The organism is Staphylococcus sp. HMSC14D10 (assembly GCF_001808125.1).
Lineage (GTDB): Bacteria > Bacillota > Bacilli > Staphylococcales > Staphylococcaceae > Staphylococcus > Staphylococcus haemolyticus.
Map to the genome: position 1 here is coordinate 1 of NZ_KV792240.1, position 56,476 is coordinate 56,476.

General features: G+C 32.9%; 52 protein-coding genes. 48 read left to right on the forward strand and 4 right to left on the reverse strand.

Annotated features, from left to right (window positions below; translation table 11 throughout):
- Nucleotides 1–156 precede the first annotated feature (156 nt).
- Complete coding sequence (locus HMPREF3134_RS03125; RefSeq protein WP_070440618.1) at nt 157–849, forward strand: YjjG family noncanonical pyrimidine nucleotidase; 693 nt, start codon at nt 157–159, stop codon at nt 847–849.
- A gap of 83 nt (nt 850–932) precedes the next feature.
- On the opposite strand, the gene HMPREF3134_RS03130 is transcribed toward HMPREF3134_RS03125, so the two are convergent.
- Entirely contained in the window at nt 933–1,376 is a 444-nt protein-coding gene (locus tag HMPREF3134_RS03130) for an N-acetyltransferase (protein ID WP_070440621.1), read from the reverse strand.
- A 190-nt stretch (nt 1,377–1,566) separates the two neighbouring features.
- Between HMPREF3134_RS03130 and bshC the strand changes: the two genes are divergently transcribed.
- From bshC to HMPREF3134_RS03290, 32 genes are all read left to right on the forward strand, one after another.
- On the forward strand, nt 1,567–3,180 hold the full coding sequence (bshC, locus tag HMPREF3134_RS03135; RefSeq protein ID WP_070440624.1) for a bacillithiol biosynthesis cysteine-adding enzyme BshC: 1,614 nt from the start codon (nt 1,567–1,569) through the stop codon (nt 3,178–3,180).
- 140 nt (nt 3,181–3,320) lie between these two features.
- The gene (gene mraZ, locus HMPREF3134_RS03140) at nt 3,321–3,752 is read left to right on the forward strand and encodes a division/cell wall cluster transcriptional repressor MraZ (protein WP_011276022.1); all 432 of its coding nucleotides are present in this window, start codon (nt 3,321–3,323) and stop codon (nt 3,750–3,752) included.
- A 14-nt stretch (nt 3,753–3,766) separates the two neighbouring features.
- Nucleotides 3,767–4,702, forward strand: coding sequence for a 16S rRNA (cytosine(1402)-N(4))-methyltransferase RsmH (gene rsmH, locus HMPREF3134_RS03145; protein WP_070440627.1), 936 nt, complete (start codon nt 3,767–3,769; stop codon nt 4,700–4,702).
- Between the two features lie 13 nt (nt 4,703–4,715).
- Entirely contained in the window at nt 4,716–5,117 is a 402-nt protein-coding gene (gene ftsL, locus HMPREF3134_RS03150; RefSeq protein WP_016930703.1) for a cell division protein FtsL, read from the forward strand.
- Complete coding sequence (locus tag HMPREF3134_RS03155; RefSeq protein ID WP_070440630.1) at nt 5,098–7,407, forward strand: penicillin-binding protein; 2,310 nt, start codon at nt 5,098–5,100, stop codon at nt 7,405–7,407. Before ftsL ends, HMPREF3134_RS03155 begins: the two co-directional genes overlap by 20 nt.
- 293 nt (nt 7,408–7,700) lie before the next feature.
- The gene (mraY, locus tag HMPREF3134_RS03160; RefSeq protein WP_011276018.1) at nt 7,701–8,666 is read left to right on the forward strand and encodes a phospho-N-acetylmuramoyl-pentapeptide-transferase; all 966 of its coding nucleotides are present in this window, start codon (nt 7,701–7,703) and stop codon (nt 8,664–8,666) included.
- A gap of 1 nt (nt 8,667) precedes the next feature.
- Nucleotides 8,668–10,017 (forward strand): UDP-N-acetylmuramoyl-L-alanine--D-glutamate ligase, encoded by a 1,350-nt coding sequence (murD, locus tag HMPREF3134_RS03165; RefSeq protein ID WP_070440632.1) that lies wholly within the window; start codon nt 8,668–8,670, stop codon nt 10,015–10,017.
- 15 nt (nt 10,018–10,032) lie between these two features.
- The gene (locus HMPREF3134_RS03170; RefSeq protein ID WP_070440635.1) at nt 10,033–11,361 is read left to right on the forward strand and encodes a cell division protein FtsQ/DivIB; all 1,329 of its coding nucleotides are present in this window, start codon (nt 10,033–10,035) and stop codon (nt 11,359–11,361) included.
- Nucleotides 11,362–11,464: 103 nt separating this feature from the next.
- On the forward strand, nt 11,465–12,898 hold the full coding sequence (ftsA, locus tag HMPREF3134_RS03175) for a cell division protein FtsA (protein WP_070440638.1): 1,434 nt from the start codon (nt 11,465–11,467) through the stop codon (nt 12,896–12,898).
- 29 nt (nt 12,899–12,927) lie between these two features.
- Nucleotides 12,928–14,109, forward strand: coding sequence for a cell division protein FtsZ (gene ftsZ / locus HMPREF3134_RS03180; protein ID WP_070440641.1), 1,182 nt, complete (start codon nt 12,928–12,930; stop codon nt 14,107–14,109).
- Between the two features lie 232 nt (nt 14,110–14,341).
- Complete coding sequence (gene pgeF, locus HMPREF3134_RS03185) at nt 14,342–15,133, forward strand: peptidoglycan editing factor PgeF (protein WP_053024658.1); 792 nt, start codon at nt 14,342–14,344, stop codon at nt 15,131–15,133.
- Nucleotides 15,134–15,231: 98 nt separating this feature from the next.
- Nucleotides 15,232–15,900, forward strand: coding sequence for a YggS family pyridoxal phosphate-dependent enzyme (locus HMPREF3134_RS03190; protein WP_070440644.1), 669 nt, complete (start codon nt 15,232–15,234; stop codon nt 15,898–15,900).
- 11 nt (nt 15,901–15,911) lie between these two features.
- On the forward strand, nt 15,912–16,505 hold the full coding sequence (locus HMPREF3134_RS03195; RefSeq protein WP_070440647.1) for a cell division protein SepF: 594 nt from the start codon (nt 15,912–15,914) through the stop codon (nt 16,503–16,505).
- Nucleotides 16,506–16,517: 12 nt separating this feature from the next.
- A complete protein-coding gene (locus tag HMPREF3134_RS03200) occupies nt 16,518–16,808 on the forward strand; it encodes a YggT family protein (RefSeq protein WP_037552372.1) in 291 nt (96 codons plus the stop codon).
- 33 nt (nt 16,809–16,841) lie between these two features.
- Nucleotides 16,842–17,669, forward strand: coding sequence for a YlmH family RNA-binding protein (locus tag HMPREF3134_RS03205; protein WP_070440649.1), 828 nt, complete (start codon nt 16,842–16,844; stop codon nt 17,667–17,669).
- A 42-nt stretch (nt 17,670–17,711) separates the two neighbouring features.
- Nucleotides 17,712–18,404 carry a DivIVA domain-containing protein gene (locus HMPREF3134_RS03210; protein ID WP_070440652.1) on the forward strand — a complete coding sequence of 231 codons (693 nt, stop codon included), beginning with the start codon at nt 17,712–17,714 and terminating at the stop codon, nt 18,402–18,404.
- A 225-nt stretch (nt 18,405–18,629) separates the two neighbouring features.
- Entirely contained in the window at nt 18,630–21,380 is a 2,751-nt protein-coding gene (gene ileS / locus HMPREF3134_RS03215) for an isoleucine--tRNA ligase (protein ID WP_070440655.1), read from the forward strand.
- Nucleotides 21,381–21,740: 360 nt separating this feature from the next.
- Nucleotides 21,741–23,246 carry an NAD(P)H-binding protein gene (locus tag HMPREF3134_RS03220; protein ID WP_070440658.1) on the forward strand — a complete coding sequence of 502 codons (1,506 nt, stop codon included), beginning with the start codon at nt 21,741–21,743 and terminating at the stop codon, nt 23,244–23,246.
- 434 nt (nt 23,247–23,680) lie between these two features.
- On the forward strand, nt 23,681–24,475 hold the full coding sequence (locus tag HMPREF3134_RS03225) for a VOC family protein (RefSeq protein WP_070440661.1): 795 nt from the start codon (nt 23,681–23,683) through the stop codon (nt 24,473–24,475).
- 4 nt (nt 24,476–24,479) lie between these two features.
- Complete coding sequence (locus HMPREF3134_RS03230) at nt 24,480–24,959, forward strand: CHAP domain-containing protein (protein WP_070440664.1); 480 nt, start codon at nt 24,480–24,482, stop codon at nt 24,957–24,959.
- Nucleotides 24,960–25,074: 115 nt separating this feature from the next.
- Nucleotides 25,075–25,551 carry a signal peptidase II gene (lspA, locus tag HMPREF3134_RS03235; protein WP_070440667.1) on the forward strand — a complete coding sequence of 159 codons (477 nt, stop codon included), beginning with the start codon at nt 25,075–25,077 and terminating at the stop codon, nt 25,549–25,551.
- Nucleotides 25,552–25,562: 11 nt separating this feature from the next.
- Nucleotides 25,563–26,480, forward strand: coding sequence for an RluA family pseudouridine synthase (locus tag HMPREF3134_RS03240; RefSeq protein WP_037552361.1), 918 nt, complete (start codon nt 25,563–25,565; stop codon nt 26,478–26,480).
- Between the two features lie 448 nt (nt 26,481–26,928).
- Nucleotides 26,929–27,456, forward strand: coding sequence for a bifunctional pyr operon transcriptional regulator/uracil phosphoribosyltransferase PyrR (gene pyrR, locus HMPREF3134_RS03245; protein WP_053024663.1), 528 nt, complete (start codon nt 26,929–26,931; stop codon nt 27,454–27,456).
- A 232-nt stretch (nt 27,457–27,688) separates the two neighbouring features.
- A complete protein-coding gene (locus tag HMPREF3134_RS03250) occupies nt 27,689–28,999 on the forward strand; it encodes a uracil-xanthine permease family protein (RefSeq protein WP_037552357.1) in 1,311 nt (436 codons plus the stop codon).
- Between the two features lie 32 nt (nt 29,000–29,031).
- On the forward strand, nt 29,032–29,925 hold the full coding sequence (locus tag HMPREF3134_RS03255; RefSeq protein WP_070440671.1) for an aspartate carbamoyltransferase catalytic subunit: 894 nt from the start codon (nt 29,032–29,034) through the stop codon (nt 29,923–29,925).
- Nucleotides 29,926–29,928: 3 nt separating this feature from the next.
- Nucleotides 29,929–31,203 (forward strand): dihydroorotase, encoded by a 1,275-nt coding sequence (locus tag HMPREF3134_RS03260; RefSeq protein ID WP_070440678.1) that lies wholly within the window; start codon nt 29,929–29,931, stop codon nt 31,201–31,203.
- The gene (locus HMPREF3134_RS03265; protein WP_037552349.1) at nt 31,204–32,304 is read left to right on the forward strand and encodes a carbamoyl phosphate synthase small subunit; all 1,101 of its coding nucleotides are present in this window, start codon (nt 31,204–31,206) and stop codon (nt 32,302–32,304) included. It abuts the gene before it with no gap.
- Nucleotides 32,297–35,470 (forward strand): carbamoyl-phosphate synthase large subunit, encoded by a 3,174-nt coding sequence (carB, locus tag HMPREF3134_RS03270; RefSeq protein WP_070440681.1) that lies wholly within the window; start codon nt 32,297–32,299, stop codon nt 35,468–35,470. The genes HMPREF3134_RS03265 and carB overlap by 8 nt, the downstream gene beginning before the upstream one ends.
- A 96-nt stretch (nt 35,471–35,566) precedes the next feature.
- The gene (pyrF, locus tag HMPREF3134_RS03275; RefSeq protein WP_070440683.1) at nt 35,567–36,259 is read left to right on the forward strand and encodes an orotidine-5'-phosphate decarboxylase; all 693 of its coding nucleotides are present in this window, start codon (nt 35,567–35,569) and stop codon (nt 36,257–36,259) included.
- 1 nt (nt 36,260) lies between these two features.
- Complete coding sequence (gene pyrE, locus HMPREF3134_RS03280; RefSeq protein WP_053024667.1) at nt 36,261–36,869, forward strand: orotate phosphoribosyltransferase; 609 nt, start codon at nt 36,261–36,263, stop codon at nt 36,867–36,869.
- A 27-nt stretch (nt 36,870–36,896) separates the two neighbouring features.
- Entirely contained in the window at nt 36,897–37,127 is a 231-nt protein-coding gene (locus tag HMPREF3134_RS03285; protein ID WP_070440686.1) for a hypothetical protein, read from the forward strand.
- Between the two features lie 335 nt (nt 37,128–37,462).
- Nucleotides 37,463–37,867: a VOC family protein gene (locus tag HMPREF3134_RS03290; RefSeq protein ID WP_037552339.1), complete on the forward strand. Its 405-nt coding sequence runs from the start codon at nt 37,463–37,465 to the stop codon at nt 37,865–37,867.
- A gap of 77 nt (nt 37,868–37,944) precedes the next feature.
- On the opposite strand, the gene HMPREF3134_RS03295 is transcribed toward HMPREF3134_RS03290, so the two are convergent.
- Nucleotides 37,945–39,642, reverse strand: coding sequence for an Rqc2 family fibronectin-binding protein (locus HMPREF3134_RS03295; RefSeq protein ID WP_070440689.1), 1,698 nt, complete (start codon nt 39,640–39,642; stop codon nt 37,945–37,947).
- Between the two features lie 158 nt (nt 39,643–39,800).
- Between HMPREF3134_RS03295 and gmk the strand changes: the two genes are divergently transcribed.
- The 4 genes from gmk to priA all read left to right on the forward strand — a co-directional run bounded on the left by gmk (nt 39,801) and on the right by priA (nt 44,407).
- Nucleotides 39,801–40,424, forward strand: a complete 624-nt coding sequence (gmk, locus tag HMPREF3134_RS03300) for a guanylate kinase (protein WP_037552335.1) — start codon at nt 39,801–39,803, stop codon at nt 40,422–40,424.
- Entirely contained in the window at nt 40,424–40,636 is a 213-nt protein-coding gene (gene rpoZ / locus HMPREF3134_RS03305; RefSeq protein WP_037552333.1) for a DNA-directed RNA polymerase subunit omega, read from the forward strand. The genes gmk and rpoZ overlap by 1 nt, the downstream gene beginning before the upstream one ends.
- Before the next feature lie 163 nt (nt 40,637–40,799).
- On the forward strand, nt 40,800–41,999 hold the full coding sequence (gene coaBC / locus HMPREF3134_RS03310) for a bifunctional phosphopantothenoylcysteine decarboxylase/phosphopantothenate--cysteine ligase CoaBC (protein ID WP_070440692.1): 1,200 nt from the start codon (nt 40,800–40,802) through the stop codon (nt 41,997–41,999).
- Nucleotides 41,999–44,407, forward strand: coding sequence for a primosomal protein N' (gene priA / locus HMPREF3134_RS03315; protein WP_070440695.1), 2,409 nt, complete (start codon nt 41,999–42,001; stop codon nt 44,405–44,407). The genes coaBC and priA overlap by 1 nt, the downstream gene beginning before the upstream one ends.
- 62 nt (nt 44,408–44,469) lie before the next feature.
- Here priA and HMPREF3134_RS03320 read toward each other — a convergent pair whose 3' ends face one another.
- Entirely contained in the window at nt 44,470–44,673 is a 204-nt protein-coding gene (locus tag HMPREF3134_RS03320) for a TM2 domain-containing protein (protein WP_037537906.1), read from the reverse strand.
- 177 nt (nt 44,674–44,850) lie between these two features.
- Here HMPREF3134_RS03320 and HMPREF3134_RS03325 point away from each other — a divergent pair, with 177 nt between their 5' ends.
- From HMPREF3134_RS03325 to HMPREF3134_RS03365, 9 genes are all read left to right on the forward strand, one after another.
- Nucleotides 44,851–45,339, forward strand: coding sequence for a peptide deformylase (locus tag HMPREF3134_RS03325; RefSeq protein ID WP_070440698.1), 489 nt, complete (start codon nt 44,851–44,853; stop codon nt 45,337–45,339).
- A complete protein-coding gene (fmt, locus tag HMPREF3134_RS03330; RefSeq protein WP_070440719.1) occupies nt 45,332–46,264 on the forward strand; it encodes a methionyl-tRNA formyltransferase in 933 nt (310 codons plus the stop codon). Before HMPREF3134_RS03325 ends, fmt begins: the two co-directional genes overlap by 8 nt.
- Entirely contained in the window at nt 46,261–47,568 is a 1,308-nt protein-coding gene (gene rsmB, locus HMPREF3134_RS03335) for a 16S rRNA (cytosine(967)-C(5))-methyltransferase RsmB (protein ID WP_070440701.1), read from the forward strand. The genes fmt and rsmB overlap by 4 nt, the downstream gene beginning before the upstream one ends.
- A 1-nt stretch (nt 47,569) precedes the next feature.
- Nucleotides 47,570–48,664 carry a dual-specificity RNA methyltransferase RlmN gene (gene rlmN, locus HMPREF3134_RS03340; RefSeq protein ID WP_011275982.1) on the forward strand — a complete coding sequence of 365 codons (1,095 nt, stop codon included), beginning with the start codon at nt 47,570–47,572 and terminating at the stop codon, nt 48,662–48,664.
- Nucleotides 48,665–48,669: 5 nt separating this feature from the next.
- Nucleotides 48,670–49,413, forward strand: coding sequence for a Stp1/IreP family PP2C-type Ser/Thr phosphatase (locus HMPREF3134_RS03345; protein WP_070440704.1), 744 nt, complete (start codon nt 48,670–48,672; stop codon nt 49,411–49,413).
- A complete protein-coding gene (pknB, locus tag HMPREF3134_RS03350) occupies nt 49,410–51,437 on the forward strand; it encodes a Stk1 family PASTA domain-containing Ser/Thr kinase (protein WP_070440707.1) in 2,028 nt (675 codons plus the stop codon). Before HMPREF3134_RS03345 ends, pknB begins: the two co-directional genes overlap by 4 nt.
- A 198-nt stretch (nt 51,438–51,635) precedes the next feature.
- Nucleotides 51,636–52,511, forward strand: a complete 876-nt coding sequence (rsgA, locus tag HMPREF3134_RS03355) for a ribosome small subunit-dependent GTPase A (RefSeq protein WP_070440710.1) — start codon at nt 51,636–51,638, stop codon at nt 52,509–52,511.
- Entirely contained in the window at nt 52,511–53,155 is a 645-nt protein-coding gene (gene rpe, locus HMPREF3134_RS03360; RefSeq protein ID WP_037552315.1) for a ribulose-phosphate 3-epimerase, read from the forward strand. The genes rsgA and rpe overlap by 1 nt, the downstream gene beginning before the upstream one ends.
- A gap of 7 nt (nt 53,156–53,162) precedes the next feature.
- Nucleotides 53,163–53,804 carry a thiamine diphosphokinase gene (locus HMPREF3134_RS03365; RefSeq protein ID WP_070440714.1) on the forward strand — a complete coding sequence of 214 codons (642 nt, stop codon included), beginning with the start codon at nt 53,163–53,165 and terminating at the stop codon, nt 53,802–53,804.
- 61 nt (nt 53,805–53,865) lie between these two features.
- Here HMPREF3134_RS03365 and rpmB read toward each other — a convergent pair whose 3' ends face one another.
- On the reverse strand, nt 53,866–54,054 hold the full coding sequence (gene rpmB, locus HMPREF3134_RS03370) for a 50S ribosomal protein L28 (RefSeq protein WP_011275976.1): 189 nt from the start codon (nt 54,052–54,054) through the stop codon (nt 53,866–53,868).
- Nucleotides 54,055–54,322: 268 nt separating this feature from the next.
- Here rpmB and HMPREF3134_RS03375 point away from each other — a divergent pair, with 268 nt between their 5' ends.
- Complete coding sequence (locus HMPREF3134_RS03375) at nt 54,323–54,691, forward strand: Asp23/Gls24 family envelope stress response protein (protein ID WP_011275975.1); 369 nt, start codon at nt 54,323–54,325, stop codon at nt 54,689–54,691.
- Nucleotides 54,692–54,711: 20 nt separating this feature from the next.
- Nucleotides 54,712–56,370 (forward strand): fatty acid kinase catalytic subunit FakA, encoded by a 1,659-nt coding sequence (gene fakA, locus HMPREF3134_RS03380; RefSeq protein WP_070440716.1) that lies wholly within the window; start codon nt 54,712–54,714, stop codon nt 56,368–56,370.
- The last annotated feature ends 106 nt before the right edge of the window (nt 56,371–56,476 follow it).

The window sequence follows — 56,476 nt, forward strand, 5'->3', positions numbered from 1 at the left end:
TCGTAGAAAACGGAATCAGTGTTTTAGGTAAAATTTTCGGCTTCTAATTTGAAATTTTAATTATCATGGACCAGGGCAAGCGCTCTGGTCTTTTTTAATTTATAAATATATTTCTGTTAAAATAGATTTTAGAAAATAAACGTTAAGGATGAAAATATGAAATATAATACAATATTATTAGACTTCGATGATACATTAGTTGATTTTTATGATGCTGAAGATAAAGCTTTTCACAATATGGCCAAACATTATCATCATTACCCAACAGCAGAAGACTTTCAATTTTTTAAACAAATTAATCAGGCACATTGGGAGGCTTTTCAAAAGAATAAACTAACTAAAGAAGAAGTTCTTTCACACAGATTCATTGAATATTTTAATCATTATGGGATTGAAGTGGATGGTAAACAAGCAGATGTTACTTTTAGGGATGAATTAGCTAAAGCACCCATTAAGCATTTTGATTCCACTCTAGAAACGATAGATCGATTAGCTCAAAACAATGAGCTTTATATTGTTACTAATGGTGTTACAGATACTCAAAAAAGACGTATCGCACAATTACAATTTAAAGACACATTTGATGATGTATTTATATCAGAGGAAACGGGTTATCAAAAGCCAATGATTGAGTTTTTTGATTATGTGTTTGAAAAAATTGGTGAGGACAAACGAAAATCTACCATTATTGTTGGTGATTCATTAACTTCAGATGTATTAGGTGGAAAAAATGCGGGAATAGCTACATGCTGGTTTAATGTAAGAAATAAAAAGAATAATTCTGATATAAATCCAGATTACGAAATTAAATCATTGAGTGAATTAGTTGATTTAATTGAAAATGAGTAAAAACATTTTATGCAAAAAAGTTGGAGTGGTAAAGATTCTGATAGAACTTTTATCACTCCGTAGTTTTTCCATATTATAATTAATTATTTAGGAGACCATACGAGTACATCATGACCTTCAGGATTTTTAGCGTGTACATCCTCAAAATCTTGATTCATTAAAAAATCTTTAGAATTTTGACGTGCAATGGCTTTGATAGGCATATGATAAGATTTTGCATAATCAATGAGTGACTGACCATACCCTTTATTTTTATAGTTATTTAAAACTTCTAATTTCCAAAGTAGTAAATAATCATCGAATTCTGGAAAGTAAATTTCCTCAACGTCACCCTTTTTTAGTAAAGCCATTCGGGCAACAAGGTTTTCACCGTGAAAGATGCCATAGAATGGTGATTCAGAACTGGCATCGATCATTTGGCCTTGTAGTTCTTCAACCATGTATAAATCTTTGTTACCGAATTCTCTAAAAGCCTCAAACAATTCGTCTGTTTTATAATTAATTTCAAGATGTTTTACTTCACTCATTTGCGTTATCCCCCTTATTTCTTTTGTTATATTATAACTTAAATAATATGTAAATTTCATTCAATTGTATTTTCAGGACGAAAGGGTAAATTTCACTTCAAAAATTATAAATTTTTAAGCCGTTAAATTGTCATATAATGCTATAATCTTTATACTATATGAGTAATAGCTATGTTGAAGGAGTATAGATATGGATTGTCGAGTAACTCATTTTAAAGAAAAAGATTCATTTATTTCAAAATTAAAAGAAAGTGATAAAAGTTTATTAGAATTTTATCAATATAACCCAGTTGAGACAGCTAGTTTCACGACTAGAATGAAACGTGCTAATAATGGTAGAGAAAAACAATTAGCACAAATCATTAAAGACTATATGGCGGATTTGAAATTAACTACTTCTCAGCTAGAGCATATTGAGGCGCTTGAACAAGGAGCTAAAGTAGTTATTGGAGGTCAACAATCAGGATTGTTTGGGGGACCTTTATACACTTTCCATAAAATTCTTTCGATAGTAACGTTAAGTAGTCAACTAACTAAAGAATACGGTGAAACGGTTGTTCCTGTGTTTTGGATTGCTGGAGAGGATCATGATTTTGATGAAGTGAATCATACGTATGTTTATAATGTGAAAGAGGCGCAATTAAAGAAAGTGAAGTACCATACAATGACGCCTCCAGAAACAAATATTTCAAGATATACTCCTGATAAGGAAGCTATGCTTAATGCATTAAATCTTTTCTTCGAAGAATTAAAAGAAACTAAACATTCTAAACCCTTATATAGATTATGCGTGGATATTATTAATGAGTTTGATACTTGGACTGATATATTTAAGGCTTTATTGCATACGGTCTTTAAAGAACACGGTGTGCTACTCATCGATGCACAGAACGATAAGCTTAGACAACTTGAAAAACCATTACTCAAAGAAATAGTAAATAATCATTCTAAAATTAATCAAGTATTCAGACAAACACAAGAGCAAACCATTGCATCGGGATTAACACAAATGATACAGACAGATACTAATGTACATTTGTTCCTTCATGAGGATGGTATGCGTCAATTAATATCAAAAGAAGATAATCATTTTAAATTAAGTAAATCTGATATTACCTACTCTGAAGATGAATTAATTGAATTAATAGAGACAGAGCCGGAGCGTTTCTCAAACAACGTCGTTACGAGACCAGTCATGGAAGAATGGCTATTTAATACAGTAGCATTCATAGGTGGTCCAAGTGAAATTAAATATTGGGCAGAACTAAATAATGTATTCAAATTACTTAATGTAGAAATGCCAATAGTTCTTCCACGTATGAAGATGACATATATGATGGAAAGAACACAAAAACTACTTAAACAATATAGCCTTAATGTTGAAAAAGTTATTCAAGATGGTATCGATGATGACAAAAATGAATTTGTACGTGAAAAAGCTTCCGATATGTTTATACAACAAGTAGAAGAATTGAAAGCAAAACATGAAAATGTGTATCAACAATTATTAAATGAAGTTAAGGAAAATCAAGATAATTACAATTTAGTAATTAAAAATGAAGAAATTCATAATAAACAATTTGATTATTTACTGAAACGCTATTTGTTAAATATTGAACGTGAGAATGATATTAGTATGAGACAATTTAGAGAATTGGATTTAGTATTACATCCTCACCACGGATTACAAGAAAGAATCTGGAATCCACTACAAATTATGAATGATTTTGGGATTGATGTGTTTAGTCCCTCCACTTTCCCACCACTTGAATACACATTTGATCAAATCATCATTAAACCTTAATAAATCAAGCTTTAAACCTATTTTATCGAAATGATAAAATAGGTTTTTTTGTATAAAAAAAGAATTTTAAGATATTTTACAGAATTAGTGGAGGATAGTGGGGATATGTGGTAAATTATAAATAAGGTGAGGTGATAATAATGTTCATGGGAGAATACGAACATCAACTTGATGCTAAAGGACGTATGATAATTCCATCTAAGTTTAGATATGACTTAAACGAACGTTTTATTATCACGCGAGGCCTTGATAAATGTTTATTCGGTTACACACTTGAAGAGTGGCAACAAATAGAAGAAAAAATGAAAACCTTACCTATGACAAAGAAAGACGCACGTAAGTTTATGCGTATGTTCTTCTCAGGTGCCATCGAAGTGGAATTGGATAAGCAAGGGCGTATTAACATTCCTCAAAATTTGAGAAAGTACGCTAGTTTAACTAAAGAATGTACAGTAATAGGTGTTTCAAATCGAATTGAAATTTGGGATAGAGAAACTTGGAATGATTTTTATGATGAATCTGAAGAGAGTTTCGAAGATATTGCTGAAGATTTAATAGATTTTGATTTTTAATGGAGGAATAAGTCGTGTTTCATCATATTAGCGTCATGCTTAACGAAACAATTGATTATTTAGACATCAAAGAAGATGGTATTTATGTAGACTGTACGCTTGGTGGCGCGGGTCATGCACTCTATTTATTAAATCAATTAAACGATGACGGTAGATTAATTGCGATTGATCAAGACACTACAGCATTAGATAATGCTAAAGAGGTATTGAAAGATCATCTACATAAAGTCACGTTCGTACATAGTAACTTTAGAGAATTAACTGACATTTTAAAAAACTTAAACATTGAAAAGGTAGACGGAATTTATTATGACTTAGGCGTTTCTAGCCCACAGTTGGATGTTCCAGAGCGAGGATTTAGTTATCATCATGATGCTAAACTTGATATGAGAATGGATCAAACGCAGCAACTTAGCGCATACGAAGTAGTCAATCAATGGCCATATGAAGCACTTGTTAAGATTTTTTATCGCTATGGTGAAGAGAAATTTTCTAAACAAATAGCGAGACGAATTGAAGCACATCGTGAACATCAGCCTATCGAAACTACATTAGAGCTAGTTGACATCATTAAAGAAGGCATTCCTGCTAAAGCTCGAAGAAAAGGTGGTCATCCTGCAAAACGTGTATTTCAAGCTATACGTATTGCCGTTAATGACGAATTATCTGCATTCGAAGATTCGATTGAGCAGGCAATCGAGCTTGTAAAAATTGGAGGCAGAATTTCAGTAATCACTTTCCACTCTTTAGAAGACAGATTATGCAAACAAATGTTTCAAGAGTATGAAAAGGGTCCTGATGTGCCTAGAGGGTTACCAATTATTCCTGAAGCTTACACACCTAAACTCAAGAGAGTAAATCGCAAACCAATTACCGCAACGGATACAGATTTGGATGAAAATAACAGAGCGCGCAGTGCTAAATTACGTGTTGCAGAAATTTTAAAATAAGGAGTAATTGACGATGGCTGTAGAAGAAATATATGAACCATATGAAGACGTCCAGCACAATAGTATACCGAAACAACAACCTCAATCGGAACCACAAACAAGAACAGTTACTAAGAAGGTTGTAGTTCAACTCACAAGATTTGAGAAATACTTATACATAACACTTGTTACTGCAATTGCAGTTATTGCTATTTATATGCTATCTTTAAAAATGGATGCGTATGATACGAATGGAAAGATTGCAGATTTAGACTCCAAAATTGAACAACAATCAAGTGAAAATAGCGCAATTCAATCTGAAATTAAAAAAAGTTCTTCTTACCAACGCATATACGACAAGGCTAAAGCACAAGGTATGAGCCTAAATAACGACAATGTAAAGGTAGTGCGTACAAATGGCGAAGCGAAAAATTAGAAAAAATAAATTAGGAGCAGTCCTCCTTGTTGGTATATTCGGACTGCTCTTTTTTATATTGGTTTTAAGATATTCATATATTATGATCACAGGGCATTCTGATGGACAAGATTTAGTAATGCGAGCGAATGAAAAATATTTAGTTCAAAACAATGAACAAGCTGAACGAGGCAAGATTTATGATAGAAATGGTAAAATTCTTGCCGAAGATGTCGAAAGATATAAAGTTGTAGCGGTAGTCGATAAGAGCGCAGGTAAAAGTGGAGACAAACCTCGCTATGTAGAGGATAAAAAGAAGACAGCTAAAGAACTTTCTAAAATTATAGACATGAAACCGGAAGAAATTGAAAAACGACTTAATCAGAAAAAAGCATTCCAAGTGGAATTTGGTCAAAAAGGAACTAATTTAACTTATCAAGATAAACAGAAACTGGAAAAAATGGACTTACCAGGTATTACATTATATCCAGAAACTGAACGTTTTTATCCAAATGGTAATTTTGCGTCTCACTTAATAGGAATGGCACAAAAAAATCCAGATACAGGCGAATTAAAAGGTGCACTTGGTGTTGAAAAAATCTTTGATAGTTATTTAAGTGGAACTAAAGGTGCATTATCTTATATACAAGATATTTGGGGATATATTGCTCCAAATACTAAAAATGAAAAATCACCTAAACGTGGTGATGATGTCCATTTAACAATTGATTCAAATATACAAGTATTCGTTGAGGAAGCATTGGATGATATGGTTAAGAGATATCAACCAAAAGATTTATTTGCTGTTGTCATGGATGCTAAAACAGGTGAAATCTTAGCATTCAGTCAACGTCCTACGTTTAATCCTGAGACAGGTGAAGATTTCGGGAAAAAATGGGCGAATGATTTATATCAAAATACGTATGAACCAGGTTCTACTTTTAAATCATTTGGTTTAGCGGCAGCTATACAGGAAGGTAAGTTTGATCCTAAGAAAAAATATGAGTCTGGACATCGGGATATCATGGGTTCTAGAATCTCCGACTGGAATAAAACTGGTTGGGGCGAAATTCCAATGTCATTAGGCTTTACTTATTCTTCAAATACACTGATGATGCACTTACAAGACTTAGTAGGTGCTGACAAAATGAAATCATGGTACGAAAGATTTGGTTTTAGCAAACCAACTGGTGGTCTGTTTGATGGTGAAGCAGAGGGTAATATTGCTTGGTCGAATGAATTACAACAAAAAACGTCAGCATTCGGGCAATCTACAACTGTTACGCCGGTACAAATGATTCAGGCGCAATCTGCTTTCTTTAATAAAGGGAATATGCTTAAACCATGGTTTGTGGATAGTATTAAAAATCCAATTTCCCAAAAGACATTATATCAAGGCAAAAAAGAAATTGCTGGCAAACCAATTACTGCTTCTACCGCAAGTAAAGTGGAAACAGAATTAGATAAAGTAGTTAATAGTAAGAAGAGTCATGCGATGAATTATAGAGTAGATGGTTATGATATTGAAGGTAAGACAGGTACTGCCCAAGTGGCGGATGAAAAGAACGGCGGATATGTTAAGGGTGAAAATCCATACTTTGTAAGTTTCATTGGTGATGCGCCTAAGAAAAATCCCAAAGTTATTGTTTATGCCGGTATGAGCTTAGCTCAAAAGAATGATCAAGAAGCTTATGAAATGGGTGTAAGTAAGGCTTTCAAACCAATTATGGAAAATACACTTAAATATTTAAATGTAGGTTCTAAAAAAGATGAAACTAAATCTGCACAATATTCAAAAGTACCAAATGTAACTGGACAATCTACTGATAAAGCAAAAGAAAGTTTGAAATCTGAAGATTTACAAGCAACCGTTATTGGTAATGGAGATTACGTCAAATCTCAATCAATTAAAACCAATAAAAAATTATTGCCTAATAGTAAGGTGCTCTTGTTAACTGATGGTGATATTACAATGCCAAATATGAAAGGTTGGACAAAAGATGATGTACTTGCCTTTCAAGAATTAACTGGCATTAACGTTACAACTAAAGGTAGTGGCTATGTAACAAAACAATCGGTTAACAATGGAACCACATTAAAAGACAATAGTAAGGTTGAAATTGAATTATCTCCAGAAGATCCTGACGATACATCGACGAATACAAATGACAATGAGACAGCATCAAATGACTCTTCTAATAAAGATAAAGCTAGTTCTTCAGAGGATAAGGGAAAAAACAATAAGAATGATACTTCGAGCTCTTCTGAACAAGAACAACAGACAAACAATAGTAAAGATTCTAACGATTGATTATAATTTGACTTGAAAAAGTATATGATAAGTTATGAGAATTGAATGAACGTCTAAAAGTTGTGACAAGCATATTGAGCATAGGTTACAAAATAGAATTTTAGTAGCAAATATAAGTGAGGGGGGTGGTTATATCATTCCCTTCTCAGCTCGTGTTACTTCAAAGGGCGTCATACGATTTCATACAAATTTTAAATGAATTTACTTTAAAATATTGATAAAATGAACGAGATATTATCAATTAATAAACTCAGAAGACAAAACTAAAAATTAAATATATAAAGGAGACAATTATGCTTTTTATACTTGCGGTTATCGCACTATTAATTACTTTTATCTTAGTACCTATTTTAATTCCAACGCTTAAGCGAATGAAATTTGGACAAAGCATTCGTGAAGAAGGTCCACAAAGCCATATGAAAAAAACAGGCACACCGACAATGGGTGGTTTGACTTTTCTAATTAGTATTATCATTACCTCAATTATTGCAATTTTCTTTGTAGATAATTCAAATCCAATCATTTTATTATTATTTGTGACAATTGGTTTTGGCTTAATAGGTTTTATTGATGATTACATCATCGTAGTTAAGAAAAACAACCAAGGTTTAACAAGTAAGCAGAAATTTTTAGCACAAATTGCAATTGCAGTAGTATTCTTTTTACTAAGTGATGTCTTCCATCTTGTAGAATTTTCAACTAATCTAAACATACCTTTTACAAATATTAGTATTCCATTATCTTTTGCATATGTGATTTTTATTGTTTTTTGGCAAGTTGGGTTCTCAAATGCTGTGAATTTAACAGATGGTTTAGATGGCTTAGCAACAGGATTATCAATCATTGGTTTTACAATGTATGCCATTATGAGCTTTGTTTTAGATTCACCAGCAATTGGAGCATTTTGTATTATAATGATTTTTGCATTATTAGGATTTCTACCGTATAACCTCAATCCCGCAAAGGTATTTATGGGAGACACTGGTAGCTTGGCTTTAGGTGGAATTTTCGCAACAATTTCAATTATGTTAAATCAAGAATTATCATTGTTACTAATCGGGCTAGTATTTGTAATTGAAACTGCTTCAGTTATGTTACAAGTAGCTTCATATAAACTTACAAAAAAACGTATCTTTAAGATGAGCCCGATCCATCATCACTTTGAATTAAGTGGTTGGGGAGAATGGAAAGTAGTGACAGTGTTCTGGACAGCAGGTTTAATTTCAGGATTAATCGGATTATGGATAGGAGTGCATTAGCATGCTCAATTATACAGGATTAGAAAATAAAGATGTTCTTGTAGTAGGACTAGCCAAAAGCGGATATGAAGCAGCTAAGTTATTAATCAAATTAGGTGCCAATGTGACTGTAAATGATGGTAAAGACTTGTCACAAGATCCTCATGCCAAGGATTTAGAGGCGCTAGGAGTTAAAATAGTTGATGGTGGACATCCTTTATCACTATTAGATAATGAGCCAATTATAGTAAAAAATCCTGGTATTCCTTATACAGTTTCTATAATTCAAGAAGCATATCAGCGACATTTAAAAATATTAACTGAAGTAGAATTAAGTTATTTAATATCAGAAGCACCGATTATAGCTGTAACTGGAACTAATGGTAAAACAACTACGACTTCTTTAATTGGCGATATGTTTAAGAAAAGTAGATTGACTGGTAGACTCTCTGGAAATATAGGCTATGTAGCATCTAAAGTAGCACAAGAAACATCACCTAATGAATATCTAATAACTGAATTATCTTCATTCCAATTATTAGGTGTAGAGCAATATCGTCCGCATATTGCGATTATCACAAATATATATTCTGCTCATCTAGATTATCACGAAACGCTTGAAAACTATCAAAACGCCAAGAAACAGATTTACAAAAATCAAACAGAAAATGATTACCTAATATGTAATTATCATCAAAGACATTTAATTGAGTCTGAAAATTTGAAAGCTAAAACATTATATTTCTCTACTCAACAAGAAGTAGACGGTATATATATTAAAGATGGGTTTATTGTTTACAAAGGAATAAGAATTATTAATATAGATGATTTAGTATTACCTGGGGAACATAATTTAGAAAATATTCTAGCTGCAGTGTTAGCTTCAATCTTAGCTGGTGTACCAATAAAAGCAATTATAGATAGTTTAACAACATTTTCTGGTATAGACCACAGATTACAATATATAGGTACAAATCGCACTAACAAGTATTACAATGACTCTAAAGCTACAAACACACTTGCTACACAATTTGCATTAAATTCATTCAAGCAACCAATCGTTTGGTTATGTGGTGGTTTAGATCGTGGTAATGATTTCGATGAATTAATACCTTATATGAACAATGTACGTGTCATGGTTGTTTTTGGTCAAACTCAAGAAAAATTTGCAAAGCTTGGCAATAGTCAAGGTAAGTTAGTGGTGAAAGCTACTGATATTGAAGACGCTGTTAAAAAGGTACAAGATGTAGTCGAACCGAATGACGTTGTCTTACTATCACCTGCATGTGCAAGTTGGGATCAATATAAAACATTTGAAGAACGTGGAGAAAGATTTATAGAAAGTTTCCGTGCCCACTTACCATCTTATTAAAGGTTGTGAAATCAAGTGAAAGATAAACGACGTAAAGATAATAAGGTGAGCTCGATTCAAAGTCTTATTGAAAAAAGAAATCGAGAATTAAACAATGAAGAACACCTTTCAAATCAAGATGCTAATCATAAGGATAAGAATAAAATTTCCACAGATGACGCTCAATTGTATAAAATTAATAAACTTAATGAGACTTCTAAACAACAAGATCAAAATCAATCAATAGATGAAGATAACTTTAATAATCAATCCAATGAATCCGAACAATTGGAACAAAATGAAGCAATTGAACAATTTAACGAAACATCTGATGAAAATGCTCAAAGCGTTGAAAGTACCAAAACGAATGATAGTCACAGACTCTCCACTAATTCTAGTGAAAACACATATAAGCTATCTATTAGAGATAGAGTTAAAGAGTTCAATGACAATCGTAAAAGAAAAAAACGTGCCAAGAGTACACAATTTGATCATTTATCACCACAAGAGAGAAAAGAACAATTAAGAATTCAGCGAAGGAAGCGTCAAAAAAGAATTCAGTACATTATCATTACATTTTTAGTATTATTAATAATTTTATTTTTACTCTACATGTTTACACCACTAAGTAGAATTTCTAATATTAAAATTAGTGGAAATAACAATGTGAGTAACAGTCAAGTTGAAAAAGCTTTGGATGTGAAAGGTAATTCAAGAATGTATACCTATAGTAAACGTAAAGGTGTTCAAAATCTGAAGAAGAATGATTTAATAAAAGACGTAAAAATTAAAAAGCAATTACCGAATACGTTAAAAGTGCAAATAACTGAAAATCAAGTTGTAGGTGTTGTTAAAGAAAAGAATAAATATGTGCCAATTATAGAAGGAAATCAAGAATTGAAAAACTTTGATGGTAATATTGCCGGAAGTGGACCTATTTTAGAAGAATTTAAAGGTGAAGAAAAAAGCAACATGATTAAATCTTTATCTAAGATGTCTCCAGACATTAGAGATATGATTTCAGAAATTAAGTACGCACCTAAGCAAAATAGCCAAAATAGAATTCTTTTATATATGCAAGATGATATGCAAGTAGTTGGCAACATAAAAACGATTGCTAATAAAATTAAATATTATCCTCAAATGTCACAATCTTTATCAAAAGACGACTCTGGTAACTTGAAAACCCAAGGTTATATAGATTTATCTGTAGGTGCATCATTTATACCGTATAATGAAAACAGTAGCGGAGATTCAAAATCCGATCAAAATGTTCGTCAAAAATCACAACAAGAAACTGATGCAAAAGATGAGTTACAAAGCGCTTTAAATAAAATTAACGAACAATCAGATTCAAATAATTAAAAAATTTCGATATTAATATGTGTTTATAGTTCACAAGCCTTACGACGTATTGTAAACTAAACATAGTGTATTTTAATAGTAATTTGTCAGGAGGTGCCTATCTATGGAGGAACATTACTATGTAAGCATAGATATTGGTTCATCAAGTGTAAAAACAATAGTAGGCGAAAAATTTCACAATGGAATAAATGTGATAGGTACAGGACAAACCTACACTAGCGGTATCAAGAACGGATTAATTGATGATTTCGACATTGCTAAACAAGCAGTTAAAGATACAATTAAAAAAGCTTCTATCGCATCAGGTGTAGACATTAAAGAAGTTTTCTTAAAATTACCTATCATAGGTACTGAAGTATATGATGAAGCAAATGAAATTGATTTTTATGAAGATACTGAAATAAACGGCACACACATTGAAGAAGTGCTAGAAGGTATTCGTCAAAAAAATGATGTAGCGGATACTGATGTAATTGATGTATTCCCTATTCGTTTTATTGTGGATGGGGATAATGAAGTATCAGACCCTAAAGAATTGATTGCTAGACACTCATTAAGAGTTGAAGCAGGAGTTATTGCAATTCATAAATCTATCTTAATCAACATGATTAAATGTGTAGAATCATGTGGCGTAGATGTTTTAGATGTTTATTCAGATGCTTATAATTATGGATCAATTCTTACAGCTACTGAAAAAGAATTAGGAGCATGTGTAATAGATATTGGTGAAGATTTAACTCAAATTGCCTTTTATGAGCGTGGAGAATTAGTAGACGCTGATTCAATTGAATTAGCGGGACGCGATATTACAGATGATATTGCTGAAGAACTAAATACTACATATGAAACGGCTGAAAAGATTAAACATCAATATGGTCATGCTTATGCTAATTCTGCATCAGATCAAGATGTATTTAGTGTAGATCAAGTAGACAGTGATGAATTAGTTGAATATACTCAAAAAGATTTAAGTGCTGTAATTGAGAGAACAATGCAAGATATCTTTGATGAGGTGTTTGATGTATTAGTTGACTTAGGGTTAACTAGAGTGAACGGTGGTTTCATTGTAACTGGCGGTTCTTCAAACTTATTAGGAGTTAAAGAATTACTTAATACGATGGTAAATGAAAAGATTAGAGTTCATACACCGTCACAAATGGGTATCAGAAAGCCAGAATTCACATCAGCTATTTCTACTATATCTAGTAGCATCACTTTTGATGAGTTGCTCGATTATGTTACAATGAGTTATCAAGATAATGATGAGTTTGAAGAAGAAGTTATTGAAGATAACGAGAGAGAACATACTTCTAAATCAGGTGGATTTGACTGGTTTAAACGTAAGTCAAATAGACATGAAGATACTTATGAAGAAGACTACAACGAACCACATGAAAGAACAGATAAAGTAGACGACTATGATAAGTATGATAGCAATGAAAGTCATCGCGATACGACAGAACATTATGATGATCAAGAGCAACCTCAAAAAGAAGAGGGCAAATTAAAAAAACTTATGAAATCTTTATTTGAATGATGGGCCAAAAAGACTAGGAGGAAATATAAATGTTAGAATTTGAACAAGGATTTAATCATTTAGCGACATTAAAAGTCATCGGTGTAGGTGGCGGTGGTAACAACGCTGTTAACCGTATGATTGACCATGGCATGAACAATGTAGAATTTATTGCAATTAATACAGACGGACAAGCTTTAAACTTATCTAAAGCAGAATCTAAAATCCAAATTGGTGAGAAATTAACACGCGGACTTGGTGCTGGTGCAAATCCAGAAATTGGTAAAAAAGCAGCTGAAGAGTCACGTGAACAAATTGAAGATGCAATCCAAGGTGCAGATATGGTATTCGTAACTGCTGGTATGGGTGGCGGCACTGGTACAGGTGCTGCACCAGTAGTAGCTAAGATTGCTAAAGAAATGGGAGCATTAACTGTTGGTGTAGTTACACGTCCATTCGGTTTTGAAGGACGTAAACGTTCAACTCAAGCAGCAGCTGGTGTTGAATCTATGAAAGCAGCAGTTGATACACTAATTGTTATCCCTAACGATCGCTTATTAGATATCGTTGATAAATCAACTCCAATGATGGAAGCATTTAAAGAAGCAGATAATGTATTACGTCAAGGTGTTCAAGGTATCTCTGACTTAATCGCTGTATCAGGTGAAGTAAACTTAGACTTTGCTGACGTTAAAACAATTATGTCTAACCAAGGTTCTGCTTTAATGGGTATTGGTGTCTCTTCTGGAGAGAACAGAGCAGTTGAAGCAGCTAAAAAAGCAATTTCATCACCATTACTTGAAACTTCAATCGTTGGTGCTCAAGGTGTGTTAATGAACATCACTGGTGGGGAATCACTTTCATTATTTGAAGCTCAAGAAGCGGCTGACATCGTGCAAGATGCTGCAGATGAAGATGTAAATATGATTTTTGGTACAGTTATCAATCCTGAACTACAAGATGAAATTGTAGTAACTGTAATTGCTACTGGTTTTGAAGATAAACCAACTTCACAAGGACGTAAAGCTTCAAGTACTGGTTTCGGAACAAGTGCAACTTCAAGCACTTCAACACAAGCAAGTACGCCAAGAGAAGAATCATTCTCACAAAGCTCATCAAGCTCTCGTTCTTCTGAAAGTGTATCAGAAAGAAATCATACTACTAAAGATGACGATATTCCTAGCTTTATCAGAAATAGAGAAGAAAGACGTTCTAGAAGAACTAGACGTTAATTGAAAATAAGTTTTGTCTATATTTCGTTGTATGGTTAAGTGTATATATCGTCTTAATCATTCCTATATTGGGAGTAGAACGGCGAATTCACTTGTGGATTCATGTTCGCTCCCTTTTTATTTACTTTCAAGCAAAGTGAAGATTGTTATATAATATATCTATATTCAATTTTAGAGTAAGCTTTTTAGAAATCGACAAAAATAAAACTTTTAATTAAGGTGGTTTGATCTCGTGTCAGAGAAATTTGTAAAGTATCCCCATCACTTGAAATATGAATCTCAAGACTTGAAGTATGTCAAATTAGGATTTACTACAAGAGAAGGTGGCTATAGTCTATATCCAGAATCATCATTCAATATGGCAAGATATGTGGATGATAATCCTGAAAATATTACTAAACACCAAGAAATGTTGGCGGACGCGATTGGGTTTGAAAGAGCACAATGGGTATTTCCAATTCAAACTCATGAAAATCGAGTAATGGAAATTTCGCAAAGTCATCGTGGAACTAACATCGATACATTAACAGATGATATGTATGGTATTGATGGGATTTATACATATGAACCTGATACGTTATTAACGATGTGCTACGCTGATTGTGTACCAGTTTATTTCTATAGTGAAAAACATCACTATGTAGGATTAGCACATGCTGGCTGGCGAGGTACATATGGTCAAATTGTTAGTGAAATGTTAAAGCAAATTGATTTTGATTATAATGATTTAAAGATTGTAATTGGACCATCTACATCAACTACATATGAAATTAATGATGATATTAAAGCGAAGTTTGAAACATTACCGATTAATGTAAAAGATTATATTGAAACTCGTGGAGAGAATCGACATGGTATTGATTTAAAACGTGCTAATGCACTATTACTTAATCATTATGGTGTACCATTCGACAATATATATATAACTGATTATGCTACATCAGAGGATTTATCCCTTTTCTTTTCATATCGAGTTGAAAAAGGTCAAACAGGTAGAATGTTGGCTTTTATAGGCCAAAAATAATCTCATTAGATTAGTTATATAAATAATAAATATTTAAATACATATGTATTTATTAGTGATAACTAAACTTAACAAATGGTGAAGAGGTTGAGTAGAAAATGGATGTAAAACAAAATTTAAGAAATATTGAAAGTGAAATACAATCACACTTTAAAAATAGTGAAGCGTCTACCTTGCCAAACGTGATTGCAGTAACAAAATATGTTACAATAGACCGTGCTAAAGAAGCTTATGATGCTGGACTTAGACATTTTGGTGAAAATAGATTAGAAGGCTTTTTAGAGAAGAAATCTGCTTTGCCTAACGATGTTACTATGCACTTTATAGGTTCTTTACAATCTAGAAAAGTAAAAGAAGTCATAAACGAAATTGATTACCTACATGCACTAGATAGACTTAGTTTAGCTAAGGAAATTAATAAAAGAGCGGATCATGAGATTGCCTGCTTCATACAAGTCAATGTCTCAGGAGAAGAATCTAAACATGGTATTGCTTTGAATGAAGTTAATCACTTTATAGAACAAATTGAACAATATGATAAAATAAAAATTGTCGGATTAATGACAATGGCACCTTATACAGAAGACACTACATATATTCGACAGTTATTTAAACAATTACGAGTAAAACGAGATGAAATCAAAAACCTTAATTTAGATTATGCACCGTGTAACTATTTATCTATGGGAATGAGTAATGATTATGCAATTGCTGTAGAAGAAGGTGCTTCATTTATAAGAATTGGGAGTAAACTTGTAGGAGAATAGGAGTGAGCCCCGTGGCTATTAAAGATTTATTTAATAATTTTTTTCTAATGGATGATGAAGAAGAAGTTGAAAGCCCTGAAGAGCGACAACGTCGTGTGGTTCAGAATGAAGATAATGAAACAAACAATGTTCAACAGAATCAACCGCAACAATCAGAACGTTCATATAATAATCAAAGTAAATTGAAAACAGTACCACAAAAGAAATCAACAAGAAATTATAACTCAGAAGAAAGGAATGTGCGTATGAATCAACCGCCATCAAAGTCAAACGGCAAAAATGTTGTTACAATGAATCAAACGTCGCAAAGTTATAGTGGTTATGAAAGTTCAAAAATGTGCTTATTCGAACCACGAGTATTTTCAGATACACAAGATATCGCGGATGAATTAAAAAACCGCCGTGCTACTTTAGTGAATTTACAACGTATTGATAAAATTTCAGCTAAACGCATTATTGATTTTTTAAGTGGAACAGTTTATGCAATTGGTGGAGATATTCAACGTGTAGGTACTGACATATTCCTTTGTACACCTGATAATGTAGAAGTTGCGGGAAGTATTACAGATCATATTGAACAAATGGAATCGCAACACTACGAATAAGGAGAACGTTATATGGATGTAGGTTTACTAGCTACCATTTTTGATTTTATAATTTTTCTAGTTCAAATATATTACTTTGGAATGATTATTTATTTCTTTACATCTTGGGTACCTAATATTAGAGAATCTAAGTTCGGTGAAATACTAGGTAAATTATATGAACCATTTTTAGAACCATTTAGAAAGATTATTCCACCAATAGGAATGATTGATATTTCTTCACTTGTAGCTTTGTTTGTACTTGTATTATTCCAAGCTGGGTTAAGAAGTATCTTTAATATGGTAATAGTTCATTTAATGTAATAATATATGGCTTTTAAGAGGCTGAGACAATACATGAGGTTGTTTCAACCTCTTTTATCATTTAATTTAGAATCAGAGAGGTGTAAGATAATCGATATTTATCAGCATTTTAGAGACGAAGAGCAAGGGTTAATAGATCAATTAATAGATAAGTGTGATCAAGTTGAACAGCAGTATGCGCCAATTTTGACAAACTTTCTCGATCCGAGAGGACAATATATACTTGAAGTCATAACAGTCAGTTATGAAGATATGGAAGTGACTTTTTTTGGTGGAGATAACGCAGAGAGAAAAAGAGGTATCATTGCTCCTAATTATTTTGAACCTGGGGAAGCTGACTTTGAAGAAGTATTAATTCAAATCAACTATCCAGAGAAGTTTGTTAATATACAACATCAACATGTCCTAGGAACACTTATGTCATTAGGAATAGAAAGGGAACAAGTTGGTGATATTATTGTCGATGACAGTATTCAATTTGTTTTGACAAAGCAATTAGAATCGTATATTATGTTGGAATTAACAAAGATAAAAGGTGCTACAGTTAAACTTAATTCTATTCCATTTAAAGATATGATACAATCAGTAGAGAATTGGAAAATTCAAGGTAGTACTGTAAGTGCATTGAGATTAGACGTCGTTTTAAAAGAAATGATTCATAAATCTCGAACAATAGCGAAACAATTAATTGAAAAGAAGCGCGTGAAAGTTAATCACACAATTATTGATTCACCAGATTTTCAAGTTCAAACTAATGATTTATTATCTATTCAAGGATTTGGAAGAGCTCAAATCATTGATATAGGTGGTAGGACTAAAAAAGACAAAATACACATAAATTATCGAACGCTATTTAAGTAATAAATATAAGTCAATTTAATGTTGATTTAAGGAGGATGTAGGATGCCTTTTACACCTAGTGAAATTAAAAATAAAGAATTTACAAAAGTGAAAAATGGTTTAGAACCAGCTGAAGTAAGTGATTATTTAAATCAATTAAGTAATGAAATTGAACGTTTAAAAGAAGAAAAAAAACAGCTTGAAAAAGTAATTGAAGAGAGAGATACTAATATTAAATCTTATCAACAAGTTCATCAATCAGTAAGTGATGCCCTTGTTCAAGCTCAACAAGCTGGAGAAGAGACTAAATTGGCTGCTAATAAAGAAGCTGAAGCTGTTATCAGTAAAGCTCAAGCACAAGCAGATTTAATTGTTAATGACGCTATCGAAAAAGCACGTCATTTATCATTCCAAACTGAAGATATGAAACGTCAATCTAAAATATTCAGATCACGTTTCCGCATGCTAGTTGAAGCTCAATTAGATTTACTTAAAAATGATGATTGGGATTATTTATTAAACTATGATATCGATGCAGAAAAAGTCACACAAGAAAATTTCCAACATTTAAATAGCCAAGATATTACACCTGAAGAGCAACTTAGCGCTCAATCTCAACAATCTGAAAGTGTGCTTGCAAGCGAAAGTAATAACAGTACAACAGATTCACTAAGTACAAGTGACGCAACTAGTACAAGTGAGAACGTTACTTCACAATCAAGCATGAGTCAAAGTGAATCAACATCAAATAAATAATTGTTATAAAATAAGTCAGACAAGTAGGAGATAATAAACTTTTTACAGCGAATTAGGGTTGGTGAAAGCCTAATAAAAGTCTATCTCTTATATCACTGATTTTTACAAAGTTATATTATATATGAGAGAACTCTAAGTTGAGTTAACAAGGGTGGTACCGCGGTAATTCCGTCCCTTTTTAATTGAACTTAGAGTTCTTTTTACATTTAAGGAGTGAAATCAATTATGAACTATAAAGATACTTTATTAATGCCAAAGACTGACTTTCCGATGCGTGGTGGATTGCCAAATAAAGAACCACAAATCCAAGAACAATGGGAAGCTAACAATCAATACCAAAAAGCATTAGAAAAAAATAGAGGTAACCAATCTTACATCTTACATGATGGACCACCGTATGCTAATGGTAATTTGCATATGGGGCATGCGTTAAACAAAATTATTAAGGATATTATTGTACGTTATAAAACGATGCAAGGTTTTTACGCACCATACGTTCCAGGTTGGGATACACATGGCTTACCAATTGAACAAGCTTTGACTAAAAAGGGCGTAGATCGCAAAAAAATGTCAATTGCTGAATTTAGAGAAAAATGTAAGGAATTTGCGTTAGAACAAATCGAATTACAAAAGAAAGATTTCAAACGTCTTGGTGTACGAGGAGACTTTAATGATCCTTATATCACGCTTAAACCTGAATATGAAGCTGCTCAAATTCGTTTGTTTGGTGAGATGGCGGATAAAGGATTAATTTATAAAGGTAAGAAACCAGTTTATTGGTCACCGTCAAGTGAATCATCTTTAGCTGAAGCTGAAATTGAATATCATGATAAGCGTTCAGCATCTATCTATGTAGCATTTAACGTGAAAGATACTAAAGGTGTAGTAGATGAGGATGCTCAATTCATTATTTGGACAACTACTCCATGGACTATTCCATCTAACGTAGCGATTACAGTTCATCCTGATTTAAAATATGGTCAATATAATGTGAATGGCAAGAAATATATTATCGCACAAGCATTATCTGAAGATGTAGCAGAAGCTTTAGAATGGGATAAAGATGCCATTCAATTAGAAAAAGAATTTACAGGTAAAGAGTTAGAGTATGTTGAAGCACAACATCCTTTCTTAGATAGAATCTCACTTGTAATTAATGGTAATCATGTTACAACTGATGCTGGTACAGGTTGTGTTCATACCGCTCCTGGTCATGGTGAAGATGACTATATCGTTGGTCAAAAATATGATTTACCAGTTGTTAGTCCTTTAGATGATAAAGGTGTGTTTACTGAAGAAGGTGGACAATTTGAAGGTATGTTTTATGATAAAGCTAACAAAGCAGTTACTGATTTATTAACTGAAAAAGACGCTTTATTAAAACTAAACTTTATTACACATAGTTACCCTCATGATTGGCGTACTAAGAAACCAGTTATCTTCCGTGCTACACCACAATGGTTTGCCTCTATTAATAAAGTAAGACAAGATATTCTAGATGCTATTGAAGAAACAGATTTCAAAGTGGATTGGGGTAAAACACGTATTTACAATATGATCCGTGATCGTGGAGAATGGGTTATTTCTCGTCAACGTGTTTGGGGAGTTCCATTACCTGTATTCTATGCCGAGAATGGCGATATCATTATGACGAAAGAAACAGTTAACCACGTAGCTGATTTGTTTGAAGAGTATGGTTCAAATATTTGGTTTGAAAGAGAAGCAAAAGACTTATTACCTGAAGGATTTACACACCCTGGTAGTCCAAATGGTACCTTTACAAAAGAAATGGACATTATGGATGTTTGGTTTGACTCTGGTTCATCACATCGTGGTGTATTAGAAAATCGTCCAGAATTAAGTTTCCCAGCTGATCTATACTTTGAAGGTAGTGACCAATATCGTGGTTGGTTTAATTCTTCAATTACAACTGCTGTAGCAACTAGAGGTCAAGCGCCTTATAAATTCTTATTATCACACGGCTTTGTAATGGACGGTGAAGGTAAGAAAATGAGTAAATCACTAGGTAATGTTATTGTTCCTGACCAAGTTGTAAAACAAAAAGGTGCTGACATTGCACGTTTATGGGTAAGCAGTACTGATTATTTAGCAGACGTTCGTATTTCGGATGAAATCTTAAAACAAACTTCTGATGTATATCGTAAAATTAGAAATACTTTAAGATTTATGCTTGGTAATATTAACGATTTTAATCCTGATACTGATGCAATTCCTGAAACAGAATTACTTGAAGTCGATCGTTATTTACTAAATCGTTTACGTGAGTTTACTGCTAGCACAATTGAACATTATGATAACTTTGATTATTTAAATATTTATCAAGAAGTACAAAACTTTATTAATGTTGAATTGAGTAATTTCTACTTAGATTACGGTAAAGATATTCTTTATATTGAAGAGAAAAATGCGCATAAACGTCGTAGTATGCAAACTGTTCTATACCAAATCTTAGTTGATATGACTAAATTATTAGCACCTATTTTAGTTCACACAGCTGAAGAAGTTTGGACACACACACCACATGTAAAAGAAGAAAGTGTTCATTTAGCTGACATGCCTAAGGTAGTTGAAGTTGATCAAGCATTGCTTGACAAGTGGAATCAATTCATGGCATTACGTGATGATGTAAACCGTGCGTTAGAAGTTGCACGTAATAATAAAGTTATTGGTAAGTCTCTTGAAGCTAAAGTTGTAATTGGTAATAACGACAACTTTAAAGCTGCAGAGTTCTTACAACAATTTGAAGATTTACAACAATTATTCATTGTTTCACAAGTTGAAGTTTCAGATTCTGTAGACAATGCAGAGGCTTATCAACATGGTGATATTAGAATTGACCATGCAGTGGGTGAAAAATGTGAAAGATGTTGGAACTATACTGAAGAATTAGGTTCAGTAGGTGAATTAGAACACTTATGTCCACGATGCCAAGAAGTAGTTAAAACTTTAGTTTAATAAATATATTATTGAAAACACATAGGACATAAATAATATAATAATCCTATTTTGCAATTTATTGTAGCTGACTGAACAGACAAGACGCTTAAATCAAAATTTTCTCAGTTCTAGTCATCCTTGAGGGCAGGCCCCTACAAAGAAAATTTCATAAAGAAATTCTACAAGCAAAGCAAGTTGGGAGTTGGACAACGAATTTGAGAAGAATTCAGTCCGACTCCCTTTTTGTATTTACATTTATAATTTATAAGTAAAAATAATGACGATATGTAATGTTTCACTTTTTAATAAAAGGCTATTTAAATAGATATATTTATTAAATCAAGATTATTCGACTATTTAATAATTAGGGGTGAAATCATTAGTAAAATCTTATTAACAGGTGCATCTGGTTATATTGGTGGACAATTAAAAGATCAATTAAAAATGCATCATGATATTATAGCAATTTCAAGAAATACTAGTAACAAAGAAAATGAAGAGAATGTTACATGGAAAGCTGCTGATTTATTTGATTTAGATGAGATAACAGAAGTAATGGAAGGGGTAGATACTGCAATTTACCTTGTCCATTCTATGATGCCAAACGCCAAGTTAACGCAAGCAAACTTTGAAGATATGGGTGCTTTATTAGCAGATAATTTTGCGAGAGCTGCAAAGAAACAAGGCGTTAAACATATTGTATTTATGAGTGGTTTAATTCCAAATGAAGATAAACTATCTGCTCATTTACGTAGTCGTTTGGAATGTGAAAAAATTCTAGGTTCTTATGGTATACCTGTAAGTATATTAAGAGCTGGATTAATTATAGGGGCTAAGGGAAGTTCTTATCCTATTTTAAAACGTTTAGTTGAACGATTGCCTGGTATGGTATTACCTAGTTGGGCATACAATATGATAGCACCAGTTTCAATTAATGATATAATTAATAAACTGGCATTACTAGTAGAGCGAACACCACAACATAATGAGGTATTTGACATTACAGGACCTGAAATTATGAATTATAAAGAATTAATACAACGTACTGCAGTAGTGCTAAATAAGCGTTTACCAATCGTTGATTTACCAATTATACCTATTTGGGTAAGTAGATATTGGGTACAACTCATTTCACAAGTACCTAAACAAATGGTCTACCCACTTATGAATAGTTTAGTTCATGATATGATTCCACAACCAGAGCGCACGCATCCTGATATTTCTATTGGAGAGATGACTTATGAAGAAAGTGTGCAACAAGCGCTAGATGAAGAAAATGAAATGAATGAAAATCAAAACAAATCAAAAAAATCATCTAGTTCTAATAGTAAAGAACAAATTAAAGATGTTAGAGCAATATCACGCTTTAGAATTCCAGAAAATTATTCAATGGAAGATGTCTCAAAAACATATGCGAAGTTTATAAATAATATTACGTTACATTTAATTAATGGAACTATAAATGAAACTGAATTTAATATTAGTTTGCCATTTACTAATCAATTTATTTTAAAAATGGAACGTGACATGCAAGATTCTTCAAAAGATATGATTGTTTATAAAATCATAGGTGGTAATTTAGCATTATCTAATAATGGTGGTAATGCTAGATTTGAATTTAGACGCATCTTGGATTCAAATGAAGCTATTATTGCACTACAAGAATATGAACCGACGTTACCTTGGTCTGTTTATAAGTTTACACAGGCTAATATCCATAAATCTGTAATGGAATTATTTGTTAATCATATGAATAATCTTGCAGATAAAGATAAAGAAGCGACAACACAAAGTGAACAACTGTTTAGTACAATAGCGATGACTGCTGGAACAGTTATAGGTGCATATGTTGGATCAAAAATTTATCATTTGATTAAAGCCTAAATGACGAAAAATTAGTATTAATTTTAAGCTGAATATAATCCACGATTAATAACTTCATAAATAGTGAGAGAAAGACAATTTCTATGAATATATTATAGAAATTGCCTTTTCTTTTTTTGTTTGAATTTAGATGTATAGTTTTATTAAAATTAAGTGCAACTGCACTTGTGTAAGGCGTTCTAAAATAAATAACAAAACATAGTTGTGAAAATTTTAAGAAAGCATCTCGACTTAAGTGAAATAATGAACCCAATTTCTAAGACATTGCTTTAAAGCACTACTTTAGAAGTTAATAAATTGCAATATACATACAAAGACTGATAAAATTTTATATATTTTAAGATAAAATAGTAGGTATTATTTTCATTGAATTGTATTTTTCATCTAGTAAAAGAAGTAAGTTATATTTAGTAATGCAGTTTTAGGAGGCCATAATGTTTCATTCAAAACATTCACATTTTGTAAATGGTATAACTATAAATGTTAGAAATTTAGCAGACTTAAGACCATTTTATGAAACTATATTGGGATTTGAAGTTATTACAGAAACAAATCATTCTGTTCAGTACGAGATAGGTCAGTCAAATCATTTTTTAACATTAAATGAAGTTATAAATGGTAGGGAACCACTTTTATCTGAAGCAGGATTATTTTATGTAGGTATAATGCTTCCTAATATTACAGATTTAGCCGATTTACTTGTACAAATGACAGACTTTGAAATTCCGGTAAATGGTGGAGAACAAAGTGTTTGTACGTCCCTATTTTTTGAAGATCCAGAGGGGAATGCATACAAGTTTTATGTCGACCATGGTATGGATTACTGGGGCTACGATAATGAAAATGTAAAGTTAGATATTGAAGCAATCAATGTTCCACGTTTACTAACAAATGTATCAAAACAAACTTGGCAAGGGATTCCTAAAGGCACTAAAATAGGAAATTTATCACTTAAAACGATACGTATGTCAGAGGTTGAATCTTATTATTTAAGATATTTTGGACTTGAACCATCTGCGTATTTAGATCAGTTTTCACTCTATATGTCTTCAAATCAATACTATCATCATTTAGCTGTTAATCAATGGTTATCAAGTACTAAACGTGTGATGAATAACGTAACATATGGTCTTGCTTTAATTGATTATTATTATCCCGAAACAACGCATATTAATGTTAAAGGTCCAGACGGACTTTATTTTAGATTTAATTTTATAGAAGTAGTGTGATTTAATGAAGAAATTTATACTTATAATGGTTTTAGGAAGTGTACTTTTCACTGGTGGAGCGATATATGATGGAATTGATAATCAAGATATGACGCAACCTACAATTCATTTTTGGGAAAAGAACCCAATGAAATTAAACTTATATGCTAAAGGCCAATGTACGTATTATGTGTTTGATAGAATTAGACAAGATGGCAATATGATTAGTAATAGATGGGGAGATGCCAAATATTGGGCTAATGAAGCAAGCAAAGAAGGATATAAAGTTAATGATAATCCAAGTGTTGGTTCAATCCTTCAATATCCAAAAGGTCAACATGGTCATGTTGCATATGTAGACAAAGTTAATCATGATGGCTCGTTAACCGTTTTTGATATGAATTATCGTAAACCATATGAAGTTACTAAGCGCACAGTTTACGAATACCAACTAGATGAATTTAATTATATTCATCCTAAGAAAAATCAAAGTGAAAACGCATAATGAACTACAGTTACTAATATCATCATCTATTTGTAACTGTAGCTTTTTTTATATAGAGGAGTAAGCTATAATGTAGAGTGTTGTCAAAGTGTAGTGTGTGAATGGAGGCACGTGAATGAAAAAGAAATATTATATAACCATATCTTTAATAGTAGCAATCGCTATATTAATTATTGACCAAGTCACAAAACGGATTATTGCTACAACAATGAATATTGGTGATTCATATGAAGTTATTCCTAATTTTTTAAACATAACATCACATAGAAACAATGGTGCGGCATGGGGAATTCTTAGTGGTAAAATGGGATTCTTTTATATTATTACGATATTTATTCTCATCGTACTTGTACTATTTTATATTAAAGAAGCGAAGTATAATCTATTTATGCAAGTTGCAATAAGTTTACTATTTGCAGGTGCATTAGGTAACTTTATTGATCGATTAGTTAATGGTGAAGTAGTTGATTTTGTTGATACTAATATTTTTGGATATGATTTCCCAATATTTAATGTTGCGGATTCAAGTTTAACAATAGGTGTATTGTTCATAATCATTGCCTTACTTAAAGATTCGAATTCAAAAGAATAGGAGACTATAATTTGAAAACACATGAATTTAAAATTGAAAACCAAGAGCTTGTTGGACAGCGTATTGATAAATTATTACCTGAATTCAATAATGAATGGTCTAGAAGTCAAATTCAAGATTTGATTAAAGAAGATTTAGTTACAGTTAACGAAAAAGTGATTAAGTCTAATTATAAAGTTAAATTAAATGATCTTATTATTGTTACAGAGAAGGAAGTTGTCGAAGCCGATATTCAGCCAGAGAACCTAAATTTAGATATTTATTATGAAGATGAAGATGTAGCGATAGTTTATAAACCCAAAGGTATGGTAGTACATCCATCCCCAGGTCATTATTCTGGTACATTAGTTAATGGCTTAATGTACCAAATTAAAGATTTATCTGGAATTAATGGTGAAATTCGCCCAGGTATAGTTCATCGTATTGATAAAGATACTTCAGGGTTATTAATGGTTGCCAAAAATGATATTGCTCATAGAGGGTTAGTGGAACAATTAATGGATAAATCCGTTAAAAGAAAATATACCGCTTTAGTACATGGAAATATTCCACATGATTATGGCACGATTGATGCGCCTATCGGACGTAACGAGAAAGATCGACAATCAATGGATGTCGTTGATAACGGTAAAGAAGCGGTTACACACTTTAATGTTTTAGAACATTTTAATGATTACACATTAATTGAATGTCAATTAGAGACGGGGCGTACACACCAAATTCGTGTACATATGAAATATATTGGTTACCCTCTTGTTGGAGATCCAAAGTACGGTCCACGAAAAACACTTGATATTGGTGGACAAGCATTACATGCAGGTGTTATAGGATTTGAACACCCTGTTACTCATGAATACATTGAACGTCAAGCAGAATTACCTAAAGAATTTGAAACACTTTTAGAAGATATTCGCTTAAGAGATGCATAAGAAAAGAATAGTTTGGTAGCCCGCAAAGTTTCAACGCTTTGTGGGTATTTTTTCTAATTTCACATTTAATCAATGATTCTTTAATATGTATTTTTGAAAAAGTTTGTCTAATTTTTTAGTATTTCACAAATTCGATTAACTACAGTAAAAGTATTATTTATTTACAATTGATAATTTTAAAAAATTACATTGACTTATAGCTCAAAAAGTTTTAAGCTAGTAACAGTTCAAAAAAGAAATCGGTGTCTTTAAAAGAGAGTCCAGAGAGGCTTCAAAGACAATGAGTATAATTCTATATACTTTCTTAAAATAATTCAGCGAAATATATGAATTGTTTTATTAGAATGGCTTTATCATGTAATGTCTAACATTACATGTGCGTATATATTAATTTGCCCTCATGTCTTTGAAAAAGGCATGAGGGTTTTTAATTTTAAGAGGTGAGATAATGTCTGAGCGAATCATCATGGATGAAGCTGCAATACAACGTACTGTAACGCGTATGGCACATGAAATTCTTGAATATAACAAAGGTACAGAAAATCTTGTGTTACTCGGAATTAAAACGAGAGGCGAATTTTTAGCAAGACGTATACAAGACAAAATCAATCAAATTGAACAAAAAATAGTTCCAACAGGTACAATTGATATTACACATTTTCGAGATGATATTGAAATTGCTAACAAGCAAATCACTCAAGATGCAATAGAAATTGATGCTGATATTAATGATAAGGTAGTCATCATCATTGATGATGTACTTTATACAGGAAGAACTGTTAGAGCTTCACTAGATGCAATCTTGCTTCATTCTCGACCGATTAAAATTGGCTTAGCAGCACTTGTAGATCGAGGACATCGAGAATTACCAATAAGAGCAGATTTTGTAGGGAAAAACATACCAACTTCTAAAGAAGAATCTGTTTTAGTGTATTTAAACGAAAAAGATTCACAGAATGCAGTAATAATTGAATAAAGACCTTTTAAATCAGTACGAGAGACTGAAAAAGGTAAAGTATTCAAAAGTGAGTGTGGATTACAATGATAGAATGGTCAGTATTAATAACCATCTCACTATAATTGAATGCTTTGTCACGTAGATACGGATAACGATAAGTATGAGTGCTTATCTGTATGTTTACTACGATTTTTTAGTCTCTTTACATTTAAATGTAAAAGAGACTTTTTTTATGAAAGGAAGAAAAAAGATGGAAAATGAACAAATGTTTGAACGAACCGTCAAACCGGTGTTAGACGTACAAGACAAACCTAAACCAACACAATGGGCGCTACTGAGTTTGCAACATTTATTTGCAATGTTTGGTTCTACAGTATTAGTGCCATTCCTAACTGGCTTGCCAATATCAGCTGCTTTACTTGCATCCGGGATAGGAACATTGCTTTATATATTAATTACTAAGGCAAAGATTCCAGCATATTTAGGATCAAGTTTCGCATTTATCACACCAATTATTACTGGATTAAGCACACATAGCTTAGGAGACATGTTAGTAGCACTATTCGCAAGTGGAGTAATGTATGTCATCATCGGTATCCTAATCAAAATCAGTGGTACAGGATGGTTAATGCATTTACTTCCACCGGTAGTTGTAGGACCAGTAATCATGGTAATTGGATTAAGTTTAGCACCAACAGCAGTTAATATGGCAATGTACGAGAACTCAGGAGATATGAAAGGGTACAATTTAAGCTATCTGGTTGTCGCGCTTATTACATTACTTGTAACAATAATTGTGCAAGGGTTCTTCAAAGGTTTCTTATCACTTATACCGGTACTTATTGGTATCATTGTTGGCTATATTGTTTCAATCTTTATGGGGTTAGTTAACTTTTCGAATATTGCTAAAGCAAACTGGATTGACTTCCCACATATCTATTTACCATTTAAAGATTATGTGCCATCGATTCACCTTGGTTTAATACTCGTTATGTTACCAATCGTTTTCGTAACCGTAAGTGAGCATATCGGTCACCAAATGGTTATCAACAAAATCGTAGGTAGAAACTTCTTCGAGGATCCAGGTTTACATCGCTCAATAATCGGAGATGGTGTTTCAACAATGTTCGCTAGTATTATTGGTGGTCCACCAAGCACAACATACGGCGAAAACATCGGTGTACTAGCAATAACAAAGATTTACAGTATCTATGTTATTGGCGGTGCAGCGGTTATAGCGATTGTCTTATCATTTATTGGTAAGTTCTCAGCGTTGATTTCTTCAATACCGACACCGGTAATGGGCGGCGTGTCAATCTTATTGTTCGGTATTATAGCAGCAAGTGGACTAAGAATGTTAGTTGAAAGTAACATTGATTTTGCAAGCAACCGCAACCTAGTAATCGCATCAGTCATCTTAGTTGTAGGTATAGGTAACTTACTCATCAATTTAAAAGGTTTAGGTGTAAACCTTCAAATCGAAGGTATGGCACTAGCAGCACTTTCAGGTATTATCTTAAATTTAATTTTGCCAAAAGAAAAACAGGATTCAAAAAACTAATTTAACAAGGATTATTTATCAGGAGGCGCTTTATGAATAACTTATTATCTATGGAACATTTATCTAACGAGGACATTTACGATTTAATTCAAACAGCTTGTGATTACAAATCAGGAAAGCAAACCTTACCACAATTCGAAGGGAAGTTTGTTTCTAATTTATTCTTTGAAAATTCAACTCGAACTAAGTGTAGCTTTGAAGTAGCAGAACAAAAATTAGGTCTGAAAGAGGTAAATTTTGAAACAAGTACATCATCAGTACAAAAAGGTGAATCACTATATGATACCTGTAAAACACTTGAAAGCATTGGTGTTGATTTACTAGTAATCAGACATTCTCAAAATGCATACTATGAAGAATTAGAAAATCTTAATATTCCAATTGCTAATGCTGGAGATGGTAGTGGCCAACACCCTACACAAAGTCTTTTAGATATTATGACAATCTATGAGGAATACGGTTCATTTGAAGGATTAAACATTTTAATATGTGGTGATATTAAAAATTCACGTGTAGCTCGAAGTAATTTCATAAGTCTAACTTCATTAGGCGCAAATGTAATGTTCTCAAGTCCAGATGAATGGGTGGACGACTCATTAGATGCACCATATGTTCAAATTGATGATGTCATCGACCAAGTAGATATTGTTATGTTATTACGTGTTCAACATGAACGTCATGGTATTACTGGAGAAGCTAATTTCGAGGCAAATGAATACCATGAACAATATGGTTTAACAATGAATAGATACAATAAGTTAAAAGATAAAGCAATCGTAATGCACCCTGCACCAGTTAACAGAGGAGTAGAAATCGATAGTGAATTAGTTGAAGCACCAAAGGCACGAATTTTTAAACAAATGACTAATGGCATGTATTTAAGAATGTCAGTAATCAATAAACTATTATCAGGAAAAGAGGCGTAAACATTGAAATTAATTAAAAATGCTCAAATTTTAGATAACGGTGAACTTAAACAAGCATCCATTTTAATAGATGGTCAGCACATCAAAGAAATTAACAATAACATTGAAGTAGATGAAAATGTTGAAGTAATTGATGCACAAGGTCATTTTGTAGCACCAGGTTTAATCGATGTTCATGTACATTTACGTGAGCCTGGTGGGGAACATAAGGAGACAATTGAAACAGGTACAAAAGCTGCAGCACGTGGAGGATTCACAACTGTATGTCCAATGCCTAATACACGCCCAGTACCAGACTCAGTTGAACATATGGATCGATTACAACAATTAATTCAAGATAATGCGCAAGTCCGTGTATTACCATATGCTTCAATAACTGTGCGTCAAGCTGGAAAAGAACATGTTGACTTTGATGCATTAGCAAAGCAAGGTGCGTTTGCTTTCACTGACGACGGTGTTGGTGTGCAGGAATCAGCAATGATGTATGAAGCAATGCAACAAGCTGCAAAGGTCAACAAAGCAGTTGTAGCACATTGTGAAGATAATAGTTTAATTTATGGCGGTGCTATGCACCAAGGTAAACGCAGTGAAGAACTTGGTATACCTGGTATTCCAAATATTTGTGAAGCGGTACAAATAGCGAGAGATGTATTATTAGCTGAAGCAGCTAACTGTCATTATCATGTATGTCACGTATCGACAAAAGAGAGTGTCAGAGCTATTCGTGATGCTAAAGCAGCAGGTATTCATGTGACGGCTGAAGTTACACCACATCATTTACTGTTAACTGAAGATGATGTTCCAGGGGATAATGCAATCTATAAAATGAATCCTCCTTTAAGAAGTAAAGAAGATAGAGACTCATTATTAGAAGGGTTATTAGATGGCACAATTGATTGTATCGCAACAGACCATGCACCACATGCTAAAGAAGAGAAAGCACAGCCAATGACTAAAGCACCATTTGGCATAGTAGGAAGTGAAACAGCTTTCCCATTACTTTACACGCATTTTGTAAAAAATGGTGACTGGTCATTACAACAATTAGTTGACTACCTAACAATTAAACCAGCACAAACATTTGATTTACCTTATGGCAAATTGGAAGAAGGTTGCTTTGCTGACTTAACGATTATCAATTTAGATGAAGAACGTGAAATCAAAGGTGAAGATTTCTTATCTAAAGCAGACAACACACCATTCATTGGTTACAAAGTTTATGGTAATCCAATTTTAACAATGGTAGAAGGCGAAGTAAAATTTAAGGAGGATAAATAAATGCTTGAGCGACGTTATCTTGTATTAGAGGATGGGACTTATTATGAAGGGTATCAATTAGGATCTAATGATTTATCTGTGGGAGAAATCGTATTTAACACAGCGATGACTGGATATCAAGAGACGATATCAGACCCTTCATATACTGGTCAAATCATTACATTCACATACCCATTAATCGGTAATTACGGTATCAATAGAGATGACTTCGAAGCACTAACACCAACTTTGAATGGTGTAGTAGTGAAAGAAGCAAGCACACATCCTAGTAATTTTAGAAACCAAAAGACGTTACATGATGTGCTTGTTCAATACAAGATACCTGGCATTTCAGGTGTAGATACACGTAGCATCACACGTAAAATTAGACAACACGGTGTTTTAAAAGCTGGGTTTACTGATAATCGAGATGGCATTGATTCATTAATTAACACATTAAAAAGTACTGAATTACCTCGTGATGAAGTAGAAACAGTATCTACTAAAACACCTTATGTTTCAACAGGTTCAGATTTGAGTGTGGTCTTATTAGACTTTGGTAAAAAACAAAATATTGTTAGAGAATTAAATATGCGTGGCTGTAACGTAACTGTAGTACCATATAACACCACTGCTGAAGAAATATTAGCCATGTCACCAGATGGTGTTATGTTATCAAATGGTCCTGGTGATCCAGATGTTGTAGAGGTTGCAATAGAAATGATTAAAGGTATTTTAGGTAAAATTCCATTCTTTGGAATTTGCTTAGGACACCAATTATTTGCATTATCACAAGGTGCAACATCATTTAAAATGAAATTCGGTCATCGTGGCGCTAATCATCCCGTAAAAGACTTACGTAGTGGGAAAGTAGATATTACAAGTCAAAACCATGGTTATGCTATCGATAAAAATTCATTGGTAAATACTGACTTAGAAGTAACTCATATTGCACTTAATGATGGTACAGTTGAAGGATTAAGACATAAAACCTTGCCAGCATTCTCTGTACAATACCATCCTGAAGCAAGACCAGGTCCAAGTGACTCAAATTATTTATTCGATGAATTTATGACTATGATGAAAGAATTTAAAGAAAAGGAGCAAACAGCAAATGCCTAAACGTGACGATATACAAACGATTCTAGTGATTGGATCAGGTCCAATTATCATCGGACAAGCTGCAGAATTTGATTACGCAGGTACACAAGCGTGTCTTGCCTTAAAAGAAGAAGGCTACCGTGTCATATTAGTAAATTCTAATCCAGCAACAATTATGACGGATAAAGAAATTGCAGATAAAGTTTATATCGAACCGTTAACACACGACTTTATTGCACGTATCATACGTAAAGAACAACCTGATGCATTGCTACCAACTTTAGGTGGTCAAACAGGATTAAATATGGCTATTCAATTACATGATAGTGGTGTATTAGAGGCTAATAATGTGAAATTACTTGGTACAGAATTAAAGTCAATTCAACAAGCAGAAGATAGAGAACTATTTAGATCACTAATGAATGATTTGAATGTACCTGTTCCTGAAAGTGATATTGTGAATACTGTTGAACAAGCATTTGCATTCAAAGATGAAGTAGGTTATCCACTCATCGTTCGTCCAGCATTTACTATGGGCGGTACAGGTGGTGGCATATGCTACAATGATGAAGAATTAAAAGAAGTAGTGAGTAATGGATTGCATTACAGCCCGGCTACACAATGCTTAATTGAAAAGTCAATTGCTGGTTTCAAAGAAATCGAGTATGAAGTAATGCGCGATAAAAATGACAATGCTATTGTGGTTTGTAATATGGAGAATATAGATCCTGTAGGTATTCATACAGGTGACTCTATCGTAGTTGCACCAAGTCAAACATTATCAGATGTTGAATATCAAATGTTACGTGATGTATCTTTAAAAGTTATTAGAGCATTAGGTATTGAAGGAGGATGTAATGTTCAACTTGCATTAGATCCACATTCATTTAATTACTACATTATTGAAGTGAATCCACGTGTATCTCGTTCATCAGCGCTTGCATCTAAAGCAACTGGATATCCGATAGCGAAATTAGCAGCGAAGATTGCAGTGGGCTTAACGTTGGATGAAATGCTAAACCCAGTTACAGGTACATCATATGCAGCCTTTGAACCAACACTAGATTATGTTATTTCCAAAATTCCAAGATTCCCATTTGATAAATTTGAAAAAGGTGAACGTGAATTAGGTACTCAAATGAAAGCCACTGGTGAAGTAATGGCTATAGGACGTACATATGAAGAATCTTTATTAAAAGCGATACGTTCACTTGAATACGGTGTACATCATTTAGGTTTACCAAATGGAGAGAGTTTTGACTTAGATTATATTAAAGAACGCATCAGTCATCAAGATGATGAAAGACTCTTCTTTATAGGTGAAGCAATTAGACGTGGTACAACACTTGAAGAGATACACAATATGACGCAAATCGATTATTTCTTCTTAAATAAATTTCAAAATATCATTAATATTGAACATGAATTAAAAAATCACCCAGGAGATTTGGAATATCTTAAATATGCTAAAGATTATGGATTTAGTGATAGAGTAATTGCACATCGATTCGGCATGACAGAATCAGAAGTATATCAATTACGCCAAGATAATAATATTAAACCAGTATACAAAATGGTTGACACTTGTGCTGCAGAGTTTGAATCAACAACGCCATACTACTATGGCACATATGAAACTGAAAATGAGTCAATTGTAACTGATAAAGAGAAAATATTAGTGCTTGGTTCAGGTCCTATTCGTATTGGACAAGGGGTAGAATTTGACTATGCTACTGTACACGCTGTATGGGCAATTCAAAATGCTGGATATGAGGCAATTATCGTGAATAATAACCCTGAAACAGTATCTACTGACTTTTCAATTTCAGATAAGTTATACTTTGAACCGCTAACTGAAGAAGATGTGATGAACATTATTAATTTAGAACAACCTAAAGGTGTTGTAGTTCAATTTGGTGGTCAAACAGCAATTAACTTAGCAGATAAACTAGCTAAACATGGTGTCAAAATATTAGGTACGTCTTTAGAAGATTTAAATCGTGCTGAGGATAGAAAAGAATTCGAAGCGCTATTGCATACGATTGATGTACCTCAACCTAAAGGTAAGACTGCAACTTCTCCAAGGGAGGCACTAACGAATGCACGTGAAATTGGTTATCCTGTAGTTGTAAGACCATCTTATGTGCTCGGTGGTCGCGCAATGGAAATTGTAAGTAGCGATGCAGAATTAGAAAATTATATGGAGCAAGCTGTTAAAGCTAGCCCTGAGCACCCAGTGTTAGTTGATAGATACTTAACAGGTAAAGAGATAGAAGTCGATGCAATTTCAGATGGAGAAACAGTTATCATTCCAGGTATTATGGAACATATAGAACGTGCTGGTGTGCATAGTGGTGACTCAATAGCTGTATATCCGCCTCAAACGTTAAGTCAAGAAGATATCGATACGCTAGAGGAATATACTATCAAATTAGCAAAAGGGTTAAACATCGTTGGTCTAATTAATATTCAGTTTGTTATTGCACATGACGGTGTTTACGTATTAGAAGTAAACCCTCGTGCAAGTCGTACCGTACCGTTCTTAAGTAAAATTACCGATAATCAAATGGCACAACTAGCTATGCAAGCTATTATGGGTACTCGTTTTAAAGACTTAGGCTATAAACAAGGTGTACAACCTTATTCAGAGGGTGTGTTCGTTAAAGCACCAGTATTTAGTTTTAATAAACTAAAAAATGTTGATGTGACATTGGGACCAGAAATGAAATCTACCGGTGAAGTTATGGGTAAAGATTTAACTTTAGAAAAAGCACTTTACAAAGGATTAACAGGTAGTGGTGTAGAAGTTAAAGATCACGGTACTGTTCTTATGACAGTAAGTGATAAAGATAAAGATGAAATTGTTAAAATAGCACACCGTTTAAATGAAGTAGGCTATAAAATTTTAGCAACTCAAGGTACTGCAGAAAAATTAAAAGAAGACAACATTCCAGTTGAAGTTGTAGGCAAAATTGGTGGCGACGATGATTTATTAACACGTATACAAAATGGCGAAGTACAAATTGTCATTAATACGATGACTAAGGGTAAAGAAGTAGAAAGAGACGGGTTCCAAATTCGTCGTACAACAGTTGAGAATGGTGTGCCATGTCTAACTTCATTAGATACGGCTAATGCTTTAACTAATGTAATTGAAAGTATGACGTTTTCAATGAGAACTATGTAGATTTACAACTTGAGAACGACAAGGGCGTTATATGTCAGTGAATATTTTTAAACTGATTATGACGACCAAGTCGTTCGTTTTCAAAGGAGCTATAATATGAAAGATTTACCTATCATAGCATTGGATTTCGAATCAGCAAATAAAGTTAATACATTCTTGGACCAATTTGATGAACCACTTTTCGTGAAAATTGGAATGGAACTATTCTATCAAGCGGGACCAGATTTGATTAAATCGATTAAATCTCGTGGCCATGACATATTCTTAGATTTGAAGCTACATGATATTCCAAACACAGTTGAAAAAGCAATGGAAGGCTTAGGAAAGTTAGATGTAGACTTAGTTAATGTGCATGCAGCTGGAGGTACAGACATGATGAAAGCTGCAGTAAGGGGTTTGCATAAATATAGTAATGATACAAAGATCATTGCTGTGACGCAATTAACATCTACAACAGAAGAAATGCTACGTAATGAACAAAACATTCAGACGACGATTAAAGAAGCAGTGTTAAACTATGCTACTTTAACACAACAAGCTGGTTTAGATGGTGTGGTTTGTTCTCCACTTGAAGCAGAATTGCTAACAAACAAATTAGGTTCTAATTTCTTAAAAGTCACACCAGGTATTAGACCACAAGGGGCAGCTGTAGATGATCAAAAACGTATTACTACACCTGAAGATGCTAAACAATTAGGGGCAACACATATCGTAGTTGGGCGACCAATAACCCAAAGCGAGAATCCTGTGGAAAGTTATCATACTATTAAAGAAAGTTGGTTAGGTTAATATGGCTAAAGAAATAGCAAAATCTTTATTAGATATTGAAGCGGTAACATTATCTCCGAATGACTTATATACGTGGAGTTCAGGTATCAAATCTCCTATCTACTGTGATAACCGTGTAACATTAGGTTATCCTGAAGTGCGACGTGCCATTCGTGATGGATTAAGTCAAATGATTATTGAACAATTTGGTGATGTAGATATTGTTTCTGGTACAGCCACAGCAGGTATTCCTCATGCCGCTTACATCTCTGAAAAGTTAAATTTACCTATGAATTATGTTCGCTCTAAAAGTAAAAGTCATGGTAAACAAAATCAAATTGAAGGAGCAGTAAGTAAAGGGAAGAAAGTGGTAGTAGTAGAAGATTTAATTTCTACAGGTGGATCTTCAATTACAGCAGTTGAAGCTTTAAAGGATGCTGGTGCTGATGTTTTAGGTGTCGTTGCCATTTTCACTTATGGTTTAAAGAAAGCGGATGACATGTTTAATGAAATTGATGTTCCGTTTTATACACTAAGTAATTATAATGAGTTAATTGAAGTGGCTCGTGAAGAAGGAAAAATTTCTGAGAATGATATACAGACTTTAGTTGAATGGAGAGATAACTTGTAATATGCTATGTTAAAAGGGGGATTGATTATGATGACCGATGGTGAGGCTAATCGTTTCTATAACAATATGAAACATGTTAACGAATTCTTATATAAAGAAGAAGATTTTAAATCCCCGGATAACATAATGTCGATTGACAATAGTATTAGAGAAATGAGTGGAACTCAGTCAAAAGTGAGTATGGATTCATTTATCCATACGAGTGATTTCTTTAAAAAAGCTAAAGAAGCGTTAAGGCAAAAAGGTATAATAGATTAAAAACGTGGTATATATGACTAACTCTTTTTCACATATAGTTAAAAAGTAGTCATATATACCATGTTTTTATTTTAATAAAGAAAATATAAAACAATAAATTAGCGAATAAAAATTTTAATTAGTACCCATCCGATAAGTAAGACAATAAGCATAGATAAAATCGGTATAATAAGATGCATCATATTAGAAAGCCTCCAATTGAACTTTAGTTTAATTTTAACTTGAAAATAGTATAAGTCAAAAATTTAGATTAAAAGAATCAAATATTCAAATTTTTTCAAAATAATTAAAATTAGTCTAAAATAAGTATTAAAAATATAGAGAGGGGAATTATTGTGGAAATACCGAAAATAACAACATTTCTAATGTTTAATAATCAAGCAGAAGAAGCTGTAAATTTATATACGAGTCTATTTGAAAACAGTGAAATTTTAACTATGGTGAAGTATGGTGAAGAGGGACCAGGCGTTCCTGGAACAGTACAACATTCTATATTTACGTTGAATGGACAAGTATTTATGGCAATCGATGCTGATAATGGAGAAGATTTACCGATGAATCCATCCATTTCTTTATATATAACTGTTGATAATGCCATGGAAATGGAACGACTATTTAATGGTTTGAAGAAAGAAGGCGCTATATTGATGCCTAAAACTGCAATGCCACCATTCCGCGAATTCGCATGGGTTCAAGATAAATTTGGAGTTAGTTTTCAACTCGCGTTACCTGAAAAATAAAAAATAGGATTAGAACCGAATGTATAAATGTATTTGGTTCTAATCCTATTCTTTATTATAGAGTTATTTTGTCGTTCTTATTTGACTTTCATACTTTGGATTTTGTCATAATCTGGAGTTGCAAATAATGTTTTTTGATTGTCATAAGTTACAAACCCAGGTTTAGCGCCTGAAGGTTTATGAACATTTCTTATTTCCGTGTAGTCTACGGGAATTTGACCAGAATTACCCGCTTTTGAGAAATAACCAGCTAACATAGCTGCCTCTTTAATCGTTTCTTCACTTGGTGCATCATTCAAAATGACAACGTGTGAACCTGGAATATCTTTTGTATGGAACCATATATGGGACTTTTGAGCTTTACGATTAGTTAAATAATCATTTTGTTTATTATTTTTACCTACTAATATAGTATCGCCATCCGTAGAGATATATGTTTGAAGTTGAATTTTATCATTCTTTTTCTTTTTGATGTTTTTACGTTGCTTCATAAATCCCTGTTCTGCTAATTCATCGCGAATATCATCAATTTCATCAACTGTAATATGATCTAATTGTTGTTCAATATTTGCAAAATAATCTATGTTTTCACGTGTTAAATGAATTTGATGATCTAATTCACGTTCACGTGTTTTCATACGATTATATTGCTTGTAGTAATATTGCGCATTAACTGATGGTGATTTAGTAGGATTCAAAGGTATCGTTATTTCCTCATTGGTGTAGTAATTTAATACACTTACAGCGTCATCACCTTGATTAATACGATAAATATTAGCGGTAATTAATTCACCGTAAAGTTGTTGTTTATCTTTATCTTTAGCACTTTCATATTCATCAATTAGTTTACTTAATTTATGCTGATATTTTTGAGATTGTTGTTGCACAAATCGAACTAAATCATTTGCGCGTTGTTTAACGCGTTCTCTTTCACCACGTGCATCATAGTAGCGATCTAATAATTCATGTAAGGACTCATATTCAACCATGTCATCATGAAATTGCATTAATTTCATAAAATAAAAATCTTCTTTTCCAGTTTCATGATTTTTATGGAAAATAGGGACGGGTGTTTTCAATGTCTGGTTGATAACTTCGTCATATGCTTTAGGTAGTGTTTCCGTTGTCATAAATTGATAGCGATTAACAATTTCATTAGTAATGAGTGGGCTAAAGCCTTCGAAAGTGTTTAATAATTGTTTCGCAATTTTACCACTATTGAAATCTATATATTTTAAAGCTTCTTCGCCTGTTATATTAAAAGGGTTCAATTTGTTTTGAGTAGGTGGCGCTTCATATTTGAATCCTGGCATAACAGTACGATATTGATTGGTATTAGGGGTTAAATGTTTAAACCCTTCAATTATTTTGTAATTGTCATCAACAAGTAACAAGTTACTATGTTTACCCATGATTTCTAAGATAACCGTGCGGTAAATGGTATCACCAATTTCATCTTTACTTTCAATATCGATTTCAATACGTCGGTCATTGCCAATCTGACGTATAGCTTTAATAATGCCACCTTCTAGATGCTTTCTAAAAACACGAGCAAACATTGGTGGGTCAAATGGATTATCATATTTTTTAGTCGTAATATGCATTCTTGAAAAACTAGGGTGTATGGATAGTAATAGTTGATGATTTTTGCGATTTTGACGTATAACTATTAGGATAGTGTCATTTTCAGGTTGGTTGATTTTATGAATTCGTCCTGATACTAAAAACTGTATTGATTCAACCATTTTTTTAGTGAATAAGCCATCATATGCCATAAATAATTTCCACCTTCAATTTAATCATTCAGTATATTGTAACATGGTAGAATGATAGCGTCATGATTTAAGTTTATGTTGCATACTCTATACAATTTTAACTACAATATGATATTATATTTAAATAATAGAAGAATAGCTTAGAGAGGTCGTAAGGCATGGATAATGAAAAAGGATTACTAATTGTTCTTTCAGGTCCTTCAGGAGTAGGCAAAGGAACTGTTCGCAAAGAGATATTTGATGATCCAACTACATCATATAAGTACTCTATTTCAATGACGACACGAAATATGCGTGAAGGTGAAGTTGATGGTGTAGATTACTTTTTTAAGACGAAAGAAGAATTTGAAGCTTTAATTCAGGAAGATCAATTTATTGAATATGCTGAATACGTTGGAAATTACTATGGTACACCTGTTCAATATGTTAAGGATACGATGGCTGCTGGACATGATGTGTTCTTAGAAATTGAAGTAGAGGGTGCCAAACAAGTAAGAAAGAAATTTCCAGATGCATTATTTATCTTCCTTGCACCACCTAGCTTAGATCATTTGAAAGAGCGTTTAGTTGGACGTGGCACTGAATCAGACGAGAAGATACAATCCAGAGTAAATGAAGCACGTAAAGAAGTAGAGATGATGAATCTTTATGACTATGTTGTGGTAAACGATGAAGTCCATTTAGCGAAAAAACGTATTCAATCAATTGTTGAAGCAGAACACTTAAAACGCGAACGTGTTGAAGCTATATATAGAAAAATGTTATTGGAGGCCAAAAAATAATGTTAAACCCACCATTAAACCAGTTACAATCTAAAATTAATTCTAAATATTTAATTGCTACGACTGCAGCTAAGCGTGCACGTGAATTAGATGAAAGACCTGAAACTGCTTTATTAAGTGGATATCATTCAGCTAAACCTGTTGGTGAAGCGTTAGAAGAGATTGCTGGCGGTAAAATTACACCAGTAGTTTCTGATGAATTCACAATGTAAAAAAACGAATTAAATATAATTTTTCATATGCACATCTTATTGATTTAAGTATAACCACTTTTCAATAAGATGTGTCTTTTTAATTAAACGTTTAATTTGTGTATAATAAATTTAATATAAATAATGATTAATAATCGAGATAGTAAAAGGGAGAAATACGATTATGAAACACATTTTACTAGCTGTTACAGGTGGTATTGCAGCATATAAAGCAATAGATTTAACGAGCAAATTAACACAAGCCGGTTATGATGTACGCGTGATGTTATCAGAACATGCTCAAGAATTTGTTACTCCACTAGCTTTCCAAGCTATTAGTAGAAATCCAGTATATACTAATACGTTTAAGGAAGAGAATCCACAAGAAATTCAACATATCGCACTAGGCGATTGGGCAGATGCGATTGTAGTTGCCCCAGCTACTGCCAATGTGATAGCTAAATTAAGTGTGGGAATAGCAGATGATATTTTGACATCAACCTTGATAGCTACTGAGACGCCAAAGTTTATTGCCCCAGCAATGAATGTACATATGTATGAAAACAACCGCACGCAACATAATATTAACGTTTTAATGCAAGATGGATATCACTTTATTGAACCTGGGGATGGTTATTTAGCATGTGGTTATGTTGCTAAAGGACGAATGGAAGAACCTTTGCAGATTGTCAAAGTCCTGAATGATTTTTTTAATTCTCAAAAGGTAAAAGAAGAGAGTTCATTTAAAGGTAAACATGCGTTAGTGACAGCTGGACCAACTGTCGAGGTGATTGACCCAGTTCGTTTTGTATCAAATCGTTCTTCTGGAAAAATGGGTTACGCTTTAGCTGAGGCGTTAAGAAATAGAGGTGCCCACGTTACATTAGTAACTGGACCAACACAACTAACTGATCCGATTGATATAGATGTTGTTCATATTGAAAGTGCAGAGGAAATGTTTGAAGCGGTGACGACACGTTTTGATAAACAAGATATGGTTATTAAAGCAGCAGCTGTTTCAGATTATACGCCAATGGAAGTATTAGATCATAAAATGAAAAAGCAAGATGGCGCTTTAGCTGTGACGTTTAAACGTACTAAAGATATTCTTAAATATTTAGGTGAACATAAAGGACAACAATACTTAGTTGGGTTCGCTGCTGAAACGCAAAATATAGAAGCATATGCACAAGATAAGTTAAAACGAAAAAATGCAGATGTCATTATTTCAAATAATGTAGGTGACAAGACGATTGGTTTTAAATCAGATGATAATGAATTGACAATGCATTTTAAAAATAAAGAAATGATTAATATTAAGAGAGGCAAAAAAGTTCAATTAGCTGAACAAATTTTAGATGAATTAGAAACTAGGTGGCAATAATGATTGCAAAGGTAATAGTAGATATTCCTTCTAAGAGCGTTGACTTCAAATTTGATTATCTTATACCCAAAAATTTAGAAGTGTTTATTCAAGTTGGCGTCAGAGTTGTAGTTCCATTCGGTCCTCGTACAATTCAAGGATACGTAATGAATATTGAAACCGAACCAAGTGATGATATTAATCTTGAAAAACTTAAAGAAATCAGAGTAGTTCAAGATATAAAGCCTGAATTAACTTCTGAATTAATTCAATTAAGTGAATGGATTAGCCATTATCATGTATCAAAAAGTATTTCTGTATTAGAGGTCATGTTACCGAGTGCTATCAAAGCTAAATATACTAAAGTCTTTGAAGTTGTGAAACATAATGATATGGATGAGCAGTTGCTAAAATTTTTTGATTCCGACGGTCAATATAAGTATAAAGATGCTCAAAAAAATGACCATCTTCCTATTTTAAATAAACTCTTAAAGGCTGGGACTGTAAAAGAAGTAACCCTATTATCTCAAAATATTAAAAAGAAAACACAGAAAGCTGTACGTATTATAGATGGATATCATCCAGATGAAGTCCTTGCTGAACTTGAGAAAAAAATCAAACAATATGATGTATATGCTTACCTTCTAGATGAGCGCCATAAAACTGTCTTTTTAAAAGATATGGAAGAAATGGGTTTTTCTAAATCAAGTATTGACGGATTAGTTAAAAAAGGTTTTATCGAAAAATATAATGCTGAAGTAGAGCGTGATCCTTTTGCTAATCGAGTGTTTGAACAAGAAGAGAAACGAGAACTGACTTCAGAACAACGTATTGCTTATGAAAATATTAAAGAGAAAATTAATAATAGTGAACAACGAACATTCTTACTACATGGCGTGACAGGTTCAGGTAAAACTGAAGTTTACTTGCAAACTATTGAAGAAGTACTTAATAAAGGTAAAGAAGCAATGATGTTAGTCCCTGAAATTGCATTAACACCTCAAATGGTTTTACGATTTAAGCGTCGTTTTGGTGATGATGTAGCAGTATTACATTCTGGCTTATCTAATGGTGAACGGTATGATGAATGGCAAAAGATTAGAGATGGTAGAGCCCGTGTTAGTGTTGGAGCTCGTTCAAGTATTTTTGCCCCTTTTAAAAATTTAGGAATTATCATTATAGATGAAGAGCATGAATCAACGTATAAACAAGAGGATTATCCCCGTTATCACGCGAGAGATATTGCTGAATGGAGAAGTCAATTTCATCAATGTCCTCTAGTCTTAGGAAGTGCAACACCAAGTTTAGAATCATATGCGCGCGCTGAAAAAGGTGTGTATCAGCTACTAACGTTACCTACAAGGGTTAATCAACAGGCTTTACCTTCAATAGATATTGTTGACATGCGAGAAGAATTAAGCGCTGGCAATCGTTCGATGTTTTCTATTGAATTACGAGAGGCTATTGAAGAACGATTACGTAAAAATGAGCAAATCGTATTATTTCTTAATCGTCGAGGATATGCATCATTTATGTTATGTCGAGATTGTGGTTATGTACCACAATGTCCACACTGTGATATCTCATTAACCTATCATAAGTCTACGGACCAATTAAAATGTCATTATTGTGGTTATCATGAGATGGCTCCGAATAAGTGTCCTAATTGTGAGAGTTCGCATATACGTCAAGTAGGGACTGGTACACAACGCGTAGAAGAAATCTTGCAACAAGAATTTGAAGAAGCGCGTATTATACGAATGGATGTTGACACAACTTCTAGAAAAGGTGCTCACGAGAAATTACTTACTGAATTTGAAGAAGGTAAGGGCGATATTTTATTAGGCACACAAATGATTGCAAAAGGGTTGGACTATCCCAATATTACGCTAGTAGGTGTTTTGAACGCAGATACAATGTTAAATCTACCTGATTTCCGTGCTAGTGAACGAACGTATCAACTATTAACGCAGGTAGCTGGAAGAGCGGGTCGTCATGATAAACCGGGTAGAGTTATTATTCAAACATACAATCCAGAACACTATGCTATTGAAGATGTTCAAAAGAACGATTATCTAACCTTTTATCAAAAAGAGATGGAATTCAGAAAGATAGGTAAATACCCACCATACTATTTCTTAATTAATTTTATGATATCTCATAAAAATATGAAAAAAGTGATGGAGGCCTCTAAACATATTCATCAAATTTTATTACAACATCTAACGGATCGCGCGTTAGTTTTAGGGCCATCTCCAGCAGCCATCGCACGAATTAACAATGAACATCGTTTTCAAATTTTAGTTAAATATAAGAGCGAACCAGAATTACTGAAAGCACTTCAATTTTTAGATGATTATTATCATGAAGCTTATTTAAAGGATAAGCTAGCATTAAAAATAGACATTAATCCGCAAATATTAATGTAAAAAATAAGAGTTACGCAATTATTAAGGATGGATTACTAAATTGCGTAACTCTTTTACTTTAATTACATTACAACATTTCCGTTTTCATCAGCTGGTCTTAATAAAGTTAAGACGCCACTTATAATTGCAATAATGTGTGGAATTCCTGTCCAGAAAAAGGCCAAGTGTAAAAGTCCTGACATTGTTTTACCTGCATAAAATTTATGAACGCCGAAACCGCCTAAAAAGAATGCGAGCACAATGTATATAATTTTATTTACTTCCATATTCACACCTCCACTGTTAAATATTGTATTTATTGGTATCTTTAATATATATTTTAAAGGTATAGAAAATAAAAGCAATTAAAACAGATTGAAGTGCCTAAATTTAAGACTAAGGTCGCATTTCAAAGTGAATTAAGTTATAATAATATGATGAATTTTTCAAGAGGAGCATATTTAATGGCGATACAAAAATTAGTCCAGTCAACGCATCCTGTATTAACTAAACAAGCACAACCTATTAAAGCGTATGATGCTACATTAAAAGATTTATTATTAGATTTGGAAGACACATTATATGCAAAAGAGGCCTCAGCTTTATGTGCGCCTCAAATCGGCATAAGTAAACAAGTAGCTATCATTGATATGGAATTTGAAGGATTATTGCAACTAATCAATCCTAAAATTAAATCAGAATCTAATGATAAAATAATCGATCTTGAAGGATCTGTAAATTTACCGGGTATATATGGAGAAGTCGAACGTAGTAAAATGATTACAATTGAAGCGAATGATTTAGAAGGTAATACGATTGAACTAACTGCATATGACGATGTAGCTAGAATGATACTGCATATAATCGATCAAATGAATGGTATACCATTTACAAAACGTGCACAGCATTTATTAACTGATGAAGAAGTGGAGGCGTATTTTGAAAATGACTAAAGTGATATTTATGGGGACACCTGATTTTTCAACTAAAGTATTGGAAATGTTAATCGAAGAGCATGACGTCATAGCAGTCGTGACTCAACCCGACAGACCAGTTGGGCGTAAACGGGTATTAACGCCACCACCTGTTAAACAAGTGGCTGAAGAACACAATTTACCTGTGCTTCAACCAGAAAAATTAATTCAATCTGATGAATTGGAGCAACTATTACAGTTAGAGCCCGATTTAATCGTTACTGCAGCTTTCGGACAGTTATTGCCTGAACAGTTATTACAATTACCTAAGTTAGGTGCAATTAATGTTCATGCATCATTATTACCAAAGTATCGCGGTGGCGCACCAATACATCAAGCGATAATAGATGGTGAAGCTCAAACAGGAATCACAATCATGTATATGGTTAAAAAGCTAGATGCAGGAAATATTATTTCACAAAAAGCTATTAATATTGAAGATAATGACGATGTAGGTACGATGCATGATAAGCTTAGTGTACTCGGTGCTAAACTACTAAAAGAAACGCTACCTTCAATTGTAAATCGCACGAATGATAGTATTGCACAAGATGATGCACAAGCAACATTCGCTTCAAATATTAGCAGAGAAGATGAAAGAATTGATTGGACTATGAATGCAAAAGATATTCATAATCATATTCGTGGCTTATCACCATGGCCAGTTGGCTATACAACTATGGATGATACAAATTTAAAATTATATGCAGCACATATCGTCAGTAATAAAAATGGTCAACCTGGTGAGATCATAGAGACGACTAAAAAGTCAATTGTTGTTGCTACAGGATCAGATGATGCAATTGCTTTAACAGATATTCAATTAGCTGGCAAGAAACGTATGCTGGCATCAAATTATTTAAGCGGTGTACAAGAATCGCTAGTTGGGAAAATATTAAAATGACACAATCAGTGAGAGAATTAGCGTTTCAAACAATTCAAGAAATATTTAATGACTATGCATACAGTAATCTGAGAATCAATGAAGTTTTATCTGCTGGTAATGTTTCTAATATCGATAAACCTTTATATACTGAACTCGTATATGGGACAGTAAAGAGAAAATTGACATTGGATTTCTATCTTAGACCTTTTGTGAAGACTAAAATAAAAAGTTGGGTCAGACAACTGTTATGGATGAGTTTATATCAATATATTTATCTAGATAAAGTACCGAATCATGCCATTATCAACGAAGCAGTAAATATTGCAAAGCATCGTGGGGGGCCTCATAACGGTAATGTTGTAAACGCAATATTGAGAACAATCTTTAGAAGTGAATTGCCAAGTTTAGAATCTATTAAGAATGATAAGCAGCGTATGGCCATTGAATATAGTATTCCAAAGTGGATTATTGAACATTGGATTACGCACTATGGTGTTGAAACGACACGAAAGATTGCATCATCATTTTTTGATCAAACTGCGGGTACAGTACGTGTTAATACAAGTAAAAATAAAGTTGAAGACGTTGTGTCAAGTTTGCAAGGTGAAGGATATGAAGTTAAAGTCGATGAATTGATTCCATATTGTTTACATCTAAAAGGGCTTCCAATTATTGAATCTTTAAACTTTAAGAATGGTAATATTTCTATTCAAGATAAAAGCTCAATGTTTGTAGGATATTTGATGGATGTTAAAGAAAATGATGTTATTTTAGATGCTTGTAGTGCACCTGGAGGTAAAGCGTGTCACATAGCTGAGTTATTGGCGCCAAGTGGTCACGTGGATGCTACAGATATCCATAAGCATAAAATTGGTTTAATAAAAGAAAATGTTGTAAAGTTACAACTTAATAACATTAAAGCTTTTGATCATGATGCAACAAAACCTTACAAAGATGTATATGACAAAATTCTCGTCGATGCACCGTGTAGTGGTTTAGGTGTGCTTAGACACAAGCCAGAAATTAAATATGTTCAAACGCAACAAGATATTCAAGACTTAGTTGAATTACAGTTAGAGATATTAGACAATGTGAAAGATAACTTGAAACCTGGTGGTACACTAGTTTATTCAACATGCACTATTGAACAACTTGAAAATGAAAATGTTATTTATACATTTTTAAAAAATAATAAAGACTTCGAATTTGAACTTATGACTCACCCAGTTACCGGTGAACAAGTGAAGACAATACAAATTCTACCCCAAGATTTTAATTCGGATGGCTTTTTCATCACTAAAATAAAAAGAAAGGAAAGTTAAGATGATAACTACTGAAAAAAAGAAGAAAAATAAATTCTTGCCTGATTTTGAAAAACAGTCGATTTACTCATTAAGATATGATGAAATGCAAGAATGGTTAGTAGAACACGGCCAACAAAAATTTAGAGCCAAACAAATATTTGAATGGTTATATCAAAAGCGCGTAGATAGCATTGATGACATGACAAATTTATCCAAAGATTTGCGTCAAGTTTTAAAAGATAATTTTGCAATGACAACTTTAACTACTGTTGTTAAACAAGAAAGTAAAGATGGAACAATTAAATTCCTATTTGAACTACAAGATGGCTATACTATTGAAACCGTATTAATGCGACATGACTATGGAAATTCAGTTTGTGTGACAACTCAAGTTGGTTGTCGTATCGGTTGTACATTCTGTGCCTCAACATTAGGAGGCTTAAAACGTAATTTAGAAGCAGGAGAAATTGTTTCACAAGTCTTAACAGTTCAAAAAGCATTAGATGCAACTGATGAACGTGTATCCCAAATTGTTATAATGGGTATTGGTGAACCTTTTGAGAATTATGATGAAATGATGGATTTCTTACGTATTGTTAATGATGACAACAGTTTAAACATCGGTGCACGCCATATTACAGTTTCAACATCAGGTATTATTCCACGTATTTATGATTTTGCCGAAGAAGACATTCAAATTAACTTTGCCGTAAGTTTGCATGCAGCTAAAGATGAAATTCGATCTAAATTAATGCCGATTAACAGAGCATATCATGTAGATAAATTAATGGAAGCAATCAAATATTATCAAGAAAAAACAAATCGCCGTGTGACATTTGAATATGGATTGTTCGGTGGCGTAAATGATCAACTAGAGCACGCACGTGATTTAGCACATCTTATTAAAGATTTGAATTGTCATGTTAACTTAATCCCAGTTAATCATGTTCCAGAACGAAATTACGTCAAAACACCTAAAGACGATATTTTTAAATTTGAAAAAGAACTAAAACGATTAGGTATTAATGCTACAATTAGAAGAGAACAAGGATCAGATATTGACGCAGCATGTGGACAATTAAGAGCGAAGGAACGACAAGTAGAAACGAGGTAATCACAATGCTAAACGCACAATTTTTCACAGATACTGGACAACATAGAAATAAAAATGAAGATGCAGGAGGTATTTTTTATAACCAAACCCAACAACAGTTATTAGTATTATGTGATGGTATGGGTGGTCATAAAGCGGGGGAAATTGCAAGTCAGTTTGTTACTTATGAACTTCAAAAACGTTTTGAAGATGAGAATTTTATAGAGTATGAACAAGCCGAAACTTGGTTGCGTTTTAATTTAAAAGAGATTAATCGTGAACTATTTGAATATGCTCAAACTAATGAAGAATACAAAGGTATGGGTACAACATGCGTTTGTGCCCTTGTATTTGATAAACAATTGGTAGTGGCCAATATAGGGGATTCTAGAGCCTATCTAATTAACTCTAGAGAAATTGAACAAATTACTTATGATCATTCGTTTGTAAATCATTTAGTAATGACAGGTCAAATAACTGAAGAAGAAGCTTTTACACACCCGCAACGTAATATTATTACTAAAGTAATGGGGACAGATAAACGAGTGAGTCCAGATATATTTACAAAACGTTTTAATCATTATGACTTTATAATGTTAAATTCTGATGGCTTAACGGACTATGTTAGAGGTGAAATTATTCATGAGTCTTTCAATGAATCATTATCATTAGAAGAACATGGGGAGCAACTAATTCAATTAGCATTAAATCATGATTCAAAAGATAACATCAGTGTCTTAATAGCAGCTATTGAAGGTGATCATCTATGATTGGAAAGATAGTTAGTGAACGTTACAAAATAGTAGATAAGCTTGGTGGCGGGGGTATGAGTACCGTTTACTTAGCAGAAGATACCATTTTAAATCGTGAAGTAGCGATTAAAGCAATCTCTATTCCTCAGAATGAAAAAGAAGAAACGATGAAGCGTTTCGAACGTGAAGTTAACAATGCGACACAACTTTCACATGAAAATATTGTTGAAGTATATGATGTTCAAGAAGATGAAGAGTTCTTCTTTCTAATTATGGAATATATAGATGGACCTACCTTATCAGAATACATACATAGCCATGGACCTTTAAGTGTAGATACAGCTATTGATTTCACGAATCAGATTTTAAAAGGTGTGGCTCAAGCACATGAAAAACTTATCATACATAGAGATATAAAACCTCAGAACATTTTAATTGATAAGAATAAAACATTAAAAATTTTTGACTTTGGAATTGCAAAAGCGTTAAGTGAAACATCTATGACACAGACGAATCATGTATTAGGTACAGTTCAGTATCTCTCACCAGAACAAGCTAAAGGTGAAACTACGAATGAAGCAACTGATATCTATTCCATTGGTATTGTTCTTTACGAAATGTTAGTTGGTGAACCGCCTTTTAATGGTGAGACAGCCGTTAGTATCGCAATAAAACATATTCAAGATTCAATTCCAAATGTAACGGAGTTAAGATCTGAAATACCTCAATCACTTAGTAATGTCGTACTTAAAGCAACGGAGAAGAAAACCTCTGATCGCTATCAAAGTGTTAAAGATATGAAAGAAGATTTAAGTAGTGTGCTTGTCTCTAGTCGTGCTAATGAAAAGAAGCATTCTATTGAAGAAGATGAGACAAATACAGTATCGATTGATAGACAAGATATTAAAAGTAAAATAAAAGAAGAAAGTGAACAAAAACAAATTGCACAAACGATGCAAATACCGATTGTTAATGAGCATCATTTTCAAACTAGCGAAGCACAAATCTATGAACCACCTAAGAAAAAACGTTCAAAAAAGAAGAAATTCGCTATTGTGCTTATTTTACTTTTATTAGTCGCAAGTTTATTTGGTTTTATAGCGATGGGCATGTTTGGTAGTAAATATGCGGAAATGCCTAATCTTAAAGGTAAAACTGAAAAAGAAGCGGAAAAAATTCTGCGACAATCTCATTTAGAAATTGGTAATATCTCTAGAGATTACAGTGATGATTATCCGGAAAATAAAATAATAAAGACTAAACCAAAACAAGGTGAAAGAGTTAATCAGCATGAAAAAGTAGATATTGTGCTTTCAAAAGGGCCCGAACGTGCTAAAATGCCTAATGTTATGGGCATGAAAAAAGCAGATGCATTAGATAAATTGAAACAATCTAAACTTGATCATGTGACAGTCAATCAAGAATATAATAATCAGGTACCTAAAGGTGCTATAGCTAAGCAAAGTGTTAATCCTGATAGTTATGTTCGCATAAACGATCATCAAATTACTTTAACCGAATCATTAGGTGTTAAAAAGGTATATGTTAAAAATTATGAAAATAAAAATTATCAAACTGCAAAGAAAGAACTTGAAAAAAGTGGTCTGAAAGTACAAATGACAACAGAATCAAGTAATAATGTTAAAAAGGATAATATTATTTCACAAAGCCCTAAAAATACAGAGGTTGAAGAGGGAAGTACAGTACAATTCATTGTTTCAAAAGGAAAAGCATCTTCAAAAGATGAAGACAAAGATTCAGAGAAATCTAAATCTTCTAGTGAAGACAAGTCTGATGATAAACAAAAAGTTAAGAATTATACAGAAACATATCACATCCCATATACGGGAGATGACGAAAGTCAAAAAGTTCAAGTTTACATTAGAGATAAGGACAATAGTGGCACATCTGCTAGCCAAACGTTTAGTATAAAAGATGACAAAACGATAACGATTCCGCTTAAAATTGAGCAAGGCTCAGACGCGGGCTATACGATCAGAGTTGATGGCGATGTAATTGCAGATAAAGATATAGAATATTAAATTTAACCCTTTTAGTGAATGGAATAATGCACATTCGCTAAAAGGGTTTCTTCATGAAAAATATATCGTAAAATTATTATGTAAACTAAAAAATAAATATATTATGATAAATCATCTCTTCAATTCACTTCTGAATATAATAATCTTCAAGCATTTGCTATAATAATTTAATATAAATAATGATTAAGAGGTGTCATTTTGGAAACTGGACGAATTATCAAACTAATTAGTGGTGTCTATCAAGTCGATGTTGATGGAACTTTATATGATACTAAACCACGCGGTCTTTTCAGAAAGAAGAAATTTTCACCAATTGTGGGGGATATCGTTGATTTTGAAATTCAAAACACAAGTGAGGGCTATATTCATCACGTTCACGAGCGTCATAATGAATTGAAACGACCACCAGTTAGTAATATTGATGGCTTAATCATCGTGATGAGCGCTGTAGAACCAGATTTTTCAACGCAATTGTTAGATCGCTTCTTGGTTATAGCGCATTCGTATAATTTAGAGCCGAGTATTCTAGTGACTAAAAAGGATTTAGCCTCTGAAAATGAAATTGAACAAATTAATGCGTGGTTAAAAATTTATAAAGAAATTGGTTACAATACGCAATTTGTAGGTAAGCATACGAATCAACAAGAAGTTGTGGCTACATGGCCTAAAGGGCTCATTGTATTAAGTGGTCAATCAGGTGTAGGTAAATCAACGTTTATCAATGCGTTTAAACCAGAACTAAATTTAGAAACTAATCATATCTCTAAGTCGCTTAATCGTGGTAAACATACAACTAGACATGTAGAGTTGTATGAAAGAGAATCTGGTTTTATCGCAGATACACCTGGATTTAGTGCGCTAGATTTCGATCATATTGATAAAGATGAATTGAAGCATTATTTTATAGAAATGAATCGCTTTGGTGAGGAATGTAAATTTCGAAATTGCAACCACATTAAGGAACCAAAGTGTCATGTCAAACAGCAATTAGAAAATGGTTATTTAGCACAATTTCGCTATGATCACTATATTCAATTATATAATGAAATTTCAAATAGAAAGGTCAGATATTAATGAAGAAAATCTACCCATCACTTTTATCAGCCGATTTTTTAAATTTAGAGAATGAAATTAAAGCTTTAGAAGAAGCACAAATTGATGGTCTGCACTTTGATGTAATGGATGGTCAATTTGTACCTAATATTTCTATTGGTATTCCTATTCTTGATTCAGTTAGAGCAATTACTCAATTACCGATTGATGTTCACTTAATGATCGAACAACCTGAACAATATATTAATACCTTTGCTGAACACGGTGCTGACATGATATCAATACATGTAGAGGCTACACAGCATATTCATAGAGCATTACAAATGATAAAAAATGCCGGAAAGAAGGCTGGCGTTGTAATTAATCCTGGTACACCAGTTGAGTCATTATTGCCAGTACTTGAAATTGTTGATTTTGTACTTGTTATGACTGTAAATCCAGGATTTGGTGGTCAATCATTTATAGAAGCATGTGCAGCAAAAGTGAAAATCTTAAGAGATTTAAGACAATCATTAAATTTAAATTTTAATATCGAAGTTGATGGTGGTATCAACAATGAAACTATTAAAATATGTGCTGATAATGGGGCAGATATGTTTGTTACCGGTTCTTATTTCTTTAAACAGAAAGATTATGGTAAGGTAACACAATTATTGAAAGGCTGATATTGATATGCGAATCAATTTATTATGTAGTGACCGTCATTTGCCATCAGATGTATTAACCGCATTGAAGAAGGACCGCTGGGGCGGGATTGATAGAGGTGCACTTATTCTAATAAATCATTCTATTATTCCAGTTTTCTCAGTTGGAGATTTTGATTCTGTTTCAGAAGAAGAACGTCATCAATTGAAACACGAATTAAATATCAAACCAGTTAAGGCTGAAAAAGATGATACTGATTTGGCATTAGGTGTAGAGGAAGCTGTTAATAGAGGATTTACAGAAATACATATTTATGGCGCAACAGGTGGTAGATTAGATCATTTTATGGGTGTTTTACAAATACTACAAAAGCCAAAATATGTAGAACAAAACATCGTAATTATTGTTGAAGATCTACAAAATGAAATTAAGTTATTGAAGAAAGGTAGTCATGAAATTCATAAATTACAAAATTATCCATATGTTTCATTTATTCCAGTTAGTGATATGGTTGCTTTGTCATTAGTTGGATTTAAATACAATTTGAATCATCAACCTCTTGAAAAAGGATCTACACTTACATTATCGAATGAGGTTAAAGAGAAAATTGCACAAATCGAAGTACATGATGGACAAGTCTTACAAATTAGAAGTAGAGATGCAAATTAAAATTAAGCATAAAAAAATGCCTTCACCACATATGAAGGCATTTTTTAGTGCATTATATTTATTAAACTCTAGTAACTTTACCAGATTTTAAAGCACGAGCAGAAACCCAAACTTTTTTAGGTTTTCCGTCAACTAAAATTCTAACTTTTTGAAGGTTAGCATTAAATCTGCGTTTATTCGCATTTAAAGCGTGTGAACGATTATTACCAGTCGATGCTTTACGACCTGTTACGTAACATTGTTTACCCATCAAAGTACCTCCTTTAATAAATATAAATACACTTGACTACTTATATACTTCAATAAGATACCATATATAAAATTTTAAAGCAACGAAATTAAAGGCGTTTTCTTTAAAAATGTTTTGAAATTTATAATTTATGGTATAATTGTAAGCTGAGGAGTTATGTAATATATTTAAGTAAGTTATTAAGACTTATTTATGGAAGAATCGGTTATTTTCAATTATGAATTTAATTGTAAGTCATTTTTAAACAAATTTCAGGAGGAATATAAAGATGACAATAGAAATCTCAAATGATTATGGTAAAATCGATATCTCAAATGAAGTCATTGCTTCTGTAGTAGGCAGCAAAGCTGTTGAAAGCTATGGTATTGTAGGTATGGCATCAAGACAACAAGTTAGAGATGGCATTGCCGAAATTTTAGGACATGAAAATTATGCTAGAGGCATTGAAGTAAAAGAAAACAATGGTGTCATTGATATAGATATGTATATTATTGTAAGCTATGGTGTAAAAATTTCAGAAGTAGCAAACAACGTACAATCATCAGTAAAATATACACTTGAAAACTCACTAAATGTTAAAGTGAATTCAATTAATATATTTGTACAAGGTGTAAGACTTAATAATAAGGGCAAGTAGGTATAGGAGGACTTAGCAGGATGATTAGCAAAATTAATGGTAAATTATTTGCCGATATGATAATACAAGGGGCACAAAATTTATCTAATAATGCAGATTTAGTGGATTCTTTAAATGTATACCCTGTGCCAGATGGCGACACAGGAACGAATATGAATCTTACAATTACTTCTGGACGTGAAGAAGTTGAAAATAATTTATCTCAAAGCATTGGTGAATTAGGGAAGACATTCTCTAAAGGATTACTTATGGGTGCTCGTGGCAACTCAGGTGTTATTCTATCTCAATTATTTAGAGGTTTCTGTAAAAATATCGAAACTGAAAATGAAATAAATGCGCAACAACTTGCAAGTAGTTTTCAAGCGGGAGTTGATACAGCTTATAAAGCAGTGATGAAACCGGTTGAAGGTACGATCTTAACTGTTGCTAAAGATGCTGCAAAAGCTGCGGTTAATAAAGCCGAAGAAACAGATGATTGCGTTGAAGTTATGGAATATACAATTGCGGAAGCTGAAAAATCATTAAATAATACGCCAAATCTACTTGCCGTATTAAAAGAAGTTGGTGTAGTAGATAGTGGCGGTAAAGGATTACTATGTGTGTATGAAGGCTTCTTAAAAGGATTGACAGGTCAAACTATTGAAGCTAAAAAAGAAAAGTTAAACACAGAAGAATTAGTACATGAAGAACATGATTTCCACGGTGTGATAAATACTGAAGATATTAAATACGGCTATTGTACTGAAATGATGGTTCGCTTTGGAAAAGATAAAAGAGCATTTGATGAACAAACATTTAGAACAGATATGAGTCAATTCGGTGATTCTTTACTTGTGATTAATGATGATGAAATTGTTAAAGTGCACGTACATACTGAAACGCCTGGTGAAGTGTTCAACTATGGTCAAGAGTATGGTGAACTTATTAAATTAAAAGTTGAAAATATGCGTGAACAACATCGTGAAGTGATTAGAAAAGAGAAACTAAATCATCATTCTGAACAGCAAGAAGAATCAAAAACAGTTGAGACTGCGATTATCGCGATTTCAATGGGTGATGGTATTTCTGAATTGTTTACATCTATGGGTGCGACACATATCATAAGTGGTGGGCAAACAATGAATCCTTCAACAGAAGATATTGTGAAAGTAATTGAGCAATCGCAATGCAAACGCGCTATTATTCTACCGAATAATAAAAATATTAGAATGTCGAGTGATCAAGCTGCAACTTTAGTTGAAGCGGATACAGTTGTTATACCTACAACATCAATTCCACAAGGTATTGCGGCATTGTTCCAATACGATCCTTCATCATCACTTGAAGATAATCACTCTCATATGACAACAGCATTAGAATCAGTGAAATCTGGTTCAGTAACATTTGCTGTTCGTGACACTAAAATTGATGGTGTAGAAATTAAAAAAGGCGAATTCATGGGATTGTCAGAAAGCAAAATTGTTACAAGCAATGATGATGAATTTGCTACAGTCACTGGTTTGCTTAAAGCTATGCTTAACGAAGATAGTGAAATTTTAACTATCATTGCTGGTGAGGATGCAAATGATGAAATCTCTGACAAATTAGTAGAATGGGTTGAAAGTGAATACCCAGATGTTGAAGTAGAAGAACATAATGGTGGGCAACCGATTTATCAATATTTATTCTCAGTTGAATAACTAATTACTAAAATAGCTATGAAGTAATCTATGACTATAGAATGCTTCATAGCTATTTTTTATGTTTGAATGCAAAAATGGCGCAATTACCTCTATAATTATTAGC

Excerpts from the sequence above, each read along its gene's own strand:
- HMPREF3134_RS03130 (WP_070440621.1), bottom strand. The coding sequence starts at position 1,376 with ATGAGTGAAGTAAAACATCTTGAAATTAATTATAAAACAGACGAATTG.
- HMPREF3134_RS03325 (WP_070440698.1), top strand. The coding sequence starts at position 44,851 with ATGGCGATACAAAAATTAGTCCAGTCAACGCATCCTGTATTAACTAAA.
- pyrE (WP_053024667.1), top strand. The coding sequence starts at position 36,261 with ATGGCTAAAGAAATAGCAAAATCTTTATTAGATATTGAAGCGGTAACA.
- HMPREF3134_RS03210 (WP_070440652.1), top strand. The coding sequence starts at position 17,712 with ATGCCTTTTACACCTAGTGAAATTAAAAATAAAGAATTTACAAAAGTG.
- pyrF (WP_070440683.1), top strand. The coding sequence starts at position 35,567 with ATGAAAGATTTACCTATCATAGCATTGGATTTCGAATCAGCAAATAAA.
- gmk (WP_037552335.1), top strand. The coding sequence starts at position 39,801 with ATGGATAATGAAAAAGGATTACTAATTGTTCTTTCAGGTCCTTCAGGA.
- HMPREF3134_RS03250 (WP_037552357.1), top strand. The coding sequence starts at position 27,689 with ATGGAAAATGAACAAATGTTTGAACGAACCGTCAAACCGGTGTTAGAC.
- HMPREF3134_RS03230 (WP_070440664.1), top strand. The coding sequence starts at position 24,480 with ATGAAGAAATTTATACTTATAATGGTTTTAGGAAGTGTACTTTTCACT.
- rpe (WP_037552315.1), top strand. The coding sequence starts at position 52,511 with ATGAAGAAAATCTACCCATCACTTTTATCAGCCGATTTTTTAAATTTA.
- priA (WP_070440695.1), top strand. The coding sequence starts at position 41,999 with ATGATTGCAAAGGTAATAGTAGATATTCCTTCTAAGAGCGTTGACTTC.
- fakA (WP_070440716.1), top strand. The coding sequence starts at position 54,712 with ATGATTAGCAAAATTAATGGTAAATTATTTGCCGATATGATAATACAA.
- HMPREF3134_RS03265 (WP_037552349.1), top strand. The coding sequence starts at position 31,204 with ATGCTTGAGCGACGTTATCTTGTATTAGAGGATGGGACTTATTATGAA.
- rlmN (WP_011275982.1), top strand. The coding sequence starts at position 47,570 with ATGATAACTACTGAAAAAAAGAAGAAAAATAAATTCTTGCCTGATTTT.
- ileS (WP_070440655.1), top strand. The coding sequence starts at position 18,630 with ATGAACTATAAAGATACTTTATTAATGCCAAAGACTGACTTTCCGATG.
- HMPREF3134_RS03200 (WP_037552372.1), top strand. The coding sequence starts at position 16,518 with ATGGATGTAGGTTTACTAGCTACCATTTTTGATTTTATAATTTTTCTA.
- carB (WP_070440681.1), top strand. The coding sequence starts at position 32,297 with ATGCCTAAACGTGACGATATACAAACGATTCTAGTGATTGGATCAGGT.
- pknB (WP_070440707.1), top strand. The coding sequence starts at position 49,410 with ATGATTGGAAAGATAGTTAGTGAACGTTACAAAATAGTAGATAAGCTT.
- HMPREF3134_RS03255 (WP_070440671.1), top strand. The coding sequence starts at position 29,032 with ATGAATAACTTATTATCTATGGAACATTTATCTAACGAGGACATTTAC.
- HMPREF3134_RS03285 (WP_070440686.1), top strand. The coding sequence starts at position 36,897 with ATGATGACCGATGGTGAGGCTAATCGTTTCTATAACAATATGAAACAT.
- HMPREF3134_RS03155 (WP_070440630.1), top strand. The coding sequence starts at position 5,098 with ATGGCGAAGCGAAAAATTAGAAAAAATAAATTAGGAGCAGTCCTCCTT.
- rsmB (WP_070440701.1), top strand. The coding sequence starts at position 46,261 with ATGACACAATCAGTGAGAGAATTAGCGTTTCAAACAATTCAAGAAATA.
- ftsA (WP_070440638.1), top strand. The coding sequence starts at position 11,465 with ATGGAGGAACATTACTATGTAAGCATAGATATTGGTTCATCAAGTGTA.
- murD (WP_070440632.1), top strand. The coding sequence starts at position 8,668 with ATGCTCAATTATACAGGATTAGAAAATAAAGATGTTCTTGTAGTAGGA.
- mraZ (WP_011276022.1), top strand. The coding sequence starts at position 3,321 with ATGTTCATGGGAGAATACGAACATCAACTTGATGCTAAAGGACGTATG.
- HMPREF3134_RS03125 (WP_070440618.1), top strand. The coding sequence starts at position 157 with ATGAAATATAATACAATATTATTAGACTTCGATGATACATTAGTTGAT.
- HMPREF3134_RS03345 (WP_070440704.1), top strand. The coding sequence starts at position 48,670 with ATGCTAAACGCACAATTTTTCACAGATACTGGACAACATAGAAATAAA.
- mraY (WP_011276018.1), top strand. The coding sequence starts at position 7,701 with ATGCTTTTTATACTTGCGGTTATCGCACTATTAATTACTTTTATCTTA.
- HMPREF3134_RS03205 (WP_070440649.1), top strand. The coding sequence starts at position 16,842 with ATGAGGTTGTTTCAACCTCTTTTATCATTTAATTTAGAATCAGAGAGG.
- HMPREF3134_RS03225 (WP_070440661.1), top strand. The coding sequence starts at position 23,681 with ATGTTTCATTCAAAACATTCACATTTTGTAAATGGTATAACTATAAAT.
- rpoZ (WP_037552333.1), top strand. The coding sequence starts at position 40,424 with ATGTTAAACCCACCATTAAACCAGTTACAATCTAAAATTAATTCTAAA.
- rpmB (WP_011275976.1), bottom strand. The coding sequence starts at position 54,054 with ATGGGTAAACAATGTTACGTAACAGGTCGTAAAGCATCGACTGGTAAT.
- coaBC (WP_070440692.1), top strand. The coding sequence starts at position 40,800 with ATGAAACACATTTTACTAGCTGTTACAGGTGGTATTGCAGCATATAAA.
- ftsZ (WP_070440641.1), top strand. The coding sequence starts at position 12,928 with ATGTTAGAATTTGAACAAGGATTTAATCATTTAGCGACATTAAAAGTC.
- bshC (WP_070440624.1), top strand. The coding sequence starts at position 1,567 with ATGGATTGTCGAGTAACTCATTTTAAAGAAAAAGATTCATTTATTTCA.
- HMPREF3134_RS03190 (WP_070440644.1), top strand. The coding sequence starts at position 15,232 with ATGGATGTAAAACAAAATTTAAGAAATATTGAAAGTGAAATACAATCA.
- fmt (WP_070440719.1), top strand. The coding sequence starts at position 45,332 with ATGACTAAAGTGATATTTATGGGGACACCTGATTTTTCAACTAAAGTA.
- lspA (WP_070440667.1), top strand. The coding sequence starts at position 25,075 with ATGAAAAAGAAATATTATATAACCATATCTTTAATAGTAGCAATCGCT.
- HMPREF3134_RS03320 (WP_037537906.1), bottom strand. The coding sequence starts at position 44,673 with ATGGAAGTAAATAAAATTATATACATTGTGCTCGCATTCTTTTTAGGC.
- HMPREF3134_RS03295 (WP_070440689.1), bottom strand. The coding sequence starts at position 39,642 with ATGGCATATGATGGCTTATTCACTAAAAAAATGGTTGAATCAATACAG.
- HMPREF3134_RS03375 (WP_011275975.1), top strand. The coding sequence starts at position 54,323 with ATGACAATAGAAATCTCAAATGATTATGGTAAAATCGATATCTCAAAT.
- HMPREF3134_RS03365 (WP_070440714.1), top strand. The coding sequence starts at position 53,163 with ATGCGAATCAATTTATTATGTAGTGACCGTCATTTGCCATCAGATGTA.
- pyrR (WP_053024663.1), top strand. The coding sequence starts at position 26,929 with ATGTCTGAGCGAATCATCATGGATGAAGCTGCAATACAACGTACTGTA.
- ftsL (WP_016930703.1), top strand. The coding sequence starts at position 4,716 with ATGGCTGTAGAAGAAATATATGAACCATATGAAGACGTCCAGCACAAT.